The following is a 57,671-nucleotide window of genomic DNA, read 5'->3' on the forward strand; positions in this document are numbered from 1 at the left end:
GTGGGTGTCTGGTGGCTTCCTGCTGTCTTCGCTGCTGTGCTCGATGGCCTGGAACCTCGAGAGCATGATCCTGTTCCGTGCCCTGCAAGGCTTCACAGGTGGCGCGCTGATTCCGCTGGCTTTCACCCTGACGCTGATCAAGCTACCCGAGCACCACCGCGCCAAAGGCATGGCCATGTTTGCCATGACCGCCACTTTCGCCCCGTCGATCGGCCCGACGCTGGGTGGCTGGCTGACCGAGAACTGGGGCTGGGAATACATCTTCTACATCAACATCCCGCCCGGGCTGGTGATGATCGCCGGCCTGCTCTACGGGCTGGAAAAGAAGGAAGCGCACTGGGAACTGCTGAAAAGCACCGACTATGCCGGCATTTTCACCCTCGGCGTGGGCCTGGGCTGCCTGCAAGTCTTCCTCGAGGAAGGCCATCGCAAGGACTGGCTGGAGTCCAACCTGATCGTCGGCCTGGCGACCGTCGCCCTGATCAGCCTGATCACCTTCGTCATCCTGCAGCTTTCCAAGCCACACCCCTTGATCAACCTGCGCATCCTTGGCAACCGTAATTTCGGCCTGTCGAGCATTGCCAGCCTGGGCATGGGCGTGGGGCTTTATGGGTCGATCTACCTGTTGCCGCTGTACCTGGCGCAGATCCAGGGCTACAACGCCCTGCAGATCGGCGAGGTGATCATGTGGATGGGCATACCGCAGCTGTTCCTGATTCCGCTGGTGCCACAGCTGATGAAGGCGGTGTCGCCCAAGCTGCTGTGCGCCATCGGCTTCTGCCTGTTCGGTGTTGCCAGCTTTGGTTCGGGGGTGCTGAACCCGGACTTTGCCGGGCCGCAGTTCAACCATATCCAGATCATCCGCGCCCTTGGCCAACCGATGATCATGGTGACCATTTCGCTGATCGCCACGGCGTATATCCAGCCTCAGGATGCCGGGTCGGCTTCGAGCCTGTTCAACATCCTGCGTAACCTGGGTGGTGCCATCGGCATTGCCCTGCTGGCGACCTTGCTGGATGCGCGGACCAAGGTGTATTTCGATTACCTGAGGGAGTCGGTGGTGCCGAACAACCCACAGGTGGCGGAACGACTGGCGCAGTTGGCGGAGCGCCTGGGCAATGACAATGCGGCGCTGGGCAAATTGAGCGAGATTGCCCACCAGCAGGCGCTGATCATGGCCTACAACGATGCCTTCCACTTTGTCGGGATCGGGCTGGCGGTGAGCATGGTGGCAGTGCTCTTGACCCGCAAGTTGCCGGAGGGGTTGAAGGCTGGGGAAGCTCATTAGCCTGTACTGGCCTCTTCGCGGGCAAGCCCGCTCCTACAGGATATCTGCAAAGCGAAGACCTGCGCAGTACCTGTGGGAGATCACCCAGCCCTTTGGGCTGCGCTGTCGCGCAGAGAACAAAGCCTCAGCAAGCGCCGCTTTACCCTGTGGGAGCGGGCTTGCCCGCGAAGAGGCCAGTAAAGCCAGCAAGGAAATCAGCTGGTGATCAGGCGCTCGCGCAGCTGGGTAATTTCGTCACGTAACTGCGCGGCGGCCTCGAACTCCAGGTCGCGGGCAAACTGCATCATCTTCTCTTCCAGCTGCTTGATGCGCTTGGTGATCTCGCCCGGCGTACGTAGCTCGGCCTCGTAACGGGCGCTCTCCTCCGCTGCCTTGGCCATGCCCTTGCGCTTCTTGCTGCGCGCGCCGGGCACGGTGGCGCCTTCCATGATGTCGGTGATGTCCTTGACCACACCCTTAGGCACGATGCCGTTGGCCTGGTTGAAGGCGATCTGTTTCTCGCGGCGCCTTTCAGTCTCGTCGATGGCGCGCTGCATGGAGCCAGTGATGTTGTCGGCATACAGGATCGCCCGGCCATTGAGGTTACGGGCAGCGCGGCCGATGGTCTGGATCAGCGAGCGCTCGGAGCGCAGGAAGCCTTCCTTGTCAGCATCGAGAATCGCCACCAGCGACACCTCGGGCATGTCCAGACCCTCGCGCAGCAGGTTGATGCCCACCAGCACATCGAAGGTGCCCAGGCGCAGGTCGCGAATGATCTCGACGCGCTCCACCGTGTCGATGTCAGAGTGCAGGTAGCGCACCCGCACGTCGTGATCGGCCAGGTAATCGGTGAGGTCTTCGGCCATGCGCTTGGTCAGCGTGGTGGCCAGCACCCGGTCGCCCTGATCGACGCGCTTGCGGATCTCCGACAGCAAGTCGTCGACCTGGGTCAGCGCCGGGCGCACCTCCACCTGCGGATCGACCAGACCAGTCGGGCGCACCACCTGCTCTACCACGCGGCCTGCATGCTCGGCTTCGTAGGGGCCTGGCGTTGCCGACACGAAAATGGTCTGCGGGCTGACATCCTCCCACTCGTCAAAGCGCATCGGCCGGTTGTCCAGTGCCGACGGCAGGCGGAAGCCGTATTCGACCAGGGTTTCCTTGCGCGAGCGGTCGCCCTTGTACATGGCGCCAACCTGCGGAACGCTGACATGGGACTCGTCGATCACCAGCAGTGCATCGGGCGGCAGGTAGTCGTAGAGGGTAGGCGGCGGCGCGCCAGCCGGGCGCCCGGACAGGTAGCGCGAGTAGTTCTCGATGCCGTTGCAGTAGCCGAGTTCGAGGATCATCTCCAGATCGAAGCGGGTACGTTGTTCCAGGCGCTGGGCTTCGACCAGCTTGTTGGCCTTGTGCAGGTACTCGAGGCGGTCCTTCAGTTCTTCCTTGATGCCCTCCACCGCCTCCAGCAGGGTTTCCCGCGGGGTCACGTAGTGGCTCTTGGGGTAGAAGGTGAAACGCGGCAGCTTGCGGAAGACTTCGCCGGTCAGCGGATCGAAGGCGGCAATGTTCTCCACCTCGTCGTCGAACAGCTCGATGCGGATGGCCTCGAGGTCGGATTCGGCCGGGAAGATGTCGATCACGTCGCCGCGTACACGGAAGGTGGCACGGGCAAAGTCCATTTCGTTGCGGGTGTACTGCAGGTCGGCCAGGCGGCGCAGGAGCGCACGCTGGTCGAGCTTGTCGCCGCGGTCGACGTGCAGGACCATCTTCAGGTAGGTCTCGGGGCTGCCCAGGCCATAGATGCACGACACGGTGGTGACGATGATCGCGTCGCGCCGTTCCAGCAGCGCCTTGGTCGCCGACAGGCGCATCTGTTCGATGTGGTCGTTGATCGAGGCATCCTTTTCGATGAAGGTGTCCGACGACGGCACGTAGGCCTCGGGCTGGTAGTAGTCGTAGTAGGAAACGAAATACTCCACCGCGTTGTTCGGGAAGAACGCCTTGAACTCGCCATACAACTGCGCCGCCAGGGTCTTGTTCGGCGCCAGCACCAGGGTTGGCCGCTGCACCTGCTGGATGACATTGGCGATGCTGAAGGTCTTGCCCGAACCGGTCACCCCGAGCAGGGTCTGGTGCGACAGGCCCGCGTCGATACCTTCGACCATCTGGCGGATGGCCTCGGGCTGGTCGCCGGCCGGCTGGAAACGGGTGACGAGCTGGAACTCGGACATGACGGACCTCGCGGTAACGCAGCAACTGTAAATTTAGCCAGTAGTCTATACCCAAATGCGCCCGCCCGGGGCCCGAATCAAGGGCAAGCTGTGAGCGCGCATTACGGTGGACCTGGCAATTCGACCAATGGTCGAAAAATATTTGCGCAAATTGCCGGAAAACCTGCGCCAGGCTGTCGCAGTGACCGGGCGGTATCACTATACTGACTCCCCGTTTGTGCACCGCTTCAGTGCATTCGGCTGGAGCGTGTACGCCCTATCACTCTCCAATCAGAGCCGAAGTAACAATGAGCCTGTTTTCCGCTGTCGAGCTGGCACCCCGCGACCCTATCCTGGGCCTCAACGAAGCCTTCAACGCCGACCCACGTACCGACAAGGTCAACCTGGGTGTAGGCGTTTACTGCAATGAGGAAGGCCGCATTCCGCTGCTGCGCGCCGTGATCGAAGCCGAGACCCAGCGTGCCGCCCAGCACGCCTCGCGCGGCTACCTGCCGATCGATGGTATCGCCACCTACGACCTGGCCGTGCAGAAGCTGCTGTTCGGTGCCGAATCGCCACTGCTGGCCGCTGGCCGCGTGGTCACCGTGCAGGCCGTTGGCGGCACTGGCGCACTGAAGATCGGTGCCGACTTCCTCAAGCGCATTTCGCCGAACGCCGTGGTGGCCATCAGCGACCCCAGCTGGGAAAACCACCGCGCACTGTTCGAAAGCGCTGGTTTCCCGGTGCAGAACTACCGTTACTACGACGCTCCGAGCAATGACGTCAACCGTGCCGGCATGCTCGAAGACCTCAACGCCCTGCCGTCCGGCTCGATCGTGGTACTGCACGCCTGCTGCCATAACCCGACCGGCGTCGACCTGACCCTGGACGACTGGAAAAAGGTTCTGGAAGTGGTCAAGGCCAAGGGCCACGTGCCGTTCCTCGACATGGCCTACCAGGGCTTCGGTGATGGCATTGGCGAAGACGCCTTCGCTGTGCGCCTGTTCGCCGAGTCGGGCATGGAGTTCTTCGTTTCCAGCTCGTTCTCCAAGTCGTTCTCGCTGTACGGCGAGCGCGTCGGCGCACTGTCGATCGTCACCGCCTCGAAGGACGAAAGCACCCGCGTGCTGTCGCAGGTCAAGCGCGTGATCCGCACCACCTACTCCAACCCGCCGACCCACGGCGCGACCATCGTCGCCACCGTGCTGAACAGCGCCGAACTGCGCCAGATGTGGGAAGCCGAGCTGGGCGAGATGCGTGAGCGCATCCATGGCATGCGCAAGCAGATGGTTGCGCTGCTGGCCGAATACGGCGCCAAGCGCGACTTCAGCTTCGTCGGCCGCCAGGTGGGCATGTTCTCGTACTCGGGCCTGACCGTTGAGCAGGTTGCCCGCCTGAAGAACGACTTTGGCATCTACGCCCTGGACACCGGCCGCATCGCCGTCGCCGCACTGAACCAGAGCAACATTCACGTGGTTACCAAGGCCATCGTTGAAGTGCTGTAACTGCTTGATTTGTCAGGAGGTCGCTTGACTTCCTCCTGACAATCGGTAAGATACGCGCAGATTCCGCGATAGCTCAGTCGGTAGAGCAAATGACTGTTAATCATTGGGTCCCTGGTTCGAGTCCAGGTCGCGGAGCCAAACACTGAGAAAGCCCCCGAATGCGCAAGCATCGGGGGCTTTTTCGTTGCCCGTACTGAAGGTTTGGGGCGCCTTTCGGCTCAACCTTACTTCCCTGTCGGCTCAGTCACCGGCTTGCCTTCGTCCACCAAACTCCACACCAGCAATTTTGCCGGCCGGGTCTTGCTGGCGTTGCGCGAAATGCTGTGCACGGTGCCGGGCGCTTCGTACCAGTACTCACCCGCCTTGTAGGTCTTTTCCTGTTCGTCGTTGAGCTTCGAGACCACCGCCCCTTCCAGCACATAGGCCATGACAGCACCCGGATGCTGATGGGCGGGCGATGCCTGCCCGGGGGCATAGCTGACCGTAAGCATGACGGCTTTCTTGCCAGGCGCATTGGCGGGCTGTTTTTCCTGCAGGACCTTTACCTGATCAGGCACGTCGCCGTGCGCCCAAGCGGCGCTCTGGCCACCGAGCAGGCCAGCACTGACGAACAAGGCAAGGCAAAGACGGGTAGGTTTCATAGGGCTTCTCCTGATTGGCAAGTGCCTGCAGGTTAGGCCCGGTAGCCCATCGCGCAAACGGCCAATCAGGAGAAAAAACAGGGGGCCAGCGGCAATCGGCCTCAGCAATTGCGCCCGATCGGGTAGAACTCGCCGTGGCTCCAGACCCCGAGCCACTCCTCGCCCTCGATCATGCGTGGTACTGCCAGGTCGACCAACTGGTAGAACACATTGCGGTGGATCAGCGCCTCCAGATTCGTGCGCATCAAGACGTAGGGTGACGGCTCCTGGGTGAGCGGATCGATCTCGACCCGCAACGGGTTCTGCGGCCCCGCCTCGGCCTGATCTTCGACATTGCTGGTAAAGCGCAGCACCTGCGCCTCGCCACTGCCCAGCACCTCCAGCGTCACGGCCACGAACGGCGCATCATCGACGTGGATGCCAACCTTCTCCACCGGCGTGATCAGGAAGTAATTATCGCCATCGCGGCGAATGATGGTGGAAAACAGCCGGACCATCGGCTTGCGCCCAATGGGCGTGCCCAGGTAATACCAGGTGCCGTCACGGGCGATACGCATGTCGATATCGCCGCAGAAATCCGGGTTCCACAGATGCACCGGCGGCAGCCCCTTGTGCTTGGGAATCTGCGCCAATATATCGTTGGCCTTGCCGGAATCCGTCATCACCCTGCCCTCACTCGCTCATGCCCAGAAGGCTACGAGCGTACTCGCGCATCGGTGCGCCAAGCAAATCCTGCGGCGACTGGTCGTGGAACGTCAACAAACCGCCACGGCTCTTGATCCGCGCGGTGTCGATCAGGTAACGCGTGTTGGTTTCGATCAGCATCATCTGCACGACACCGGTATCCCAACCCAGACGGTCGACAGCCTGCTCGTCATACCACTCATCGCCATTGCCGATGCGGTCGTCGGTGCGGGCGAAGCGGGTGTAAAGCACATAATCGGCGCCGACCGAACGGGCCTGGGCAATCGCTTCTTCAAGGCCAAGCGGCCCCTGGGCACGACGCACCAACGGGAAATACTCGACGAAGCTCTTGAACGCCTCATCGGCCACCGCATTCTGCTTCGGCACCGGCCCCTTGCCCGGCGGCATGAACGCGCCCTGGCCGATGAAGATGAACGAGTCGGGCTGCAGGCGAATCGACAAGGTACGGCGGGTATCGCTGTGGTCCAGCAAGCCGGCATCGCTCATGTGGTAACGGACGCCCTCGCCCATATCGCTGACATTCATGCAACCGCCCAACGCCATCAGCGTCAGCAGCAAGACCAGGCTACGCATCTTTCCTCCAGTGGCCGGTGACGAAAAACCGGCGAATAGCCGGCGGATGCAGCTTTTGCGCCAGCTTCAGCCGCCAATCACCTTCATCACCGTCACCCCCCCGGAAAACGCCAGTTCCTGCTTGTCTGCCAGGGCTTTCACCAGCAACCGTTGCAAACCTGGCAGCGCCTGATGCCGTGGTTTTTCCAGCAGGTCGCCGACAAAGTGACGATTGCCCGAAGACAGGCAGCCATGCAGCCAGCCGGTAGAGGACAGGCGCAGCCGCGAGCAGGTACGGCAGAACGGCACGCTTTCGTTGGCGATGATGCCGAAATGGCCATGCCCCGGGATCTGGTAGCGCAGCGCCGTGGCGTCCAGCGCGGCGTCGACCTGTTGATAGCCATACCGGGCACCGATCACATTGAGCAACGCATCGAGCCCGACAAACTGTTGCAAGAATGCATTGCTGTCCCGGGCCAGATGCCCCATGCGCATCAGTTCGATGAAGCGCAACTCGAAACCACGCGCCATGCAATAGTCGAGCATCGGCAGTACCTGATCGAGGTTCTGCCCACGCATTGGCACCATGTTGACCTTGATGCGCATGCCCATGGCGCTGGCCTTGTCCATGCCTGCCAGCACACTGGCCAGATCACCGCCACGGGCGATGCGGCGGAATGCCTGGGGATCGAGGGTATCGAGGGACACGTTCAGGCGGCGAATACCGGCCGCCTGTAGTTGGGGCAGTTTGCGTGCGAGCAGCTGGCCGTTGGTGGTCAGCGCGATGTCGTCGAGGTCGAGCTTCGCCACCGCCACCAGAAAGGCATCCAGCCGAGGGCTGACCAGCGGCTCGCCACCGGTGATGCGCAAACGCTCGATACCGGCGGCCTCAATGAGGTAGGCCACGCCACGCGCCAAGGCCTCGGCCGACAGTTCATCCTGGGCTGCGACCAGGCGCTTGCCATCCGGCACGCAGTAACTGCAGGCATAGTTGCAGGCAGCAGTCAGGCTGACGCGCAGGTTGCGAAAACGCCTGCCTTGACGATCGACGATCATGGATGACTCCGGCATGGATGAATCGGGGCTGGCAAAACTTGACTCATGGTTCAAGTTTTTGCAAGTCCCCTTTTCATGCCAGGCTCACCCGCTGACGAAGAGTGCCTTCAGTTGGCGGCTTCCGGATCACGCTTGCGCTTGTTGCCCATGCGCACGCCGATGTCCATGAGGAACTGGAAGAAGCCTTCCTGATCTTCAAGCACATTGCTCCAGAACGGCGAGTGGTACAGCGCCACGGCACCGTGCACCAACGCCCAGGCGGCGCAGTAGTGGAAGTACGGCGGCACGTCTTCGAGCTTGCCTTCGCTGATGCGGCCCTTGATCAGCTGGGTCAGGCGGTCGAAGTTGGACGCGCGAATGCTGTGCAGCTCTTCGACCATTTCCGGCACCTGGTTGCCCTTGACCACCTTTTCTTCCAGGCGGTCGAACAGCCGGTAGCGCTGCGGGTCGCGCATGCGGAACTCGAAGTAGGCGCGCGACAGCGCCTCCTTGTCGCGATCGACATCGGCCGAGTGCAACAGCGCGTTCAAGTCACGCTCATAGTCGAGCATCAGGCGCAGGTAGATCTCCGCCTTGGACTTGAAGTGCTTGTAGATCGTGCCTTTGCCGATACCCACGGCGTCGGCGATCATCTCGACGGTGACGCTGTCTTCACCCTGTTCGAGGAACAGCTTCAGCGCTGTATCGAGGATTTCCTGTTCGCGACGGCGAAACTCACGGACCTTACGAGGTTCTTTCTGCATAGGAAGGACTGGATGACATTGAAGCGGTTTATTATGCCTAACTTGCAGCAAATTGCACGGATCATCCAACCATGTCTATGTTTCACGATGAGTTCGAACAGGCACCGGGGCTGCGTTACCTGAACCATGCGGCCATTGCTCCCTGGCCGCGCCGGGCCAGCGAGGCCGTGGCGCGCTTTGCCCATGACAACGTGCGCCTGGGTGCAAGCGACTACCCGACATGGCTGGCCACCGAACGCAGGCTGCGTGAGAGGCTGGCGCGACTGATCAACGCGCCCTCCTGGGCAGACATCGCGTTGGTGAAGAACACCTCCGAGGCACTTTCGCTGGTCGCTTTCGGTCTCGACTGGCAAGAAGGTGACCAGGTCGTGATCAGCGACGAGGAGTTTCCCTCCAACCGCGTGGTCTGGGAAGCGTTGGCCGAGCGCGGCGTCGAGGTGACTGAGGTGAGCCTTGCCGGGCCTGATCCGGAAGCCGCGCTGCTCGCCGCCTGCGGCCCGCGCACGCGCCTGCTGGCGGTGAGCGCGGTGCAGTTTGCCAGCGGCCTGCGCCTTGACCTGCCACGCCTGGGCGAGGGTTGCCAGGCACGCCAGGTGCTGTTTTGCGTCGATGCCATCCAGCAGATTGGCGCCCTGCCCTTCGACGTGCAGCGCTACCGCTGCGATTTCGCCATGGCCGACGGCCACAAGTGGATGCTGGGCCCCGAGGGCCTGGGTGTGTTCTATTGCCGCGCCGCCCTGCGCCCGCAGCTGAAGCTGCATGCCTTTGGCTGGCATATGCTGGAGCGACTGGGCGACTTCGAACGCCGCGAGTGGCAGCCGGCGCGCAGCGCAAGGCGCTTTGAAAGCGGCAGCCCGAACATGCTGGGCGCGTGCGCACTGGAGGCCAGCCTGTCATTGCTGGAGGAGATCGGCATGGACGAGGTCAGCAGGCAATTGCAGCTACGGGTCGATCAACTGCTTCAAGGCTTGGCCAGTGTTCCCGGGATACACCTGCATAGCCCGGCAGCCCGGGAAAAACGGGCGGGCATCGTGACCTTCAGCATTCAGGGGCGGGACAACGCGGCCATCTACCGAAGCCTGTTGGCAGAGCAGACGATCTGTGCACTGAGAGGGCCGGGAATACGATTTTCGCCACATTTCTACACCAGTGAGCAGCTGATCGACGAAGCTGTGCGGCAAGTAAGGCGTCTTGCCATGCATTGAGGGAGGAAGGGACGGCGGGCGTATTCCAAATCTGTTTAAAAAACGAACAGAGAAGCACTGGCACTGCGCCAAACCTGACCAATACTTGAAGTGTTGGCGCGGCGCATCCCCCCCAAGTGGCGCGCCGATAAAGGTGCTCAGGGACCGCGTACCTTTGTTTTACTCCTAATGGTCTTAACCCGGATTCCCCCCCCAGAACCCGGGTTTTTTTTGCCCGAGACCAGATGCCAAGCACCGGTTCCGGCTCCGGCCCCGGCTCTGGCTCTGCTTTTGCTGTTGCTTCTAAGCGCGCAATAGCCAGCCTCTTGGCGTCCGTTGTCACGGGACAGGCCCATGGTTACTTTTTGCCCAGTCAAAAAGTGACCCGCCGTAAGGGCGGAAAGGTGACTGTGCGTCGCTATCGCAAATGGATGCACTCGGAATATTCAAAACCACAGCAGTCGAGCTTTTGGCTGTTGGCTTTTGGCTTTTGGCTTTTGGCTTTTGGCTTTTGGCTTTTAAAAGTGGGCTTTCAAATCAGGTTTACATTCATTCGCCATGGAGGTGCTGAATCACCTTTTCGCCTTTACGGCGACCTACTTTTTGACTGGGCAAAAAGTAGGCAAAAACCCCCGCTCCCATCATCCGGCCCCTACGCTGCGCTCCGGGGTCCCCTCACTCCGGCGCCCTCCGGGCCCGCGCGGCCTACGACTTGCTGCGCAAGTCTACATCTCGCGCCTTCGGCTGCGCCGAAGGGGTGCTGCGCACCCTGGCCCTCCAGACGCCTGCGTTCGGCCTCCTGAAGTCGCACTCTGCGTCGCCTGAACTACCGCGCACTTAGAAGCAAAAGCAGAGCAAAAGCAGAGCAAAAGCAGAGCAAAAGCAGAGCAAAAGCAGAGCAAAAGCAGAGCAAAAGCAGAGCAAAAGCGATTGGGCTGGGTTCAGGCCACTCGTGCAAGTGGGAACAAGCGCTTGAAGTTGCCCGTGGTCTGCTCGGCCAGCTGGTCGTAGCTGACCCCACGCAAAGACGCCACGTACTCCGCCACTTCCCGCACATACTGCGGCAGATTCGGCTTGCCGCGATGCGGGATTGGCGCCAGGTACGGCGAGTCGGTTTCCACCAGCAGGCGGTCGGCCGGCACCTGCCGCGCCACCTCGCGCAACGCATCGGCATTGCGGAAAGTGACAATGCCAGACAGCGAAATGTAATAACCCAGGTCCAGCGCCGCCTTCGCCATGTCCCAGTCTTCGGTGAAACAGTGCAGAACGCCCGCCTGCGGCAGGTTCGCTTCGCGCAGCAACGCCAGCGTATCGGCGCGGGCGGCGCGGGTATGCACGATCACCGGCTTTCCAGTCTGGCGCGAGGCTTCCAGGTGCAGGCGGAACGACGCCTGCTGCAACTCGGCAGCTTCCGGCTCGTAGTGATAATCCAGGCCAGTTTCACCGATCGCCACCACATGCGGGTGCGCCAGCTCGCGCAGCAGCCATTCCAGCGCCGGCGTCTCGCCAGGCGCCAGGTCCAGCGGGTGAATACCGACCGAGCAGTCGACATCGGCATACTGCTCGCTCAGCGCCTTCACCGCCCCGGCATTTTCGGCGCTGACGCCAATGCACAGGAAATGCCCGACCCCGCGCTCACGCGCAGCCTGCAGGGCAGCATCGAGGGAGCCTTGGTGGGCACTCAGGTCAAGACGGTCGAGATGGCAATGGGAATCTACGAGCATGGCAAGCGGCACACATGAAAAGTTGGAAAATCAGCGGGAACCCGGCAGCTGTACCCAATGGGCCAGCAAGGCTTCCAGCAGCAATACGCGATTGAGGTTGGCTTTGCCGAGCACTTTCTGGCGCTGCTCGAGGATCCACGCCTGGACTTCCAGCACCTTGCCCTGGCGGGCCTTTTGCGCCAGGTACTGCACCACCTTGCGCATGTCGGCCAAGCCTAACCCCTCTTCATCCTGGGTCAACTGGTAGCGCAGTATCAGGTGCGACCAGTCGCAGAACCAGTCGAACAACAGCAACAACGGCACACTGCTCCACGCCTCGGCCAACTGGCTGGGCGATTGCTGCTGCTTGAGCAGTTTCTTCACCCCGTCGGTCACCAGGGCCCGCTGCTCGCGCACACCTTGAGCTTGCAGGGTCACAGCCATCAGCGGGGAACCGGCAGCCAGGGTCAGCAGTTCATCGCGCTCGGCCTCGTCGCTGTCGGTCAATGCCGTGGCCAACCAGGCCTGGCTCTGGGCCAGGCTCGGCTGCGGGCAGACGACCTGCTGGCAGCGACTCTTGATGGTTGGCAGCAGCCGGCTGGGCTGGTGACTGACCAGCAGCAGCACGGTGTCGCCCGAAGGCTCCTCCAGGCTCTTGAGCAAGGCGTTGGAGGCGTTGACGTTCATCGCCTCGACCGGCTCGATCAACACCACTTTACGCCCGCCCAGCTGCGCCGTCTGCACCACGAACGACACCAGTTCACGCACCTGATCGACCTTGATGGGCTTGTCGGCCTCCTCCGGCTCCAGCACGAAGTTGTCCGGGTGGCTGCCGGCCTTGAGCAGCAGGCACGCCTTGCACTGCCCGCAGGCATCCAGCCCCTGCGGCTGCTGGCACAGCAGGCGCGCCATCAGCCGCTCGGCCAGGGCGCGCTTGCCGATGCCCTGCGGGCCATGCAACAGGTAGGCATGGGCGTGCCGGGCGCGCCCGGCCAGTTGCTGCCAGAGCGCCTGCTGCCAGGGGTAGGCCTCAGCCACGGCAACGCCCCACGATGGCGGGCAACAGCGCATCGATGGCACGCTGCACGGCCTCCAGCGGCTGCGCGGCGTCGAGCAGGCTATAGCGCTGCGGTTCGCCCTCGGCGCGCTGCAGATAGGCTTGACGCACTGCCTCGAAGAAGGCCTGGCCCTCTTGCTCGAACCGGTCCAGGCGACCGCGCGCGGCAGCACGGGCCAGGCCGACTTCCACCGGCAGGTCGAAGACCAGGGTCAGGTCCGGGCGCAGATCGCCCTGGACGAATTGCTCCAATTCAGCGATACGTGCCACGCTCAGACCGCGCCCACCGCCTTGGTAGGCGTAGGTGGCATCGGTAAAGCGATCACACAGGACCACCGCGCCACGGGCCAGGGCTGGGCGAATCACTTGGGCCAGGTGCTGGGCACGGGCGGCGAACACCAACAGCAGTTCGGTGTCTGCCGCCATGGTTTCGTCGCTTGGCGCCAGCAACAGCTCGCGGACCTTTTCTGCCAGTGGCGTACCACCAGGCTCCCGCGTCAGCACCACATCCAGGCCCTGCTCACGCAGGCGCGCGGCCAGGTAGTCACGGTTGGTGCTCTTGCCCGCGCCTTCGGGGCCTTCCAGGGTAATAAACAAGCCGCTCACAGGCAGTCCTTAATGTTGTTCGTCGGGCGTCGGCGCGTCGGCCGGTGCGCTTTCGCTGGCGGGATCCTGCTCGGCAGGCTCGGCCGCATCCTCCGGTGCACTTTGCGGCGCCGGACTGGACCGGTAATCCGCACGACGCTTGAGCTGAAACTCGCGCACCGCCGAGTTGTGATCGTCCAGGTCATCGGAGAACACGTGGCTGCCGTCGCCACGGGCGACGAAGTACAGGCTGGTGCCATCGGACGGGTTGAGCGCGGCATGGATTGCCTCGCGCCCGACCATGGCGATCGGTGTCGGTGGCAGGCCGGTCATGGTGTAGGTGTTGTAAGGGGTCGGCTCGCGCAGGTCGGCGCGGGAAATCTTGCCGTTGTAGCGCTCACCCATGCCGTAGATCACCGTCGGGTCGGTCTGCAGCATCATGCCCAGGCGCAGGCGGCGGACGAAAACCCCGGCGATCTGCCCGCGCTCCTGGGGGATGCCGGTTTCCTTTTCTACCAGCGAGGCCATGATCAAGGCCTGGTAAGGGTCACGGTAAGGCAGGTCGGTGGTGCGCTCCGCCCACTCCTTGGCCAACACTTCGTCCAGGCGCATGTACGCCTGCTGCAGCAGCTCGACGTCACTCATGCCACGCACGAAGCGGTAGGTGTCGGGGAAGAAGCGGCCTTCCGGGAACACGCCGGTGTGGCCGAGCTTGTCCATCACCTCGGAGTCGGACAGGCCTTCCAGTGTGTGCTTGATCTTCTCGTGCTTGGCCACCGCCGAACGCACCTGGCGGAAGGTCCAGCCTTCGACCAGGGTCAGGTTGTACTGCACCACGTCGGCACGGCGCCAGGCGTCGAACAGTTCTTCCACGGTCATGCCAGGGGTCAGGCGATACTCGCCGGTATGCAACTGCGTGCCGGCCATGTTGAAGCGCCAGTACAGGCGCAGCCAGACGGCGTCATCGAGCAGGCCGTCGGCCTGCATGCGATAGAACATGCGGTTGGGGTTGGTGCCACTGGGCACGTCGAGCAGGCGCTCTTCGGCCACATGCAGGGGCTGCTCCAGCACCGCGTTGATCTTCCACGCCGACCAGCCCAGGGCCAGGCCGGCGAGGATCAAGCCCATTTCCAGCAGCAGCAGGAATTTGCGTCTCACGAATTCAGGTATCCAGTAACGTACGGGCAACGGCCTGCAGTTTACGGGTGAGCGGGCCCGGCGACCAGTTCAGCGCGGCAATTCCACGCACGGGCCAGACACCGTAGACACTGTTGCAGACGAACACTTCATCCGCCTGCTGCAGTTCGTCGAACGCGATATCACGCACCTGTACCGCCATGCCCAGTTGCTGCGCCTGCTCCAGCAGGGCACCACGCATCACGCCGGCAACGCCGCAACGGCTGAGGTCAGCCGTGAGCAGCACGCCATCGCGCACCAGGAACAGGTTGCTGTATACGCCTTCGACCACCCTGCCCTGCCCGTCACGCATCAGGCCTTCGGCATGCTCGCTGTCCTGCCATTCGGCACGGGCCAGCACTTGCTCCAGGCGATTGAGGTGTTTGAGCCCGGCCAGCAACGGTTGTTCCCCAAGCCGGGTCTGGCAAGGGAACAGCCGTACGCCGTGCTCGGCATGTTCGACAGGATAGCTGGGCAGCGGGCCGCCCTGGAGGATACGGCGCGGCGCAACGCCGGCAACCGGCGCGTAGCCACGCTGGCTGTCGCCACGGGTGAGGACCAGCTTGGCGACACCGTCACCGAGCTGGCTGGCGAAGCGCAGGATTTCATCACGCACCAGCGCCAGATCAGCCTCGATGGCCAGGCGCTGGCAACCCAACGCCAGACGGGCCAGATGACCATCCAGCAGGCTGGGCCGGCCACCGTGCACGGCAATGGTCTCGAACAGGCCATCGCCGTAGGCCAGGCCGCGGTTCTGCAAGTTGATCGCAGTCGCGGGCTGGCCGTCGATCCAGCTGTGCATCAACCGGCGAACCGGCGGAACACCAGCGAACCATTGGTGCCGCCAAAGCCGAACGAGTTGGACAACACCACATCGATCGGCATGCTGCGCGCCTGGTGAGGCACGAAGTCGAGGTCGCAACCTTCGTCCGGTTCGTCGAGGTTGATGGTCGGTGGTGCCATCTGGCTGTTGATCGCCAGCACGCTGAAGATCGCCTCTACCGCACCGGCAGCGCCAAGCAGGTGGCCGGTCATCGACTTGGTCGAACTGACAGCCAGCTTGTAGGCATGCTCACCGAACACGCGCTTGATCGCCGCGACTTCGGCGATGTCACCGGCCGGCGTCGAGGTACCGTGGGCGTTGATGTAGCTGACCTCTTCAGGCTGGACACCAGCATCGCGCAGGGCGTTGGCCATGCAACGGGCAGCCCCTTCACCGCTGTCGGGTGGCGAGGTCATGTGGTAGGCGTCGCCGCTCATGCCGAAACCGACCAGCTCGGCATAGATGGTCGCACCACGGGCCTTGGCATGTTCGAGCTCTTCGAGCACCAGGGCGCCGGCACCGTCGGACAGCACGAAGCCATCACGGCCCTTGTCCCAGGGACGGCTGGCACGGGTTGGTTCGTCGTTGCGGGTCGACAGCGCACGGGACGCACCGAAGCCCCCCATGCCCAGGCCACAGGCGGCCATTTCGGCGCCACCGGCGATCATCACGTCGGCTTCACCGTAGGCGATGTTGCGCGCGGCCATGCCGATGCAGTGGGTGCCGGTGGTGCACGCGGTGGCAATGGCGTAGTTCGGCCCCTGCAGCCCCAGGTGGATCGACAGGAAACCGGAGATCATGTTGATGATCGAACCCGGCACGAAGAACGGCGAAATACGGCGCGGGCCCTGCTCGTGCAAGGTGCGGCTGGTTTCTTCGATGTTGGTCAGGCCGCCGATACCCGAGCCCATGGCCACGCCAATGCGCTCACGGTTGGCATCGGTGACTTCCAGGCCGGCGTTGCGCACCGCCTGGAAACCGGCCGCCAGGCCGTACTGGATGAACAGGTCGAGCTTGCGGGCCTCTTTGGCCGACAGGTACTGCTCAACCTCGAAGCCTTTCACCGAGCCGCCAAAACGGGTGGAGTAGGCAGACAGGTCCGTGTGTTCGATCGGACCAATGCCACTGCGGCCAGCCAGAATGCCCTGCCAGGTGCTCGGTACATCGGTACCCAGTGGCGACAGCATACCCATACCGGTGACCACGACGCGTCTACGCGACACAGTACTCTCCTTTTCTAATCACAGAGTTTCTTGCCATTGCATTCAAGCAATGGAATGAAATGGCAACAAGCTCTCGGCGCAAGTGAAGCGACGCGGAAGGCTTGCAAAGAAAAAACCGCACGCCGGCAAAGGCAGTGCGGTTCTTCTCGACAAGAAGCGTCGACTACAACGTCTTAGGCCTTGTGGCTGTTGACGTAGTCGATTGCAGCTTGAACGGTAGTGATCTTCTCGGCTTCTTCGTCAGGGATTTCGGTCTCGAATTCCTCTTCCAGAGCCATCACCAGCTCAACGGTGTCAAGCGAATCGGCACCCAGGTCATCGACGAAGGACTTCTCGTTGGTCACTTCCTCTTCCTTGACGCCCAGTTGCTCGGCGACGATTTTCTTGACGCGTTCTTCGATGGTGCTCATACCTAGTTTTCACTCCTAATGGACATATGTCAGGCAGCTGGCCGGTGACCAAGTTTATAGAAAGACGTTCGCTTTTCAAGCGGAACGCACCTCCCCTTTAGCCACCTCACCCGCTGCCTGGAATCTGGTTGCAGCTTTATAACGGATTTTAGGCTCGCAGTATGACTCTTTTTTGAAGCAATCCGTCACATTGCGTTGCAGTTTTACATGTACATCCCGCCGTTGACCGGCACGGTCGCGCCGGTAACGTAGCCAGCGCCGTCCGACGCCAGGAACGAAACCACCTTGGCGATTTCGTCAGCCTGGCCCAGGCGGCCCAGCGGAATCTGGGTCTGCAGGGCTTCGCGCTGCGCTTCTGGCAGCTCGCGGGTCATGTCGGTGTCGATGAAGCCTGGGGTCACCGAGTTGACGGTAATGCCACGCGAGCCCACTTCACGCGCCAGGGCGCGACTGAAGCCTTCGAGGCCGGCCTTGGCCGCCGCATAGTTGGCCTGGCCGGCGTTGCCCATGGCACCGACGACCGAACCGATGCTGATGATACGACCCCAGCGCGCCTTGGTCATGCCACGCAGCACACCCTTGGACAGACGGTAGAGGCTGTTCAGGTTGGTGTCGATCACGTCGAACCACTCGTCGTCCTTCATGCGCAGCATGAGGTTGTCGCGGGTGATACCGGCGTTGTTGACCAGAATGGCCGGCGCGCCGAACTGCTCGCCGATGGCACCCAGCACGGCTTCCACGGACTCGGCGCTGGTGACGTTCAGCTCCATGCCGGTGCCGGCGATGCCGTGCTCTTTCAAGGTGGCGGCGATGCGCTCGGCACCGGAAGCCGAGGTGGCGGTACCGATCACGGTCGCGCCCTGGCGGCCCAGCTCGAGGGCGATGGCCTGGCCAATACCACGGCTGGCGCCGGTGACCAGTGCAACTTTACCTTGCAGGCTCATGCAAGCTTCTCCAAATCAGGCCAGCGCCGCACGGGTGGCGGCGACAGCGTCAGGGGTATTGAGGTTGTAGGTGGTCACGCCATCGGCGCAACGCTTGTTCAGGCCAGCCAGGACCTTGCCCGGGCCGCACTCGACCAGGTTGACCGCACCATTGGCAGCCAGGGTCTGCACGCACTCGACCCAGCGTACCGGCTGGTACAGCTGCGCCAGCAGGTCGTGCTTCAGCGCATCGAGGTCGGCGGCGACGGCGGCGGTGACGTTCTGCACCACCGGAATCTGCGGGGCCTTCCAGTCGATGGCGTTGACCGACTCGGCGAAACGCTCGGCGGCCGGCTTCATCAGGGCGCAGTGCGACGGTACGCTGACCGCCAGTGGCAGGGCGCGCTTGGCACCCGCCTCTTTGCACAGCTCGATGGCACGGTCCACTGCAGCCTTGTTGCCGGCGATCACGACCTGGCCAGGCGAGTTGAAGTTCACCGCGCTGACCACTTCATCTTCAGCGGCCTTGGCACAGATCTCGACCACCACCGCGTCATCCAGGCCGAGAATCGCAGCCATGGCACCGTGACCGGCCGGCACGGCTTCCTGCATCAGCTGCCCACGGCGCTCGACCAGGCGCACGGCGTCTTTCAGCGACAGGGCGCCGGCAGCGACCAAGGCGCTGTATTCACCCAGGCTGTGGCCGGAAACGAAGGCAGGCTGCGCGCCGCCCTCTTCCAGCCACAGGCGCCACAGGGCGATGGAAGCGGTGAGGATCGCCGGCTGGGTCTTGTCGGTTTGATTGAGTTGTTCTTCCGGACCTTCCTGGACCAGCTTCCACAGGTCGTAACCCAGCGCGTCGGAGGCCTCTTTGAAGGTCTCGACGATCACCGGCTTTTCGGCGCCCAGCTCCTTGAGCATGCCCAGCGACTGGGAACCTTGACCGGGGAAGACGAATGCGAGGGATGCAGACATTGAACAAGCCCTTATGATCTTGTCGTCGAATGGGGTGCGCCGAGCGCTGGGCTAGACGCAGAATTTGAAAACTTGGATGGATACACAGACCAAGCGGTCACATTTAAGCACTTCATCGGCGAAATGCCTAAGGCAACAGGTCTTCGAGGCGGCCATGCAGCCGCTGCGGGAGGTTTTCCTGGATCTCGATCAGCGCCCGCTGAATCGCGCTCTGGAAGCCCTGCACCCCCGCCGAGCCATGGCTCTTGATGACGATGCCCTGCAGGCCGAGAAAGCTCGCGCCATTGTGCCGCGCCGGTGCCAGGTCGGCCTGCAGGCGCTTGAGCAGCGGCATCGCCACCGCCCCGGCCACCCGCGACAAGGCGCCACCTTTGAAGAGCTTTTCGATACGCTCGCCGATCATGGTCGCCAGGCCTTCGCTGGACTTGAGCAGGATGTTGCCGACGAAGCCGTCGCACACCACCACATCCGCCTCGCCGCGGTACAGGCCGTCACCTTCGACGAAGCCGACGTAATTGAGGCCGCGGGCGTTCTGCAGCAAGGTGGCCGCGAGCTTGACCTGCTGGTTGCCCTTGATGTCCTCGGTACCGATGTTCAACAGCGCCACGCGCGGCCGGTGAATACCCAAGGCCTGGGCAGCCACGGAGCCCATGACGGCGAACTGGTAGAGGTTTTCGGCACTGCAGTCGACGTTGGCGCCCAGGTCGAGCAGCTGGCAATAGCCCGCCTGGGTCGGGATCGCCGCGACCATGGCCGGCCGGTCGATACCCGGCAGGGTCTTGAGCACGAAACGTGACAACGCCATCAGTGCGCCGGTATTGCCGGCACTGACGCAGGCCTGGGCCTTGCCGTCCCGCACCAGCTCAAGGGCGATGCGCATCGACGAATCCGGCTTGCCACGCAACGCCTGCGATGGCCGCTCGTCCATACCGATCACCTCACTGGCGGCGACAATCTGCAGACGCGCGCGATCCGCAGCCGCAAGGCCGCTGACAAGATCTTCAAGGAGGGAGGGTTGACCGACGAGGGTCAGGTGCAGCGAGGGGGTAGCCGAAAGGCAGGCAATGCTAGCCTGGACAATGCTGCGGGGACCGAAGTCCCCGCCCATTGCGTCGATCGCGATGATCTGAGCGGACAAGGATTACTCGTCAGCGCCCTTGTCGATCACTTTGCGACCACGGTATACGCCTTCTGGCGATACGTGGTGACGCAGGTGTACTTCACCGGTGCTCTTGTCTACCGACAGCGCGTTTTCCGACAGGGCGTCGTGCGAACGGCGCATGTCACGGGCAGAGCGGGATTTTTTGTTCTGCTGAACAGCCATAATTGATTAACTCCTAAACGTTTGGGTCACGCTTTAACTGCGCCAAAACACTGAACGGGTTGGACCGCGATACCTCGTCCTTGCTCGATTCGGGCTCGTCTGCGCCCGCCGGCTGCTGGCATTCTTCCGGATGATGAGCAGGCACGATAGGCAAGGCGAGCAGCAGCTCCTCCTCGACCAAGGCCTGCAGATCCAAAGGATCTTCGCCCAGTTCCAGCACGTCATAGCCTTTCGGCAACGACTGGGTATTCGCACCCTCCTTCACCACGGCGTACGTACATTCGCTGTGGATCGGCAGGGTGACCAGCTCAAGACAACGCTGGCAAACCATTTTGACTTCGACGTCCAGCTCGCTGTGGATAACCACCACGTGCTGTTCATCTCGTTCAAAATCGAACTTCGCCTGCACCGTACCGACATCGTCGGAAAGCGGGTCGCAGAGTCTTTCCAAATCAGCGAGTTGCAGCGTACCAGTGATGGATACGCCTCGATCGGCTAATTTGCGCGGGTCAACGTGAGGTGGAATCGGGTCATTCAACATAGGCGCAGCATTCTAGGGATGCCCCCCGCCCCTGTCAAAGGAAATTCGGCGGCATCTCGCATGTTAGAATCAGGTTCAACTGACCAGGAGTCTATCATGCTGCCTCTGTTGCTGGCTTCCAGCTCTGCCTATCGGCGCGAACTGCTCGCGCGCCTGCGCCTGCCCTTCACCTGGGCAAGCCCCGACCTAGACGAGCAGCGCCTGGCTGACGAGCCCGCCGCAGCACTGGTACGGCGCCTGGCCAGGCAAAAAGCCGAGGCGCTTGCCGGCAGCCATCCGCAGCACCTGATCATCGGCTCCGACCAGGTGGCGGTGCTGGGCGAGCAGATCCTTGGCAAGCCGCACACGTTCGAGCGTGCCTGCGAGCAACTGCTCGAAGCCAGTGGCCAGCAAGTGACCTTCCTGACCGGGCTGGCACTGCTCAACACCGCGACCGGGCACTGCCAGGTCGACTGCGTGCCGTTCACGGTGACGATGCGAGAACTGGATCGAGAGCGCGTGGAGCGTTATGTGGAGGCGGAGCAGCCACTGGATTGCGCAGGGAGCTTCAAGGCGGAGGGATTGGGCGTGAGCCTGTTTCAGAGCACCCATGGGTGCGATGCGACCAGCCTGATCGGGCTGCCACTGATTCGGTTGGTGGATATGCTGAGCCGGGAAGGCGTGGTGGTTCCTTGAGCCTGGCTTGAGGATTGTGACGCCTGGGATTCGAGCGCCGCCCGCGCGGCGCTCGATCTCCCAGGCGCGACATCACTCAAGGCGAACTCAGCGCAACTGCGGCCCCTGGAACCCCATCCACATGGCCAGGTGCTCAGCCACGCTGGCACCAATACGCTTGGAGAAGCGATCGAACGGCGATTCCTGCACGGTGTAATCGACCAGATCCTTCTCACCCACGATTTCACGCGCCACATAGCTGGCACTGCCCAGCCCGTCCACCAGCCCCAGGGCCTTGGCCTGCTCACCCGACCAGACCAGGCCGCTGAACAACTCAGGATGCTCCTTGTCCTTCAGGCGGTCTCCCCGCCCCTGCTTGACCATGGCAATGAACTGCTGGTGCGTGGTGTCCAGCACGCCCTGCCAGAACGCGCGCTCATCAGGCTTTTCTGGCGAGAACGGATCAAGGAACGCCTTGTGTTCACCGGCAGTGTAGGTGCGACGCTCGACACCCAGTTTTTCCATGGAGCCCACAAAGCCGTAACCGGCCGCCGTCACGCCAATCGAACCGACCAGGCTGGCCTTGTCGGCGTAGATCTCGTCCGCCGCACTGGCGATGTAGTAGGCACCGGAAGCCCCCAGGTCAGTGATCACCGCATACAGCTTGATATCCGGGTATTCGCCACGCAAACGACGGATCTCGTCATACACATAGCCCGCCTGCACCGGGCTGCCGCCCGGGCTGTTGATGCGCATGACCACCGCCTTGGTCTTGGGGTCCTTGAACGCATCGCGCAGGCTCTTGACCAGGTTATCGGCGCTGGCGGCCTCTTGGTCGGCAATCACCCCGCGCACCTCCACCAGGGCCGTGTGGTTACCGCTGCGCGTGGCAGCCTTGTCCATGTCCATCAAGGGCGTGAACAGCACCAGAATGCCGAACAGGTAGACGAAGGTCAGCAGCTTGAAGAAGATCCCCCAGCGCCGCGCCCGACGCTGCTCCTGAACACCCGCCAGCAGGGTCTTTTCCAGCAGCTTCCAGCTCTTCTGCTCGACACGCACCTCTTCGTTGTGCGCTTCACGCGCCTCGCGAGCGAGGCGCTCCTCTTCGGTTTCGTTAACCGGCGCTTTCCACTCGTCAGCCATGCTCACCTACCTTGGAATTGGACTTGCCTGGAACCGGCCAGCCACTCGCGCAGCTGGGAAAAATGATCAATGCACACCTGCGGGCCAAATTCGGCCAGCGCCTGCAGCGACATGGCGCCATAGCCCACCGCCACCGAATGCATGCCGGCGTTGCTGGCCATCTGCAGGTCGAATGCCGAATCTCCGACCATCAGCGCCCGAGCAGGTTCGACACCGCAATGGCCAAGGATCTCCTCAAGCATCAATGGGTGAGGCTTGCCACGGGTTTCGTCGGCAGCGCGGGTGATATCGAAGAATTGCTCCCAGCCATTGGCCTTGAGCACGCGATCCAGCCCGCGGCGCGCCTTGCCGGTTGCCACGGCCAGGCGATAGCCCTCGGCACGGAACGCATCCAGCGACTCGACCACACCCTCGAACAGCGGCGAAGGCTGCTGATCCAGGGCCATATAGATGTCGGCGTAGTGCTGGCGGAAGGTTTCGACCTGCAGCGGATCAAGGTGTGGATACAGCGTCGAGATGGCCTCCGCCAGTGCCAGCCCGATGATGCCCTTGACGGCATCTTCAGGGCTCGGCGCTTCTCCAGCACGCTCGGCAGCGACATTCATCGCCTCGACGATGCGGCCGATGGAGTCGGCCAGGGTGCCATCCCAATCGAAAATCAGTAACTCATAGTCACGGTGCACTGAGTCGCTCCACGGTTTTCGCCCACACCTCATCCACCGGCGCCTCGAGCTTGAGCTCACCGCCATCGGGCAGCGGCACGGTCAGGGCATAGGCATGCAGGAACAGCCGCTTGCCACCCAGCTCGCGAATCTCGCGGCTGAAGTCCTCGTCGCCATACTTGCTGTCACCGGCGATCATGTGCCCGGCATGCAGGGTATGCACGCGAATCTGGTGGGTGCGACCGGTGATCGGGCGCGCCTCGACAATGGTGGCAAACTCACCGAAGCGGCGCAGCACGCGGAACAGGGTCAGCGCCTCCTTGCCTTCGTCGTTGACTTCGACCATGCGCTCACCGGAGCGCAGGTTGCTCTTGAGCAGCGGCGCATTGACCTGCTTCTTGGAGGTTGGCCAGTGGCCACGCACCAGTGCCATGTAGCGCTTGTCGACACCATCGCCACGCAAGGCGGCGTGCAGGTGGCGCAGCATGCTGCGCTTCTTGGCGATCATCAGCAGGCCCGAGGTGTCGCGATCCAGGCGATGCACCAGCTCCAGCTCCTTGGCGTCCGGGCGCAGTTGGCGCAGCGCCTCGATCACGCCAAAGCTCAGGCCGCTGCCGCCATGCACGGCAATGCCGGCTGGCTTGTTCATTACGATCAGCGCCTTGTCTTCGTAGACAATGGCGGCCTCAAGGCGCTGCAGCAGCCCCTGGGCCACCGGCGCGGGCTCGTCACGTTCGGGCAACCGGACAGGCGGCACGCGCACGATATCGCCGGCCTGGATCTTGTATTCGGGTTTGACCCGGCCCTTGTTGACCCGCACCTCGCCCTTGCGCAGGATGCGGTAGACCAGGGTCTTGGGCACGCCCTTGAGCGCCGTGATGAGGAAATTGTCGATGCGTTGGCCGGCAAGTTCCGGCGCGACTTCGATCAGCTGAACGCCGGAAGTCGGAGGGGTATTGGTCGTCATGGCGGGGATCATAACAATTATTTATGGAATTGAAGCACTTAATCATTACTGCTATAGTCGCGAACGCCGCCAAAAGCGGCAGGCCAGTGAAACCAGGCCCTGGGCCGGTTCCTGACCTACGCAGTTCTCCAGGACGCGAGGCCGTCCTACGGGGTGTTCGCCAGTTTACCGAATTGCCTGGAATCGCCACCAGCGCTGTGTAGAGAAGACCGAAAAAAAACGACAAGTGTGGTTTTTCACCTGCTTCCCGATTCTTTTCGCTGCACCTCTGCCCGCCCCCGTCGCTTCCACGCAACGCCCGGCGAATGCTTCGGAAATACCTGCCTTGGATATGTAATGGCGTCAGCTCCCATTCGAAGCTGGCGAAAAATGCAACCCGTTGCGGATTCAGCGCGCGGCAGCACCCGAATTATCAGGGATACGTGCAGGGTGGAGATGCACAGCCCTCGGACCGTGTAGCAGATGCCTCGAGCGTCCACGGCCGACGGTTGATTCCTCCTCCTGACTGAGTGCACGAGGCCCGCTTGGTTGATTCGGATACCCATTCGAAACCACCGGGGCCTGGTTGGCACCGCAGCAAACAGGACGCGTCGTCGCGACAACGGCAGGCTGGGCAACCGGCTGGTGCCGAACGTTCTTCGACACGGGGGTGGCCCGGCCACCCTTTGCGCACCTTGGCACCGACCATGAGAAGTCGTGTGTGCCGCACGCCGTTTCCGGCAGCCCGGAAACCGACGGTACAACATGAAAAGAATGCTGATTAACGCAACTCAGCCCGAAGAGTTGCGTGTAGCCCTGGTGGACGGCCAACGTCTCTACGACCTGGACATCGAGTCCGGCGCGCGTGAGCAGAAAAAGGCCAACATCTACAAAGGCAAGATCACCCGCATCGAACCGAGCCTCGAAGCCGCCTTCGTCGACTTCGGCTCCGAACGTCACGGCTTCCTGCCGCTGAAAGAAATCTCCCGCGAATACTTCAAGAAAGCCCCTGAAGGCCGGGTCAACATCAAGGAAGTGCTGAGCGAAGGCCAGGAAGTCATCGTCCAGGTCGAGAAGGAAGAGCGCGGCAACAAAGGCGCCGCCCTGACCACCTTCATCAGCCTGGCTGGCCGCTACCTGGTGCTGATGCCCAACAACCCGCGTGCCGGTGGCATTTCCCGCCGCATCGAAGGCGAAGAGCGCAACGAGCTGCGTGAAGCCCTGAACGGCCTGACCGTGCCGGGCGACATGGGCCTGATCGTGCGCACTGCCGGCCTGGGCCGCAGCAGCGAAGAAATGCAGTGGGACCTCGACTACCTGCTGCAGCTGTGGACCGCCATCAAGGAAGCGTCCCTGGACCGCGCCGCGCCATTCCTGATCTACCAGGAAAGCAACGTCATCATCCGCGCCATCCGCGACTACCTGCGCCAGGACATCGGCGAAGTGCTGATCGACAGCATCGATGCCCAGGAAGAAGCCCTGACCTTCATCCGTCAGGTGATGCCGCAGTACGCCAGCAAGGTCAAGCTGTACGAAGACAGCGTGCCGCTGTTCAACCGTTTCCAGATCGAAAGCCAGATCGAGACCGCCTTCCAGCGCGTCGTCGACCTGCCGTCCGGTGGCTCGATCGTGATCGACCCGACCGAGGCCCTGGTCTCCATCGACATCAACTCGGCGCGCGCCACCAAGGGCAGCGACATCGAAGAAACCGCCCTGCAGACCAACCTGGAAGCGGCCGAGGAAATCGCCCGCCAGCTGCGCCTGCGTGACATCGGCGGCCTGATCGTCATCGACTTCATCGACATGACCCCGGCGAAGAACCAGCGCGCTGTTGAAGAGCGCGTGCGTGAATGCCTGGAAGCCGACCGCGCCCGCGTCCAGGTCGGCCGCATCTCGCGCTTCGGCCTGCTGGAAATGTCCCGTCAGCGCCTGCGCCCGTCGCTTGGCGAAAGCAGCGGCATCGTCTGCCCACGCTGCTCCGGCACCGGCATCATCCGTGACGTCGAATCGCTGTCGCTGGCCATCCTGCGCCTGATCGAAGAAGAAGCCCTGAAAGACCGTACTGCCGAAGTACGCGCCCAGGTGCCGATCCCGGTCGCCGCGTTCCTGCTCAACGAGAAACGCAACTCGATCACCAAGATCGAACTGCGCACTCGCGCACGCATCATCATCCTGCCGAACGACCACCTGGAAACCCCGCACTTCGAAGTCCAGCGCCTGCGCGACGACAACCCGGAAGTGCTGAACAACCAGTCCAGCTACGAAATCGCCGCCGCCGAAGCCGAAGAAGCGCCGCAGCCGACCGCCACCCGCACCCTGGTTCGCCAGGAAGCGGCGGTGAAGACCGCCCCGGCCCGCGCCAACGCCCCGGTACCGAGCGCCGCCGAAGAGCAGCCTCAGCCTGCCGCACCGGCAGCCCCTGCGCCGAGCGTACCGGAGCCAAGCCTGTTCAAGGGCCTGGTGAAGTCGCTGGTCAGCCTGTTCGCCGGCAAGGAAGAGCCTGCCGCAGCGCCGGTGGTCACTGCCACCGAAAAGCCGGCCGCCGAGCGCAGCCCACGCAACGAAGAACGCCGCAACGGCCGCCAGCAGAGCCGCAACCGCAACGGCCGCCGCGATGAAGAGCGCAAGCCGCGCGAAGAGCGTGCCGAGCGCGCCCCGCGTGAAGAACGTCAACCGCGCGAAGAACGTGCACCTCGTGAGGAGCGTGCTCCACGCGAAGAACGCGCACCTCGTGAAGAGCGCGCACCACGCCAGCCACGCGAAGACCGCCGCGGCAACCGCGGTGAAGAACGCGTACGTGAATTGCGTGAACCGCTGGACGCCACTCCACCTGCCGAACGCGAAGAACGCCAGCCACGTGAAGAACGTGTAGCCCGTGAAGAGCGTGCACCTCGTGAAGAGCGCGCACCTCGCGAAGAACGCGCCCCGCGTGAAGAGCGCGCACCTCGCGAAGAACGTGCCCCGCGTGAAGAGCGCGCACCTCGCGAAGAACGTGCCCCGCGTGAAGAGCGTGCACCTCGCGAAGAGCGCCAGCCTCGCCCGCCACGTGAAGAGCGCCAGCCACGCCCGGCCGAGCAGGCTGCCGAACTCGCCGAAGAGCAACTGCCGAACGAAGAGCTGCTGCAGGACGAGCAGGAAGGCACCGATGACGAGCGTCCGCGTCGTCGTTCCCGTGGCCAGCGTCGCCGCAGCAACCGCCGTGAGCGTCAGCGCAATGCCAATGGCGAGCTGATCGAAGGTGGCGACGAAGAAGGCAGCGAAGAGCAGCCGCAACAGCACCAGGCCACCGAGCTTGGCGCCGAGCTGGCTGCCGGCCTGGCCGTCACTGCCGCTGTCGCCAGCAGCCACATCAGCGCCGATGCCGAGGCTCAAGCCAACCAGCAGGCCGAACGCGCCAGCGCCGAAGCCGCAACCACCGAAACCCGCGAAGTCGCCCAGCCGACCGAGCAGGTTGAAGTAGCCGCCCAAGCCGAGGAAGCTGTCATCGCCCCAGTGGTCGAACAGCCCGTCAGCGAGCCGGTTGTCGTGGTCGAAGCCAGCGCCGAGCCAGTGGTCGAAGTCGCACCACAGCCAGTGGTTGAAGAAGCCCCTGCCGCCGAGCCGGTCGTGGTTGCCGAAACACCGATCGAGGCCCCTGCTGTCGAAGCCGAGGCGGTCGAAGCCCCAGTGGTAGAGGGCGGTGAAGCCGAGCAGGCTCAGGTTGTGGCCGAAGCAGCACCGGTTGCCGAGCAGCCAGTGGCTGTCATCGAAGCCCAGCCGGCAGTGGTGGCAGAACCCGTCGCTGCCGAAGCTGCCCCGACGGTTGTCGAGCCAGCCCCGGTAGAAGCGCCGGCAACCGTCGAAGCCGCTACTGTCATGCTGCCAAACGGCCGCGCGCCGAACGACCCACGCGAAGTGCGTCGCCGCAAGCGTGAAGCCGAGGCCGCTGCCAAGGCTGCCCAGGAAGCTGCCGAGCCCGTGCTGGAAACCGCCGATGAGCACAAGCCTCATCACGGTTGACAGCCAAGGCTGAATGAAAAAGCCCCGCCAGTGCGAACTGGCGGGGCTTTTTCTTGGCTATCTGTTTTTACATGTACCGGCCTCTTCGCGGGCAAGCCCGCTCCCACAAGCACCCCACTTGGTTCAGGCCTTCTGATAGCCCTGTGGGCAACCCCACTTGGCTCAGGTCTTGTGATAGCCCTGTGGGAGCGGGCTTGCCCGCGAAGAGGCCGGTACTGGCAAAGCAATCAGTACAGATTGGGCTCCATCTCCAGCTCAACCCCAAACCGCTCCAGGATATCTGCCTGGATGCGCTGTGCGAGCGCATGCAACTGCGCCCCGCTCGCCTGGCCATAATTGACCAGCACCAGCGACTGCAACCGGTGCACACCGGCATCGCCCTCGCGATAGCCCTTCCAGCCCGCCTGCTCGATCAGCCAGCCCGCTGCCAGCTTCACCTGGCCATCCGCCTGGGGATACGCCACCACGCCTGGATACTGGCTACGAATGCGTTCGACCAATTCAGCCGACACCACCGGGTTCTTGAAGAAGCTCCCGGCATTGCCCAGCTCGGCCGGGTCCGGCAGTTTTTCGCGACGAATGCTACAAATGGCGTCACTGATCGCCTGCGCGGTCGGCTGCTCGACGCCCTGCTCTGCCAGCCGCTGGCGCACCGGGCCATAGTCCAGATGTGCCTGCAGTTCATGGCTCAGGGCAAAGCGCACCTGCAGGATCAACCAACGCCCGGGGTTGCGCTTGAACACGCTGTCGCGGTAACCGAAGGCGCATTCCTCCAGGGTGAAATCGCGCAGCTCCCCGGTCTCGCGGTCCAGTGCGGTCAGCCCGGCGAACACATCCTTGATCTCGACGCCATAGGCGCCGACATTCTGCATCGGCGCAGCACCCACGGTGCCCGGGATCAGGCTGAGGTTTTCCAGGCCACAAAAACCTTGCGCCAACGACCATTGCACGAAGTCATGCCAAGGCTCGCCGGCTTGCGCCTCGACCACCACCCGCTCACCGTCATCACTCAGCACGCGCCGCCCACGGCTGGCCATGTGCAACACCAGCGCATCGATATCGCGGGTCAGCAGCAGGTTGCTGCCACCCCCGATCACCTGTACCGGCAACCCACGCTGATGTGCCTGGGCCAGCGCCTCGCGCACCTCGTCATCGTCGTGCGCCTGGGTGAAATACCGGGCTTTCACGTCGATGCCGAAGGTGTTGTAGGGTTTTAGCGAAACCTGCTCCTGCCACACCGCTGTCATAGCCGCCCCTTGATTTCCACGACCAGCTCGCGGCACGCCGCTTCGATCAGGTCGAGCACCTGCTCGAAGCCCTCGGCACCGCCATAGTAAGGGTCGGGCACCTCGTCCAGGGCCGCGCCGTAGCGGCGCAAGAACAGGTCTAGCTCACCAGAGGCGTTGTGCGGGCGCAGGGCGCGCAGGTGACCGAGGTTGCTCTCATCCATGGCCAGAATCAGGTCGTACTCAGCGAAATGCGCAAGCTTGACCTGCTGGGCACGCTGGCGTGACAAGTCATAACCACGCGCCAGCGCGGCCTTGCAGGTGCGGCTGTCTGGGGCCTTGCCGACATGCCAGTCGCCGGTACCGGCAGACGCCACATGCACCTGCTCAGCCAGGCCGGCCACCTGCAACTGATGGCGCAGCACGCCTTCGGCGGTGGGCGAGCGGCAGATATTGCCAAGGCAGACGAACAGGACGCGCATCAGGCCTCCAGCAAGCGCCGCACGCGCTCCAGGTCTTCAGGGGTATCCACGCCCACGGCAGGCGCCTCGATGGCGTCCTCGACGTGGATGCGCACGCCATGCCACAGCGCACGCAGCTGCTCCAGGGCCTCGGTCTGCTCGAGCCAGCATGGGCCCCAGCCGACGAAGTCCTGCAGGAAGCCGACACGGTAGGCGTACATGCCGATGTGGCGGCGATACGGCACACCTTCCGGCAGCACATCGCGGCCCCTGGCAAAGGCATCGCGAGCCCACGGCAGCGGTGCACGGCTGAAGCTCAGGGCCAGGCCATTCTTGTCGCTGACCACCTTGACCGCATTGGGGTTGAACACGGTCTCCGGCGCATGGATCGGCTCGGCCAGGGTGGCGATGCCGGCTTCCGGGTGGGCAGCCAGGTTGGCCGCTACCTGGTCGATGATCACCGGCGGGATCAACGGCTCGTCGCCCTGCACGTTGACCACGATGGCATCGGCCGGCAGGCCGAGGTGCGCGGCCACTTCGGCCAGGCGGTCGGTGCCCGATTCATGGTCGGCGCGGGTCATCAGCACTTCGGCGCCAAAGGCCTGGCACGCTTCGAGGATGCTGGCGTCGTCGGTGGCGATGACCACACGGCTGGCGCCGCTCTTGCGCGCCTGCTCCCAGACGTGCTGGACCATCGGCTTGCCGGCGATCAGCAGCAACGGCTTGCCCGGCAAGCGCGTGGAGCGCAGCCGGGCGGGAATGACCACGGTGAAATTCACGCTCATTTGTCCAGGCGCTCGTCGTCGGTCAGGGTGCGCGCCTCGCTTTCCAGCATCACCGGGATGCCGTCACGAATCGGGTAGGCCAGGCCTGCGCCCTTGCTGATCAGCTCGGTCTTGTCGGCACTGAGCTTGAGCGGGCCCTTGGTGATCGGGCAGGCCAGGATATCGAGCAGTTTGGTGTCCATGAAAGCGTCCTTGAGGCCGAATGGCCGAAAAGTGAATAGGGGCTCAGGGCTTGCGCAGCAAGCGTTGCAACTGGCTGTCGAACCAGGCGCTGAAGGCCGGCGTGGGCCGGGCCTCGACCGCCAGGTACCACCAGTCGTCGGCGGCGAATGCCCGGCATTTCACCGCATCCTTCTCGGTCATGACCAACGGCAGCGCCGGGCTGAACGCCAGGCTTTCGGCGCTGAACTGCGCATGGTCGGCAAAGGGATGCGGCACCGGCTGCCAGTTTAGCCCCAGCAGGGTGTTGAAGAAACGTTGCGGGTTGCCGATGCCGGCTACCGCGTGCAGGCGCTGGCCCGCCGGGAAGAAGTCGAGTGCGCGGCGCTCGCCGCTGCGCAGGTTGACCAGGGCAGACGGTTGCAGGCTAAAGCCGAAACCGTCCGCGCGGTCGCCCTCGGCACCGTTGTACAGCACGGCATCCGCTTCTTGCAGGCGCTCGCGGGGCTCGCGCAGTGGGCCGGCGGGCAGGCAGCGGCCATTGCCCAGGCCGCGGGCGGCATCGATCAGCACCAGTTCGAGGTCACGGGCCAGGCGGTAGTGCTGCATACCGTCGTCGCACAGGATCAGGTCCAGCGGTTCACTGGCCAGCAGCGCCTGCACCGCACCGGAGCGGTCAGGGTCGATCATCAGCGGCACGCCGGTGCGCTGGACGATCAGCAAGGGTTCGTCACCGGCCTGCTCGGCCGGCTGGCTCGCTTCCACCCGCCACGGGTAGTGTGGCGGCTTGGCACCATAGCCACGGCTGACCACCCCGACCTTGACGCCCTGGCGGCGGCAATGCTCGATCAGCCAGAGGATCATCGGCGTCTTGCCGGTGCCACCCACGGTGATGTTGCCCACCACGATGACCGGCACCGGCGCCCGATAGCTGGCACTTTCACCACTGAGGAAACGCGCGCGCTTGCGCAGTACCACACGCCGGTACAGCGCCTCAAGCGGGCGCAGCAGCGCCAGGGCCGGGTGCCCGGCGTACCAGGCGGCGAGCAGGCGGTCGGCAAGCGCCATCAAGGTGTCCCCTGGGCGGCCTCGACGGTGGTCATGCGCAGGTGGCTGAAACCGAGCTTGCCGGCAGCATCCATTGCAGTGATCACGGCCTGGTGCGGGGTCTTGCCGTCGGCGCTGATGGCCAGCGGCAGCTTGTTGTCACCGCCAGACTCACGCTCGATGGCCTCGGTCAAGGTCGCCAGGTCACTCTTGGGCAGCAGGTGGTTGTTCACCGAATACACGCCATCGGCGCTGATGGTCACTTCCACCAGCTTGCCCTGATCGGCCGGTGCCTGCTCGGCGCTGGCCGCTTCGGGCAGCTCGACACGCAACTGGGTCTCGCGGGTGAAGGTGGTGGTGACCACGAAGAACAGCAGCAGGACGAACACCACATCGATCAGCGATGCGAGGTTGATGTCGACGTTCTCCCGCTGGCGATTGCGCCGGAACTTCACGCCTTGCCTCCGGCCACTTCCACTTCGCGGTCGCCCTGGATCACTTCGACCAGCTTGATCGCCTCCTGCTCCATGCCCACCACCAGCTCATCGATGCGGCGCAGCAGGAAGCGGTGGAAGAACACCGCCGGGATACCGACCATCAGGCCGGCCGCCGTGGTGACCAGGGCCTTGGAGATACCGCCGGCCAGCACGGCGGCGTTGGCGGTCATCTGCGAGCCCATGAAGGCGCTGAAGATGTCGATCATGCCCAGCACGGTGCCCAGCAGGCCCAGCAGCGGCGCCATGGCGGCGATGGTGCCGAGGGTGCTGATGTAGCGTTCGAGCTCGTGGATGACGCGCGAGGCGGCTTCTTCGATGCACTCTTTCATGATCTCGCGGCCGTGGCGCGAGTTGGCCAGGCCCGCCGCGAGGATTTCGCCCAGCGGCGAATCGGCGCGCAGGGCCTTGAGCTTGTCACTGGTGAGTTGCTTGTCCTTGATCCACATCCACACCTGGCCCAGCAGGTGCGGCGGGGTGACGCGGCTGGCGCGCAGGGTCCACAGGCGCTCGACGACGATAGCCATGGCGGCGATGGAACTCAGAATGATCGGCAGCATCATCCAACCACCGGACTTGACCAATTCCCACACAGTAAACGCCCCTCTGGAAAAAGGCCGCCACTCTAACACAGGAGCGCAAGGGGCTCATCTGCCGGAGGTCAGGCAAATGGCAGGAGCGGCCTCTTCGCGGGCAAGGCCGCGCCGCACCTGTGGGGGCAACTGCCTTGCTCAATTTCTGGCATCTGGCGCGATCCCTGTGGGAGCGGGCTTGTCCGCGAAAGGGCCAGATCAGCCACCGCCAGTATCACGCCAGAATCGCCGCTGCCGACGCACACCCTCGACATCACCATGGCTCCCCAACCGCAACCGCAAGGCCCCTTCTGCGGCCGTGTCGTGAATGGCCACCCCATGCCGCCGATAACGCTCGAGCACCTGCGCATGCGGGTGCCCGAAGCTGTTGTTGCGCCCCCGCGAAATCAGCACCCCGCGCGGTGCCGTGGCGCGGATGAAGGCTTCGCTGGAAGACGTCCGGCTGCCATGGTGCGGCGCCTGCAGCCAATCGATACGGGGCGCTGCATTAGCCGCCAGCCAGGCCCGCTCCGCACCCGCCTCCATATCGCCCGCCAGCAGCAAACGCTCACCCTGCGCCTCGACCAGCAACACACAGGAGCGGTCATTGCTGCTTTGCCCGTCCTCCCAGTGCCAGAGCGAAAAATGCACACTATCCCACGTCCATCGCTCGCCACTGATGCAAGGCTGCAACTCAACGTCACCCAACGCTTCACCGCCAATCGCCCGGCCGCCCGGCAAACCACGCAGGATGGCCGCAGCACCGCCGGCATGGTCGGCATGGGCATGGCTGATCAGCATCAGGTCCAGGCGGCCCACGCCAAGCTTGCGCAGGGTCGGCAGCACCACCCGCTCGCCCAGGTCGGTTTCGCCCTTGGCCGGCCCGGCGTCGTACAGCAAGGTGTGATGCCGTGTGCGCAACAGCACCGCCAAGCCTTGGCCAACGTCCAGCTGCCAGACCTCGAGCTGCCCATGCGGCACCGCTTCCCGTGGCCCCCAGAGGGCCAGCAGCATGACCCCGCCAAGGCCGCGCAGCGGCACACCACGGGGCAGCAACAGCAGCAGCGCGCCGGCCCACACCAGCAACCACGCCACTACCGGCAGTGCCGGCGGTATCCATACCGGCCGCCATCCCGCCATCAAGCCAAGCAGCCGGAACAGCATGTCCAGCGAGCCACCGGCAAGCCATAACAAGCCCTCACCAACGCCCGCCAACGGCAACAACAGGGTACCGAGCAATGCCAGTGGCAACACCGCCAGGCTGACCCACGGCACCGCCAGCAAGTTCGCCACAGGCGCACTCAGGCTGACCGGCAACCCTGTGGCCAACAGCACCGGCAGCAGGCCGACGGCGATCACCCATTGGGCACGCGTCCACGCCTGCCAGGGTCGCCAACCGCCAAGCCGTGCAGCAAAGCTGAAGATGAGGACCGCCACTGCCGCGAACGACAGCCAGAAACCGGGAAGCAACGCGGCCAGGGGTTCGGCCAGCAACACCAGATTCAACGCCAGCAGCAGCGGGAACATTGCCCCCAGCTGGCGATAGCGCAGGCGCCACAGCAGCACCACCGCCAGCATCAGGCAGGCACGCTGCACCGGCACGCCCGCACCGGCCAGCCAGCCGTAGGCCAGCGCCGCCGCCAGCGCCAGGCCGCACGCCCAAGGCAACCATGGCCACCGTCGCGGCCAGAGCCCCCAGCGCGCCAGGCCTGCGACCAGGCCATACAACAAGCCCGCGACAAGCCCGATGTGTTGCCCGGAAATCACCAGCAAATGCACCGTGCCGGTCGCCTGCAACGCCTGCCACTGTTCACGGGCCAAGCCCGCGCCGTCGCCGAGCACCAGCGCCACCAGTGCAGCTTCCTGGCCAAAGGCATCGACCTGCAGCAGGCGCTCGCGCAGCGCATCCCGCCAACCTGGCGCCTGCACCTGCAGTACCTGGCCCGCCTTTACCGTGCCAGTGGCGCCGATGCGGCGGGCCAGCAGCTGAGCCTCGCGGTCCGGGCCATGGGGGTTCAGCAACCCGGCCGGGCGTTGCAAGGTGACCGCCACGCGCCACTGCTCGCCCGCACGGATGGCCGGGCCATCGAACCAGCTCAGTTGCAGGCGCCGAGGCAGTTCGGCGCGGCGTGAATGCGGCTGCTCCAGCTCGAAGCGCACACCCTGCGCGGTACGCGTCGGCAACCCGACGACCCGGCCTTCCAGCCATAGCGTTCGGCCGTCCAGGTGCGGTGCCAGTCGGTCATCCAGCGCCTGCTGGGCCGACCAGCAGGCCCAGCACAGACCCAGCAGAAAAACGCCCAGCGGCCACAGCCGTGTGCAGGCGCAGACAACGCCACCGAGCACCAGCAGTAGCAGCCAGCCGACCGACGGCAAAACGGGGAGAACGCCCAGGCACAACAGCCCGAGCGCGAGCGCAAACATCCCTGTGCGCATGAGGTAGAGCTCCAGAAGCGGAATCGCTTACTGAGGCATAGACGAAAAGCCGGCATTGCCTGCTCAACAATTGTCACAAACTCTAAACGAGGCTGAACGCGAATCGAGTCATACTGCCCCGATCAACGCTCCGGGAGCCTACATGCCGCGCCGCCTTTTCAAACGCTACATGCCGGACCCGACCAGCATTCGGGAACACAAGTCGTTACGCTTTTTCGGCAAGCTGCTGCACGACCCGAACCTCTGGCACCTCAACCGCCACTCGGTGGCGCGGGCCATGGGCGTGGGCCTGTTCGCGGCGTTGATCCCCATTCCCATGCAGATGCTGCTGGCCGCGGCACTGGCAATTCCGGTACGCGGCAACCTGCCGATTGCCGTCAGCCTGGTCTGGCTGACCAACCCGCTGACCATGCCGCCGGTGTTCTTCGTCACCTACATGACCGGTGCCTGGCTTATGCAGGTGCCACCACGCAGCCTGCCCGACGAACTGACCTTCGAATGGATCACCGACCAGCTGGCCACGCTGTGGCAACCATTCCTGCTGGGTTCGGTGGTGTGCGGAGTGGTGCTGGGCATCGCGGCCTACTTCACCACCCTGCTGTACTGGCGCTGGTGGATTGGCCGGCAGTGGCGCCGGCGCAAGCAACGGGTATCAGGCGCGCATGCCGCGGCCGCTGACCAGCAGGCGAACGCACAGCACGTAGAGCACTGCGGTGGCCACCAGCATGAAGGTGATCGCCGTGCCAATACTGATGTCCGACACCCCTAGGATGCCGTAGCGGAACGAGTTGACCATGTGCAGCACCGGGTTGGCCAGCGATACGGTCTGCCAGAACGGCGGCAGCAGGTTGATCGAGTAGAACACCCCGCCCAGGTAGGTCAGCGGCGTCAGCACGAAGGTCGGAATGATCGAGATATCGTCGAAGTTGCGCGCGAACACCGCGTTGACGAAGCCCAGCAGCGAGAAGATGGTTGCCGTCAGCAGCACCACCACCACGGTCACGCCCAGGTGATGCACCTGCAGGTCGGTGAAGAACATCGACAGGATGGTCACGATCACGCCCACTGCCAGACCGCGCAGCACGCCACCCAGCACATAGCCGACGAGAATGGTGTGCGGCGATACCGGTGACACCATCAGCTCTTCGATAGAGCGCTGGAACTTGCTGCCGAAGAAACTCGACACCACGTTGCCATAGGAGTTGGTGATCACCGACATCATGATCAGCCCCGGCACGATGTACTGCATGTAGGTGAAGCCACCCATGTCGCCGATCTGCCGACCGATCAGGTTACCGAAGATGACGAAGTACAGGACCATGGTGATCGCCGGCGGCAGCAGGGTCTGCGGCCAGATGCGCAAAAAGCGCCGCACTTCGCGGTAGACGATGGTCTGCAGGGCAACCCAGTTGGTGCGCAGCTCCACACTCATACGGCCACCTTCGACAGGTTTTTTTCCACCAGGGACACGAACAGCTCCTCGAGTCGGTTGGTCTTGTTGCGCAGGCTCTGCACTTCGATGTTCTGCAGCGCCAGCTGGCCGAACAGCGCAGTGATGCCGATGTCCTTCTCGACCTGCACTTCCAGGGTATGCGGGGTCAGCAACCGGCACGGGTAGCCTTGCAGCACCGGCGTCGAAGCCAGGTCCTGCTTGAGGTCGAGGACGAAGGTTTCGACATGCAGCTTGCCCAGCAGCTGGCGCATGCTGGTGTTCTCGACGATGGTGCCGTGGTCGATGATGCCGATGTTACGGCACAGCTGCTCGGCCTCTTCCAGGTAGTGGGTGGTGAGGATGATGGTGATGCCTTTCTGGTTGAGCTCGGTGAGGAAGCTCCACATCGAACGGCGCAGCTCGATGTCCACACCTGCGGTGGGCTCGTCGAGGATCAGCAGGCGCGGCTCGTGGATCAGCGCACGGGCGATCATCAAACGGCGCTTCATGCCGCCGGACAGCGAGCGCGACTGCACATCGCGTTTGTCCCACAGGCCCAGCTGGGTCAGGTACTGCTCGGCGCGCTCCTTGGCCACCTTGGGCGGGATACCGTAGTACCCGGCCTGGGTGACGACGATGTCGAAGGTCTTCTCAAACTGATTGAAGTTGAATTCCTGCGGCACCACGCCCAGGCAGCGCTTGAGCGCCGAGGGTTCGCGGTCGAGGTCGTGGCCAAATACATTGACCGTGCCGCTGGTCTTGTTGACCAGGGTGGAAAGGATGCCGATGGTGGTGGACTTGCCGGCGCCATTGGGGCCGAGCAAGGCGAAGAAGTCGCCTTCGGCGACGTCCAGATCGATACCCTTGAGGGCCTGGAAGCCGTTGCCGTAGGTCTTGGTCAGCTGTCGGATGGACAGGGCGGAACTCATAGCGGGTCACTTACCGAAGAAAAAGGTGCAGGACACGCCAGGGCAGATCACTGGCGCAGTGAGTGCGGCCATGGTGCAAGGCCAGGCCGCACAAGTACAGTCACATCTATTGATAATGACTATCGAGGCGGGTTCAGGTCAGCGCGGTCATTACCGCAGCCTGGTAGGCCGGGCGCTGTTTCAGGCGCTCATACCAGGCTTGCAGGTGATACATGGCCGGGCGTTCGATAGGCATTTCGAACCAGGCATAGATGAAACTACCCAGTGGGATGTCGCCCATGCCGATCTGGTCACCCGACAAGTACGGCTGTGTCGCCAGGGTTTCGTCGGCGATCGCCAGCAACTGGGCGCACTGCTTGTGCGCGGCGTTGATCGCCACCCAGTCGCGCTGGTCTTCCGGCGTGCGCAGCAGGCCCCAGAACAGCGGGCGGAAGGGGCCGGCGAAGGACGAGGTGGTCCAGTCCATCCACTTGTCGGCCAGGGCGCGCTGGCGCGGGTCTTCCGGGTACCAGCCCTGCTCTGAGCCGTATTCGGCGCACAGGTAGCGAACGATGGTGTTGGACTCCCACAGGGTCAGGTCGCCGTCCTCCAGCATCGGTACCAGGCCATTGGGGTTACGCGCACGGTAGTGCGGCTCGTTGACCACGCCAAAGGCGCCGCCGGCATCGATGGATTCGAAATCCAGGCCCAGTTCGTGGGCGACCCACAGCGCCTTGCGCACATTGCTCGAGTTCTTGCGGCCCCAGATCTTCAGCATGGCAACGTCCTTATGAATGCACAGGTGCTGCAGTCTACTCCAGACTTTCGTCGTCTGTACCGGCCTCTTCGCGGGCGCGCCCGCGAGGAGGCCGGTACAGGCAAACATCGGACTGAAACTCCCACCGCCATACCCTGTCACTGTTCTGACCCTGCCGTTCTTGGTGTTGCGTCTAAGCTGTCTGGGACGGCTCAAGCCCCCTGGTTCCAAGGAGGACCAATTATGTTGCTGTTGTGGTTGGTAGTGCTGGTGATCGGCGCGGCGTACCTCACGCACCGGCGCCTGGCGCCCTTGCAGATTCTCGGCATCATGGCGGCCTATGTGTTGCTGATGGGCATTTTCAGCAGTGCCCCCGGCTGGTTGCTGACCCTGATCTGGATCGTGCTGGCGCTGAAAATCGCCTTGGTGGCGCTGCCGGACTGGCGGCGCAAGGTGTTCACCGGCCCGGTGTTCACGTGGTTCCAGCGCACCCTGCCGCCGATGTCGCAGACCGAGCGCGAAGCGATCGACGCAGGCACCGTGTGGTGGGACGGCGAACTGTTCAGCGGCCGCCCCGACTGGCGCACCCTGCTCAGTTACCCGGCCCCCAGACTGACCGAGGAAGAACAAGCCTTCATCGATGGCCCGACGGAAGCACTCTGCGCCATGGTCAGCGACTGGCAGATCGGCCAGGACCTCGACCTGCCTCCCGAAGCCTGGGCACACATCAAGCAGAACGGCTTCTTCGCCCTGATCATCCCCAAGGAATATGGCGGCAAAGGCTTCTCCGCCTACGCCCACTCCCAGGTGGCGATGAAGCTGGCCACCCGCAGTGGCGACCTGGCCTCCACGGTGATGGTGCCTAACTCCCTCGGCCCGGCCGAGCTGCTGCTGCATTACGGCACCGACGAACAACGCAACCACTACCTCCCCCGCCTTGCCCGCGGCGAGGAAATCCCCTGCTTCGCCCTCACTGGCCCACTGGCAGGCTCCGATGCTGGTGCCATGCCTGACACCGGCGTCGTCTGCAAAGGCCAATGGCACGGCGAAGAAGTGATCGGCCTGCGCCTGAACTGGGAAAAGCGCTATATCACCTTGGGCCCGGTGGCGACGCTGCTTGGTCTCGCCTTCAAGGCTTACGACCCTGAGCACCTGCTCGGCGAGCAGGAAGAGCTGGGCATCAGCCTTGCGCTGATTCCAACCGACACCCCCGGCGTCGAGATCGGCAAGCGTCACCTGCCACTGGGCGCAGCCTTCATGAATGGCCCGAACAGCGGCAAGGATGTATTCGTACCGCTGGATTTCCTCATCGGCGGGCAGGCCATGCTCGGCAAGGGCTGGATGATGCTGATGAACTGCCTGTCGGTAGGCCGCTCGATCTCCCTGCCTGCCGTGGGCACCGGCGCCGCCAAGTACACCAGCCTGGTCACCGGCCAGTACGCCAACATCCGCGAGCAGTTCAACGTGCCCCTGGCGGCCTTCGAAGGCATCCAGGAGTCACTGGCGCGCATCGGCGGCAACGCCTGGCTGATGGACAGCGCCCGCCTGCTGACCGCCAAGGCCGTGGACCTGGGCGAAAAACCCTCGGTGCTGTCGGCGATCCTCAAGTACCACCTCACCGAACGCGGCCGCGAATGCATCCAGCACGCCATGGACGTGCACGGCGGCAAGGGCATCATCATGGGCCCGAACAACTACCTGGGGCGCAACTGGCAGGGCGCGCCGATCTTCATCACCGTCGAGGGCGCCAACATCCTCTCGCGCAACCTGATGATCTTCGGCCAGGGTGCGATCCGCTGCCACCCATTCGTACTCAAGGAAATGGCCCTGGCCGCCCGCGAAGACCGCGACCAGGCACTGGTCGAGTTCGATGACCTGCTGATGAAGCACATCATGTTCGCCGCCGGCAATGCGGCCAGCACTCTGGTCTACGGCCTGGGCCTGGGTCGCCTGGAACAGGTGCCGGGCGATGCCCTGAGCCAAGGTTACTTCCGCGCCCTCAACCGCCAGGCGGCGGCGTTCGCGATGATGGCCGACCTGTCGATGATGCTGCTGGGCGGCGCGCTCAAGCGCCGCGAGCGCCTCAGCGCCCGGCTCGGCGATGTCCTCAGCCATCTGTACCTCGCCAGCGCCGCGCTCAAGCGTTATCACGACCAGGGCTCGCCCGAGTACCTGCAACCGCTGCTGCGCTGGGCCATGGAAGAAAGCCTGGGCCAGGCGGAGCGCGCGCTGGACCGCCTGCTCGACAACTTCCCCAACCGCTTCGTCGGCTGCGCGCTGCGGGTGCTGGTGTTCCCCTTCGGGCGTCGCCATACCGGCCCCAGCGATGAACTGGATGCCGAAGTGGCCGAGCTGATCGGTCGGCGCAAGGGCGACCCGGCGCTGGAAGAATTGCTGGCCGGCTGCTACCGCCCGCAGGCAGAGAACGACCCTGTCGCCGCGCTGCAGCGGGCCAGTGACCTGCTCGACGACACGGCGCCGCTGAGCAAGGCCCTGCACCAAGCGCTCAAGGACAGCAAAGTCCAGCCAGTCCCCGGCCAATCCCGCATCGACGCCGCCGTCGAGGCAGGCGTACTGCAACCCGGCGAAGGCGAGCGCCTGCACGCTGCTGAACAGGCACGACGCAAGGTGATCGATGTCGATGCCTTCGACAAAGCGCAACTACTTGCCGAACCCGGCAAGGTGCGCTGACCCTTCGCGAGCAACGGGGGGCGGCGTATACTCCGCCCCCCGTTTCAGCCATACCGAGGACCCATTTCATGGCCACCCCACACCTGGAATACCATCTGCAACTGCTCCAGCACCTGCGCACCATCCTGGCGGCGCTGGGCGAGGCAGAGCAGGTGCCGGAAGAAAGCCACGCCCTGTTCCTCGAACGCTTCGACGAACTGTTGACGCTGCTGCCGCAGGACCCGCTGGAAAGCCAGTACCTGGGCCAGGACCTCATCTGCCAGGTAATCCAGCGCTATCCGCAAATCGCCCACCTGGTGCCGCGTGACCTGTTGTGGTTCTTTGCCGGTGACTGCCTGCACTTCATGCCGGACGAAGAACTGGCGCTTTACCAGCAACTGGAGGAGCGTCGCTATGAGGCCGAACAGGCAGATGAACCCTTTGACTGGAACCAGGAAAAACAACTGCTGAGCTTCAGTGGCCACGACAGTTCACACTAGCACCCCTTGCCCGACGCCTCGATCCTGCAGCTGCGAGGCGTCTGCGCCTTTAGAGTTCCGCACTCAATCTGACTCGTCGCCAGCCCGCAACTGTTCTTCCAGCATTGGCCCGCCACTTTCCTCCGCTTACCTGTCTTACTTTGCACTTCCATCTTTTTTCTTGATGGCATCGTTTCCCATCCTAAATCAGAAAACCCTTATTACCCCAAACCATTAATGCGAGACCGGTATTTATTCCCAGCCACAAACAGAAAAGACAACAACAAACAACCACAACACCTATACATAAAAAAAATAGTAAATAAATCATTCAAATTTCCATTGAAACAAACCAATAGCCATTATTAGAATCGACGCCGAAGCACAGTCGCGGTGTTACACAACACACTACCGCGCTGACATGTCTTCAGTAACACTCCATCCTTCACAAACTTAGGAAACATCAAACCATGAAACAATCTGTCGTGGCACTTTCGCTCGGCCTGCTTACTCTCACTGCAGGCACTTCGGCTTTTGCCAGCTCCGGCACCCTGGATTTCGAGGGCCGCATTACAGCAGACAGTTGCCCGATTGAAGTCGTCAACCCTGGTGACGGCAGTGTCGGCAGCACCGTGCGCATGGGTGACTTGCCAGCCAGTCAGTTCAAAGGCGAGGGTGAGGAATATGTTGGCAAACGCTTCGAACTGGTAGTTCGCGATGGCGGCGCATGCGGCTTCGCTGACAATACCGCTACTGTCACCTTTACCGGTACCGCGGATCCAAGCGGTAACTACTTCGCGGTGACGGGAGGCGATGACGGCGCAAAAGGTGTGGCCATTTCGCTGCGTGATAAAAACAACAAAGGGGTCAAACCCGGTAGCCCCACTGACGAGTTCGACGTGAACAACACCGGTGAAACGCGCCTGCCATTTAGTGCCTACTATCGCTCGACTGCGGCTACTGTGATCGGTGGCGCCGCCTCTGCCACCGTGAGTTTCAAGGTCGAAATCATCTGATATGAAGCGCGCCCGGCCTGGCCTGGCGTGTAACTTCGCTTCATCGCATCACCCAGGCGTCCTTGACGTCTGGGTCCGAAAGGAACCTTCTTCATGCCCGGCTTATTTCCAGCGGCGGCACGCCTGCGCCCGATCACGGTCGCCTGCATGGCCATATTGCTGTACACCTTGCCCATTACCAGTGCCCAGGCGGCGTTGGCTCTGAACAATACCCGGCTGGTGTTCCACAGTGACAAGCGCAATACAACGGTGGTCGTGCGCAACCCTAGCAAACAGACGTATGCCGTGCAGGCGTGGATCAACACAAGTGCCGATGACAATACGACCGCCGTACCGTTTCTGCCGGCGCCACAGTTGTTCAAATTACTACCCGGCAAAGAGCAGCTTGTGCAAATCAATGGCCTACCCCGCACACTTCCCGACGATCGCGAGTCGCTGTTTTTTCTCAATGTTCAGGAAATACCCGAAGCCAGCGACGCGCCCGGCAATACCCTCAACATTGCGATGCGAACCCGCATCAAGATGTTCTACCGACCGCAGCAACTGAAAGGTACGTCCACCAGCCAATTGAAGTCGCTGAAATTCTCATTGATTGACAAGGACGGCAAGCCCCATTTGCGGGTTGATAACCCCTCACCGTTCCATGTCACCTTCATTCGTCTGAGCGTACATGGCCCGGGGCAGCAACAAAAACTGCGGAACACCGCCATGCTGGCGCCCTTCGCTGCTCAGGACTACCCCCTTGCCGGTATTACCCGAACCGTCGGCTTGCGCGCCGAATTCTCCGTTATCAATGACTACGGCGGATACACCACTCCGCTGACTTCACCTATTCATTTGCCCAACTAGGGCCAGCCTCGCAGCAACAAAGGACATCATCATGTTCCTCCCCTCACTACGCTGGTGCAATTCGCACAGCCAGCGCAGCGCACTGTTGCGCCTGCTAGGCAGTTCGGCCTTGGTCGCACTGCCATGCGCACAAGCAGACTCGGCGTTCCAAAGCGGCTTTTTGCGCCAGGTACCGGGCCAGCCCGAAGACGTTGGCGCCTGGGCCTTGAGCAAGCTCAGCAGCGACCAGGCACTGACGCCTGGCCTTTACCGCGTCAGCGTGCAGGTCAACCTCGAATCCGTTGGTCAACATGAACTCGACTTTCAGCCCAACCCGGAGGGCGAACTGCTACCTTGTCTTGCCGCAAGGCTGCTGGGTGAATGGGGCCTGCGCCTGGAGGCGCTGGCCAACCCGGATGATCAGAGCAAAGCCTGCCTGGACCTCGAGGCAACGGTGCCGGGCGCGCAAGTCGTCTTTTACCCCGGGGAGCTGCACCTGGCCATTTCCATACCCCAGATCGCCATGCGCCGAGACACCGCCGGTCAGCTCGACCCGTCTCGCTGGGAAAGCGGTATAAACGCGGCATTCATCAGCTATCAAGCGTCGACCCTGCAAGGCCACAACCGCTACTCGGGCCGTTTCAACAGTGACGATCTGTACCTGAACACCGGAGTCAACCTGGGCGAGTGGCGCCTGCGCAGCACACAGTCCTGGCGCCATGACAGCCAGGGTGAACGTGAATGGACCCGGGTGCAGACTTTCGCCCAACGGGATATACCGAATACCCGTGCCAATGTGACCCTTGGCGAAACCTTCACCGACAGCGACGTGTTTCGTTCAGTCCCGATCACCGGCGTGCGGGTGGCGTCTGACATGAGCATGCTGGCCGACAACCAGCGCGGTTACGCACCGGTCATTCGTGGGGTAGCGCAAAGCCGGGCAAAGGTCGAGGTGTGGCAGAACGGCTATCCGATCTATTCGACATACGTCAGCGCCGGGCCCTACGCCATCGACGATCTCAGTACACCAGGCAGTGGCGAACTGGAAGTCGTTTTGACCGAGGCCGATGGCCAGGTACGACGGTTCATCCAGCCATACTCGACCATCAACAGCCTGATGCGGCCGGGGGTCTGGCGCTACAGTGCCACCCTGGGGCGCTACAATCCTTCGGCTCAACTCGACACTCCCCTGCTCTGGCAAGGCACACTGGCACTCGGTACTCAGTGGAATACCACCCTTTACGGCGGGCTGATGGCAAGTGAGTTCTACCGCGCCGGCAACCTGGGCATGAGCAAGGACCTCGGCAACTTTGGTGCGCTGGCCTTCGACGTTACCCAGGCATTCAGCGCCATGGACAACGCCCATGAGCGGGATGTGCAGGGTACGAGCTACGCGTTGAAGTACGGTAAAGCTTTCACTACCCAGACCAACCTGCGCTTTGCAGGCTACCGCTATTCGACGCGAGGCTACCGTGACTTCGATGAGGCGGTGCGCCAGCGCAGCAATGACGCAAAGTTCAGCGGCGGCCGCCGTAGTCGGTTGGAGGCATCGGTGCACCAGAGCCTGGGCAGGAGCAGTTCGATGACCCTTACCTTGTCACAACAGGACTACTGGCAGCGCAGTGCTACCCAGCGGCAGTATCAGTTCAATTTCAACACCCATCACCGCGGGGTCAGTTACAGCCTGTTCACCTCGCAGTCATTGACCGACCGTTACGGCAGCGATCGCCAGATCGGCCTGACCGTGTCCATGCCGCTGCATTTCGGCCGCCCTCTCAAGACCACTTTCGGCCTGCAGCACAACGCCAGAGGCCACAGCCAGCGCGCAACGCTGAGCGGCAGCGACACCGAACACGCGCTGAGCTACAGCGCCAGCTTGAGCCGTGATGAGAACGACCGTAAAACAGCGGCCTTGTCCCTTGGCCATCAGGCGCCCTATGCAAGTTTGAGTGGTGGTTATACCGAGGGCGACACCTACCGCAGCCTCTCGCTGAATGCCAGTGGCGCTGTATTGCTGCACGCTGATGGGCTGGCATTCGGTCGCTACCTCGGTGATACCGCAGCCTTGGTCGAAGTCCCCGGCGTGGCCGATGTCGGCCTGCAGAACGCGATCGGCACCCGCACCGATGCTCACGGCTATGCGCTGCTGCCCTACCTGCAACCTTACAGGGCTAACACGATAACGCTGCAAACCGACCGCCTTGACCCTGATGTGGAAATCGACAATGGCGTCGCACAAGTGGTGCCACGCCGAGGTGCAGTGGTGAAACGACGTTTCGAAGCCAGCCGGGTCTCGCGTCTGGTACTGACCCTGCACGACGCTGGCGGCCAGCCGCTGCCCTTTGGTGCCCAGGTATTGGGCAAAGACGGGGAGCCGGTGGGCATGGTGGGGCAAGCCGGCGTGGTCATGCTCACCAGCCCAAGTGTGGAGCCCCCCCTGCTGGTGAGTTGGGGCGACCAGCCCGAGGCCAGTTGCCAACTGCACGTCGACCCGCTGGCCGCCCCGCTGGTCGACGGTTATCGCCTGCAAACCCTCACCTGTATCTAGCAAACCCATCGCACGGCAGTCTCGCAAGTGGCTGCCCCACGCGCTTCAGGAAAGCCATGAAAGACATCAAAAAAAACCTGCGCCGAGCCTTGCTGATGGCGCTGGCCTGGCCAGCAGCTCAGGCCATGGCAACGCCCGACCGGGCCGAGGGTTGCTGGTTCGACCCCCTGCGCACCACCGGGATCATGCAATATGAACGGGACCTGGGCACCCTCTACGTCCCGCGCGATGCGCGGATCGGCAGAACCATTGCCACTTTCGGGTTTACGTCTCTCCCTGACAGAAACCTTTTGGTCCTTACCTGTGATCCCAAGGGCAAGCGAATAAACTTCGACATGGCAGCTTCCTTCGGTGTGCACCCCCCCATAGCCACTGTTGACAGCCACCTTTCGGATGCGCCTATCCTGAACACCAGCATTCCCGGCGTCGGCGCAATCATAATGATGGGGTATCCGTTTCTGGGGGGGACCGACCAATTCAACCCGGAACCTTCAGCCTATGTGCCATTCACGTCCTGGTACGAGCAAGTGATGTTGGCCCCCGTTGATATGCACTTTTTCAACCACACGCTCACCTTGGTCAAGACGGGCGACTTGTCACCTGGGATCCATGTGGTGGACGGCCCCCTGATCACTGGCCACGTGGACACCGGCCTGGGCAAGGTACTCGAATTCAGCCTGCGGGCGTCGATCATCCAGACCCAATGCGATGTACTCGCTGCGACCAGCGCGTTACCGGTGGATCTCGGCGAGTGGAATACCAAAGACTTCACCGGCGTGGGCTTCACTACGACCGCGAAGCCTTTCCAGATTCGCTTGAGCAATTGCCAGGTTGACAGCGACCCGGACAATGAGACGTTGGCCACCATCGAGCTTCATGGCATCAATGGTTCAAAACCAGTAGGCCCCGCGACAGAACACGTGTTCAGCCTGACCGACGACTCCGATGCACGCGGTGTGGGCATTCAGATGCTCTACGACGGGAAACCGATGCAACTGGGCACGGAGCACGAACTGAAGCCCTTGAGGAAGGGCGAGGTGCCCTTGGACTTTGAAGCCCGCTTCTATCAGCTGGAGGTGAGCAGCGCAGTGGGCGCCGGCATTGCCAAAGGGGCCCTGAACTTTACCATTCGCTACCGCTAGCAAAACAAGGCCGGCCATGACGCCGGCCTTGCTTCAACGTGTGCCCTCAGGCAGGCGAAGTCCCGGACAGGATGTTCTCGGGGTCGTAATGGTAGAGGCAGCGTTCACCATCGGGCGTGTCGACCTTCAGCAGGCGGTTTAGTGAATCATAGGTCAGCACTCGGCCTTGATCATCCCTGGTCATATTGCCATTCAGGTCGTACAGCAGTTCGACTGGCGGTTGCGGGGCAGGTGGAATGATCCTGGTCAGTTGTGCCGGGTCTTGAGGATTGGTGAACTCGTACCGTGTCCGCTGTGGAGTCCCTCCTGGGCTCTGGGTGATGACCGAGACGATGTTGTCCACCGCATCGAAGCCGAATGTCTGTCGGGCAATGACTTGACCAGAAGGATCGACAGGCGCCTCGGGCCCCTCGCAGGTGTACAGCTGTAGCCGACCACGCCGATCATATTTGTATATTTCATGACGCAGCAGTTCGGCATCGCTGGGGTCAGCGTCCCTGGCGCGCTGTTTCAAGATTCGATAGTCCAGGCAATCGAACTCGTCATAATCCTGCTCCAGAGTCTGCAGCGTGTCGCCAAAATCGAAGGTACGCAGTACCTCCCTGTCGAACTCGTCGTATTCAAGCCGCGTAGTCAACGCCTGCCCGGTGACCTCATCCTGCGTGGAGTAAGACTCCATACGCCCCTGTTTGTCATACTCGAACGTCGATGTCAGCAGCACCTGCGGCGCAGTTGGCTCACGCCGCATTCGGTAGCGCGAGTTCGCAGCCACCGGCGCGCTCAGCACAGTCTTCACCAGACGGCCAAAATCATCATATTCACAGGACTGCATCTGGCCCAGCACATCGAGGTAGCCGAGCAGGCGACTGCGGTAGCTGTAGTCGTAGACCATGCTGAACACTTCACCCTCCACGGTCCGCTTCTCATTCCTGACCTCACCATTGCCAAGGAAGTACTCACGGTCCATCACATAGTGAGGAGTATTGCCCTCACCGCCCTCTTCGCAATGCATCAGCTTGGCGTTTTTAGGGTCGTAGTCATAATCGGCGGTGCTGCTGCCCAGTACCCGCTTTGTCGGTTCCTCACTCAGCGCGGGGTCATACTTGTATACGATCCTCGTGCCATCAGCTGCTGTCACGCTCTGTGGTTGCCGTTCCCCCGGCGCGAATTCGAACCCCTGCCGCCGTCCGCCTGTCGTCGCCATGATACGCCGCTCGAGGCCGTCAAATTTCTGCAGACCGAGCAGAAGTGCGTTGGTCTCGGAACTACCAACCCTGATGCTTTCAGGCAGATCATTGCGACTGTGCAGGGCGTACGTTCGATAAACCTTGTTGACACGATCCGGCAGGTCATGTTGCAGAATACGGTCAAAAACGTCATAGCGATATTGATCGATGCGCTGGCCAGTACCGCTCCCCCGTTTTTCGGCACTGAGGCGACCCAGGCCGTCATACTCATTGATCTGCAAACTGACCACAGAGTCATCTTTCAGGGCAAAACGTTCGATCCGCGACGGTTTTTCATACAGGTTTTGCCAGGTCTCGGTAATACCGCTACAGCGAACGCCAGCCACTTCTCGCCAGGTACGATGCACCGGCCCATCCTTGCTTTTCACCTGGTCAACTTCCTCGACCTCGGTCACACCGTGGGGCAGCGTGACGCTGTACTGCTGACCCCAATCGTCGTAGTGGTAGGTGCTGGTCAATTCGAGCAGGCGGTCACCCAGCCAATCGATTTCGGTTTCCGTGGACAACTGGCCCAGTTCGTCATACTGCGCCCGATAAATGGGCCGTGATGCACCGGAAAAGGTGGCGCTGTCCTGGTCTTCGCGCTCTTCGAATATCGCCCGCCTGAGGCCGTCGAACAGGGTATGGGTCTCTACCTGTTTGACGTCGTAGGCCCACTGCTGCGCCTGCTCATTGTCATAGGCGCAGAGGAAGTACTTGTATCGACGATACGCCTCGATTGGCTTGCCCGGAGCCACGATTTCACGGGTCACACGGCGCAAGGCATCGTATTCATAACGAATTTCGACATCGTTGTCGTCCCGGTTGAGCAACGGCTCACCCGTTTCGAGGCCATGCTGCAAGGTAATGGTCTTGGTTTCACCATCAAAGCCAACGAGCGTTTCCACGGTTTGCAGGGCACGGGTATCCTCGGGCAGGCTGTAAGCGTATTCAGTCGTGGTATCGAAGGTCGCGCCCGGCTTTTGGTCCGGGTAACTCAAGGTCCGCTGCCGGACTCGCCCATAGCTGAATGGCTCGCCAGGGGCGTCGTAATACGTACTGGCAATTTTCTCGTGGAAACTGTCAGGTTCTGCGCCAAGGTCACTCAGCGTCTCGACATCGACCAACCGCCATGCCTTCTTCAAATAGCTGCCCAGTGGCGCCAACTCCCTGTATTCGTATTGCTGGATCAAGGTAGGCGCACTGCCCGCCCCTGTAGCTGCCGGCGTTATCTCCCTGGATTTCAGATTGCGCACGAAACCGTGCGGGTCGCCTTCTTCTTCGGCTTGGTACCAGACATTGGTCTCCACAATCTTGTTCGGCAGAGTGCGAGTCAAAACGTTGCCGTGTGTATCGTACTTTGTCCGCTGTGTTTCTTCGCGTTGCCTGGAGGCATCGCTGAGCCAAGACCAACGCTGGGTTTCCTCGTGGGGCAACTGGAAGTATGGCGGTTGCTGATCGAATGAGCCGTCCACCTCACCGTAGACGACGATCGCCTGCAACCGTTTGTCTCCCTGGACGGTATCCTTGTCGGTCAACAGATGGAAACGGTTGAACGTGCGCGTGATCGTACGCACGGTTTTAGCCTTCTGTTCATGGTGCTCCAGGGTCTTGTAGGTATACCCCTTCTCTACCTGATAAAGGTTGTCCAACCCTTCGTCGGACCATGGAATAGTGGTGCCACCACCGATGAAATTGTGCGTGTCCGGGTACTCGTAGCGCACCACACTGGCAGGCTGGCCAAACCTTGGCAGAGTTTCGTGACGGGTGACTCGGGGCAGGTTGGGACGGTTGGCGGTCGCCGGAAATTCGTGCCCAGCGTCATCGTGAAAAACACGCTCGAGCGCACCAAAAGGCGTGCGCATCTCGCTCACGCACAGGTGCCCACGTACTTCCCGATAGACGAAGCGCCAACGCGCTTTATTGGCCGTGGGCAGGATAATCTCGCTGACCCGGTTGTCGCTGTGGCTCAAGGTCATGGCGTAACGCGCCAGCGGTTCGCCGCCGCTGCCGCCAAAGGGATAACACAGGATCTCGACCTGGCCACCCACACGCTGCAACATCAGCAGTGTTTCATACTCGTCCCGCACCTCGCTCAATAACATGTGACCGTTCTGGAAAGGCTTGTAATCCAGATACAATACGTGGCCAAGCGGCGAATGCAGTTCAACGGGCAAGGCAACCTGGCCGATGCCCGAGCCCATCGTTTTCAGCACCTCGACCAGGCCAGAGCTATGTTCCACGCGGAAACGCTCGGCACCGTCCGGCCCCGCAGGTTCCGGGTACAGATCGAAGCGCCGCAGCTTCTGCTCGGGCATTTCCAGGCGCCCGGTGGACGAAGACGTGCCGGTAACCTTGTAAGACTCACCACTGCTCAGCGTCACAACATTATTGCGCACTTGCGTCAGTTGCAGATTCCAGCCCTTGCCGAAACCGGAATCTTCGCCATTCAAGGAGCTGTAGAAAAACGCCAGGTCAAAGTCCGGGCCCTGAAGGTCGTTGCCCTTCAATGCGGGTAATCTGATGGATACGGTAAATTGACCGGTCCGTGAGTCGACGCCGGTGTCGATATAGTCAGCGTAATTGAACGCATTGGAGTGCACAGCAGTGGATGCGCTCATGGTCGCCCCTCCTCATCGGACTCCTGGAAGGTCCCCCCCCCTTCCGGCGCGTAGACAACAGCGCAACTCAGTTTGCCTTCAATATTCCCTTCTTTGAAGCGGTCGTAACTTTTAATTAGGCCGGCCTGAATAATTGTATCTACGTCCATGCCCTTGAGCGTTCGGATATCTACCCACTTCGAGGTGGTGGGATGTTTGTAGGCCTGTACACCAAATGCCCAGTCACCGCCGGAACACTTGAGCTCAGACGATAAAAGCACATCCGTCGTGGACGGGACATCGACAAACCTGAAAAATGTCACAACATCGTTACCACACCCGGCATCGGACATTTTATTTAGCTTGAAACCACTGCTCGGAATGCTGACTGAACATTGTTTACCACCCGGCTGCTGGTCGTCATCCATCTTTTGCGCAAACTCGATTCTGCCCTTGGTCTGCTGCGGAGAACTTTGCTGATCCCCCCATGCGCTGCTGCAACCCGCAAGAAAACAAACCATGAGCACATTAACCGTTCTTGTTTTCATACCGATTTCCCTGCATTAAAGTTGACCAGGCGAATGATCGAGTCGTCGCCGGCAGTTGGCCGTGAAGGCACACTGTGCACTAAAACGTTTCGATCACCGATCGTGGCGGAAGGCAGATAATCGAGTTGAACCACGTGGACATTGCCCTGCGCATCACGCAACTGCACGCGCAACGGTTTTGTCAGCTTGGACAACGCTGTCGAGTCCACCTCTCTCAGTTTGCGATTCATATTTCGGTAGTTGGCAATCACCAACAGCCCTGCTTCATATTGCGAGCGCACAGGGCGCTGGTAATCTTCAGAACCCAGGACATCCTTGATGAGTTTATCGAAGGAAACAACACGAGGCTCCGGGTCGCCGTGATTCTGGAAAATCCACCCTGTGTAACTGTGGAAACGCTCGTTGAGGTAGGGGCTTTCCCAACGCGCTAGCGAGGTATTCAAGTAGCCGCCATCAGCATTGGCGTTGGCCTCGACAAACTCCGCTGTGTAGAAAGTTCCATTCTTGTAGTCCAGCAACCAGTAATCTTCAGTGACCGGGTGCAAGTCGAAGTCGTCATGTTCCGGGTCCGCCCCGCCCAGGTTACCCCCACCACCATCAACGCGCTTGCGAATCAACGTATAGTCGCTGGACTTAAACGGCTCCGGTGTCCGTACCTGAACTTCGATGGTGGCGTTGCGATGAGCAGTGGCATTGGAGTAGAACCAGCGGCCACTCGCGGACTGGAAACCGGCGTAAAACACTTGCGAGCCGGATGTGCCGCGACGGTGCAGGTATAGCGTCTGGCGTATGGTCCGCTCCTCCGGACCACGCGGCGTGACAGGTTGCATGGAGCCTTCATTGGCCAGTATGAAACGGTTCGGCCTCAGGCTAGTGCGCCAGACATTGCCATACCCCGAGCCGATCCCTTCTTCGTTGTCGCACAGGCTGGCAATCTTCTGCCCCGCGCGATCGAAAAGCGTGATCGTGGCCATTTCTGCCGGGTTCAACTTGTAGTCTTTGCGATCCACTTGCATGGTTTCCACGGTGATCTCGATTTCCAGTTGCTGAAAGCCACTGGAACCGACTATTCCACGCACGCCCTCCGGGCTCTTGCCAACCGTGATGGAGAAGCTCTGGAGCTCCACCCAACTGCTCAGTGGCTGCACGGGTGTCTCTTTCAACACGCTATAGCCTGATGCGAACACCACACCATTGCGGACCACTTCGCAGGCGACCACATTGGGTTGCTGTATGCGTTGTGTAGAGGCAGTGAACTGTCCCGACTGGGTGACATCTCCGGGGCCTGACAACATTCGCCAGCGCCGCTTTTCATTGGGCATGATGCGGTTCACTTCGCGCAGCTGGGTAGTGCCACCGAAGGCGTGTTTCGGCACGAAGGGTGGCTCGAGCGCCAGCAGTGGCTGGTTGTGAACCAGGACCAGCGCAGTACGGTTCTGCTCCGCTGACTGAGCCTGCAGTTCCTGCACGCTCATGACGCGTCGGTGAGCTTGCCTGCCAGGTACAAACCTTGATCGCCCGCCACCCACGTACGCCAACTCACCCAACGGCTGGCCCAGCAAGCGGAACCTGACCGGATCATTGCCCGCGTTCCACACGTCTACCCCGCTTGCACTCTGCGTGGGCTGATAGGCGCCGACAACGGGCATCGGCAGTACCTGCGCCGATGTCACCAGCAAGCGTGCAGCGGCCTTGTAGATATCGTTACCTTTCTTGAATTCCGCAGTAACGATGACGGTCTGCACATCCTCCCCCACCTCATCCTCAGCAGGAGCCGTGTAAAGGCCATTGGCGGTGATCGTGCCATGGCCTTTATCGTCATGGCTGTGTGGGTTGAGCGCTGACCAAGCGCTGGCTTTCAGTACCTTGTCCTCACCATCGTGCAGCACGAACTGCTGAGTTTTGCCGGCCGGTACGACCACACCCATGGCCGGCTTTACCTTCAAGCTCATGAGCAACGGATTTATGTTGCCGAAAAGGGCCCGATCCAGCGGCGTGTGGTCTGCCGTCTTGACGAAGGCATTGAGCTCCGGAAACAGCAGGGTGGCGAGAAGCTCGAAGCCTTCTTCGGAGGCGTAGCCCAACAGGTCCTTGTTCAGCACCAGCGTGGCCGAATAGTCGCCATCGGGGATCAGATAGGGGTACGCTTCATCAGGTTGTTGGCCATCACTCGCGTTGCCACGCAAGCGCATTAACACCAACACCGCGCCATCGCCGTAATTATCTGCGTTTCGTATGCGCGCACCGGGGGCCGCCTGGGTGCGTAGAATGAAGTGGGTAGGGGTCAACTCGTCATAACCCTCGAAGTCCACCGTGCCTAGTTCAAACATCACGCAGCGCGCCGGCATGCCGCCTAGCCAGGCTCCCAGTGCCTTGTCCAGCTGCTGGTGAAGATAATCCTTGTCCTCGTCATCAAAGAGATCGCTGGTGAATTCTGCTCCCCTGGCCAGGTTCAGCGCGACCCGACCATAAGGGGCGACCTCACCGCGAACGGTTTCCAGGTCGACCTCCATTGACAGTGAGTGCCCCTGCGCTTCGGTGATCACGTAGCTGCGCAGCAGTTCCCCGTTGAAGGTCAGCGTGCCCGCGATGATGTTCATGGTCAGCGTGGCCTTGGAGTTGCTGACAGAGGCGTTGCTGAATGACAACAAAGGTGTACCGAATTCGAGCCCTGTCACCGAAACCGTCTGGCCTGCGGCCTTGCGTTTCAGAATGTCGCTGAATGGCGGGAGAAAGTTGTTCTGCGCAAGGCGTTGCAGATACTGCTGCTCCAGCAAGCGATTGAGCTGGGCACGGCTGTAAGCCGCGACCGCACCCCAGCCAAGCGTCACCGACTCTTTACGCATTTTTTCAAGCAGTACTTCCAATGAATTGGACATTGCATCAACCTCCAATCGATGGTGAAGGGGCAACGCGCAGGCCTGCCGGATTGGCCGCGCGCCGCATGGCTGTGAAATGCAGGGACAAAGGCAGCTGCAGCAGCAGGTGGCCTTCGAAAATGAACTCGGTATCCGGTAGCACCCATTTGCCGAGGATCAGGGCGAAACGTGCATTGGAATCATCAGAGGGCGGGGTGTAGCAGTCGTCGTTTTCGCCATCGAGCGTGCCGGTACCCGCTATCGGTAGCGTCCACTCCACGCCCTCCAGGTCTTTACCATAGGCGCGCCCCTGCAACTGCCACTTGCCGTCTTGCTGCCGGGTAAGCGTCACCGTCATTTCCGGGCCGCGCTGGCGCACCAGCACGTAGATCGAGCGCATCTCGTCTGTCAGCGTGTTGCGCACCCGCACTTCGTCGAGCACATAGGTCTGGTTGCCTTCCACCTGGGCACCTGTGCTGTAGCTGCAACGCTTGCCACTCGCGTCAGGCACTACCGAACCGCGCCCATCTTCGTCTGCATCAGCCACCGTCCACTCCAGGGTGCCGTCCAGGGTGCCGGCCGTCAGGGGAAAAGTGTCATTGACGTAGCACACCTGAACCAGCGGGTTGACCGTCATTGCAGAGGGCTGCACGGTGACCAGCGTGGTGCTGTGCGAACCGGTCTTCGAGTGAGTGGCGACGACCATGACTCGCATCGGTTCGTCCCCCATGGCATGCGCTGGAGGAGCACGATATTCACCGGTAGCGGGATCGAGCCGGCCAAGGTCGCCGACGCTTCCAGGAAGCTCCCGCAACGACCATGTCACCTCTTCCAGCGGCGGATCGACGGTAAAGGTGTGCCGCTGCGCAGGGGCCAGTTTCAGGTGCGGATCGACGAGACGAAAACCTGCAGCGCCGCGGTGGCTGGCAAACAAGGCCAAACCATCGGGCATTTCGAGCCGGAAAGGCGCGAGGCGGTGCCCCCCTGCCAGCGTAACGCCGTCCAGTACTTGCTCCGGAATCAACGCAGTCAGCTGCTTGGCCAGGCCTTCCAGCACCGCCTGCTTGATCACGTATGCGACAAACGCGCAGGTCTCATCGCGCAGCTCGGCTGGCATGTCGTTCGGCAGGCCGCTGACGGCGGTCACTTCGGCTGCCTGTTGCCATGGCCACATCACTTGCCCGAGCAGCATGCCGCCAGCGCTTTCCTCGGATGATGTCGGTTCATTCAGGTAGAACAGGGTTTGCAGGTCGAACTGGAAGGTCGCCGCGTGCGTCAGCCAGGCTCCCCCCGACTTAGGTCTGTAGCTCAGAGACAGGGTGCAATAGGACTTCCAGTGCTGACGCACTTCATCACGCTCGAACGAGATGCTCAGAGGCGATTGGAAATCGGCCTGAGATTCCTGGCCCTGAGCATTGCTCAAGGCTGACGTGCAGCAGCAACATCCCTGGCCATGCTGGCTGGCGATACGCGGGTTGGTATCGGCAGCAAGCGGCGCACCGGCCACGGCAATGTCGAACCCATCACATTTGAATTCATGACCGTTGCCTTCGTAGGTGCTGGGGTGCACACGCAGCAGGCCAGCCTTGGCATCCAGGCGCTGCAGATTGTTGTCGGTGTCGTACGTGGCGTCGAACGCCCCACCTTCAAGCATATGCTCAAGGCCGACTCCGTAGGCGGCCCGGTGCAGGAAGCGCGAACTCAACAACACACTGCTACTGACCGGTTGTTCCAGGTCGTCAGGTAGCAGAAAAGGGTACCCGGAGTCCTCGCCAGGGAAGTTGCCCGTCGGCCCGCTGTGTACGCCTGCGAATATGACTAACGCGGGATTGCCGTTGGCTTTGCTGACATGAGTGCGCACTTCAGTACGCCGCACTTGCAGGTAAGAGTTGAGGGGCAGTGGCCTGAACGTCACCAACGGATAGACTTGCCGGGCACTGCCCAGCCCGCTGAGCACATCCTTGAAGAAGCGCCCGGCGGCCAGGCGCTGGGGTAGGCTGCCGCCCAGATCGAGTTCGGTATCAGTGCCTTCGCGCAGGTCTGCCCTGACGCCATGGGCATCTGTGTCAAGCACCAATGCCTGCGACACTGGCAACGGGTCCAGCGCATCATGCACCGCCAGACCGAGCAGGCCGTCTGCCTTGTCCACGACCAAGTGCGTACCACCGTCCAGGGTGATACGTTGCTGGACCTTTGCCGAGGCATGCCCTGGCTCCGTGGCCACCAGTAGTGGTGGCCCCATGCGGTAGCCCGTGAGGATGTGAGTGACGCCGGAACCCGGCAGGACGATCTCGCCTTCGATATCGTCCCGGACGCTATCTTCCTGCGTGTAGTGGGCCTGCTCGACCAGGTGGTTCAGTTGGTCGGGACGTGTGGCAAATGTGAAGTCCCAGTTCAGATGACTCGGTTGCTGCTTCATCCAAGCCGTGATGACCGACAGATAATTGGTAGCCATGATTTAGCCCTGTTCCATTGATGTGCTGGACAGCATTCGTGCATGTGAATGCTGCACCGTTAGCGGCGCAGTACACGTTGTGCAGACTGTTCCAGAGTCTGATAAGCGTTGACGTGTGCACCGAGCGGGAGCGGCAACACGATGAAACCCTCGAAGTTGAAGGGGAAACCCGGGAGGGGCTCCCAGAAGGCGCGGACCACGCAGAAATGTGCGGAACTCTCGGCATTTGCCTGGTAGTACCATTTGCCGTCCTGGTCTTTGCCGGTGCGGCCCGGGCCATGCTCGACTGTCAGCTCACTGACGCCGGCCTGCCCCCCCGCACTGATCGATAGCCAGACTCTGCCCAACGTGTCATCGCGCTTGTCCACCAGCACGTCGGCGGGGCGTTTTTCGGTCATTTGAGTGACGATACACAGCGTTCGACGCTCATCGGTCAGGCTGTTGCTAACCTCTACCTCCTCGATCAGGAACGATTTGCCTTCCAGGTCCTTGTCCTCTTCCCCTTCCTTTTTTTTGTAAGGTACATAGGTGTTGGTCTTACCCGTCTTACCAGGCAACTCGCCAAAGTGTTTTGATCCCAGAATGCGCCAATGCAGTTCAGCACCCGCTATGTGATCGCCCTTCAGACTGATCCCCTCGTCACCCGATTGACACACCTCCAGCAAAGGGCTGCACTGGAGGCCGTTCTTGAGCACGGTGAGCAGGGCGGAATTGTAAAACCCGGTGTACGGATTAGTGGCGGTAACCCGAACGCGAGTGAATTCACCCTTGATTGCGGTGCTGCCCGGCGCCAGATACAAGCCGTGGGTGTTCTGGTCAAAATGGCCCGCATCTGCCGCGCCATCAGCCGACTCGACCGACCACTCCACACCGGATTGCGGAGGAACGCACGCAAGCTGCAACTTTTGGCCGTGGAGCAGTTCTTTTTCCAGCGGTGTCACGGTGAACGTGGTCGACCGTGGGTCGACATGGCCGAAACACACGATGTCACGGGGCATGTGCTGCTCGCGGCTCAAT

At 62.2% G+C, this 57,671-nt stretch carries 49 protein-coding genes and 1 tRNA gene (2 of these 50 cut by a window edge); 13 read left to right on the forward strand and 37 right to left on the reverse strand.

The window, feature by feature from the left end; all coding sequences use genetic code 11:
• Nucleotides 1–1,288, forward strand: partial view of an MDR family MFS transporter gene (locus CAF78_RS10400; RefSeq protein ID WP_177408525.1) — the 3' portion only. The gene continues 203 nt to the left of window position 1, outside the view; the window shows 1,288 of its 1,491 coding nt (coding positions 204–1,491); its start codon lies beyond the left edge, outside the window; its stop codon occupies nucleotides 1,286–1,288.
• Nucleotides 1,289–1,482: 194 nt separating this feature from the next.
• Here the strand turns inward: CAF78_RS10400 and uvrB are convergent, their stop codons facing one another.
• On the reverse strand, nucleotides 1,483–3,498 hold the full coding sequence (gene uvrB, locus CAF78_RS10405) for an excinuclease ABC subunit UvrB (RefSeq protein WP_085675556.1): 2,016 nt from the start codon (nucleotides 3,496–3,498) through the stop codon (nucleotides 1,483–1,485).
• A gap of 287 nt (nucleotides 3,499–3,785) precedes the next feature.
• On the opposite strand from uvrB, the gene CAF78_RS10410 reads away from it, so the two are divergent.
• Together CAF78_RS10410 and CAF78_RS10415 are read left to right on the forward strand one after the other, a co-directional pair.
• Nucleotides 3,786–4,982 (forward strand): amino acid aminotransferase, encoded by a 1,197-nt coding sequence (locus CAF78_RS10410; RefSeq protein ID WP_085675555.1) that lies wholly within the window; start codon nucleotides 3,786–3,788, stop codon nucleotides 4,980–4,982.
• A gap of 62 nt (nucleotides 4,983–5,044) precedes the next feature.
• A tRNA-Asn gene (locus CAF78_RS10415) sits at nucleotides 5,045–5,120 on the forward strand.
• A gap of 86 nt (nucleotides 5,121–5,206) precedes the next feature.
• Here the strand turns inward: CAF78_RS10415 and CAF78_RS10420 are convergent.
• The 5 genes from CAF78_RS10420 to CAF78_RS10440 all read right to left on the reverse strand — a co-directional run bounded on the left by CAF78_RS10420 (nucleotide 5,207) and on the right by CAF78_RS10440 (nucleotide 8,679).
• A complete protein-coding gene (locus CAF78_RS10420; RefSeq protein ID WP_085675554.1) occupies nucleotides 5,207–5,623 on the reverse strand; it encodes a cupin domain-containing protein in 417 nt (138 codons plus the stop codon).
• A 101-nt stretch (nucleotides 5,624–5,724) separates the two neighbouring features.
• Complete coding sequence (locus CAF78_RS10425; protein WP_085675553.1) at nucleotides 5,725–6,285, reverse strand: DUF1285 domain-containing protein; 561 nt, start codon at nucleotides 6,283–6,285, stop codon at nucleotides 5,725–5,727.
• 10 nt (nucleotides 6,286–6,295) lie between these two features.
• Complete coding sequence (locus CAF78_RS10430; RefSeq protein WP_085675552.1) at nucleotides 6,296–6,901, reverse strand: DUF4823 domain-containing protein; 606 nt, start codon at nucleotides 6,899–6,901, stop codon at nucleotides 6,296–6,298.
• 66 nt (nucleotides 6,902–6,967) lie between these two features.
• Nucleotides 6,968–7,936, reverse strand: coding sequence for a GTP 3',8-cyclase MoaA (locus CAF78_RS10435; RefSeq protein ID WP_085675551.1), 969 nt, complete (start codon nucleotides 7,934–7,936; stop codon nucleotides 6,968–6,970).
• Between the two features lie 107 nt (nucleotides 7,937–8,043).
• Nucleotides 8,044–8,679: a TetR/AcrR family transcriptional regulator gene (locus tag CAF78_RS10440; RefSeq protein WP_085675550.1), complete on the reverse strand. Its 636-nt coding sequence runs from the start codon at nucleotides 8,677–8,679 to the stop codon at nucleotides 8,044–8,046.
• Nucleotides 8,680–8,750: 71 nt separating this feature from the next.
• Between CAF78_RS10440 and CAF78_RS10445 the strand changes: the two genes are divergently transcribed.
• Nucleotides 8,751–9,884 (forward strand): aminotransferase class V-fold PLP-dependent enzyme, encoded by a 1,134-nt coding sequence (locus CAF78_RS10445; RefSeq protein ID WP_085675549.1) that lies wholly within the window; start codon nucleotides 8,751–8,753, stop codon nucleotides 9,882–9,884.
• Nucleotides 9,885–10,804: 920 nt separating this feature from the next.
• Here CAF78_RS10445 and CAF78_RS10450 read toward each other — a convergent pair.
• The 12 genes from CAF78_RS10450 to CAF78_RS10505 form a co-directional block, all read right to left on the reverse strand.
• Entirely contained in the window at nucleotides 10,805–11,587 is a 783-nt protein-coding gene (locus CAF78_RS10450; protein WP_085675548.1) for a TatD family hydrolase, read from the reverse strand.
• 30 nt (nucleotides 11,588–11,617) lie between these two features.
• Nucleotides 11,618–12,604, reverse strand: a complete 987-nt coding sequence (locus CAF78_RS10455) for a DNA polymerase III subunit delta' (protein WP_085675608.1) — start codon at nucleotides 12,602–12,604, stop codon at nucleotides 11,618–11,620.
• On the reverse strand, nucleotides 12,597–13,229 hold the full coding sequence (gene tmk / locus CAF78_RS10460) for a dTMP kinase (RefSeq protein WP_085675547.1): 633 nt from the start codon (nucleotides 13,227–13,229) through the stop codon (nucleotides 12,597–12,599). Before tmk ends, CAF78_RS10455 begins: the two co-directional genes overlap by 8 nt.
• Nucleotides 13,230–13,238: 9 nt before the next feature.
• Nucleotides 13,239–14,366, reverse strand: coding sequence for an endolytic transglycosylase MltG (mltG, locus tag CAF78_RS10465; RefSeq protein ID WP_085675546.1), 1,128 nt, complete (start codon nucleotides 14,364–14,366; stop codon nucleotides 13,239–13,241).
• A gap of 4 nt (nucleotides 14,367–14,370) precedes the next feature.
• Entirely contained in the window at nucleotides 14,371–15,186 is an 816-nt protein-coding gene (gene pabC / locus CAF78_RS10470) for an aminodeoxychorismate lyase (protein WP_085675545.1), read from the reverse strand.
• The gene (gene fabF / locus CAF78_RS10475) at nucleotides 15,186–16,430 is read right to left on the reverse strand and encodes a beta-ketoacyl-ACP synthase II (protein WP_085675544.1); all 1,245 of its coding nucleotides are present in this window, start codon (nucleotides 16,428–16,430) and stop codon (nucleotides 15,186–15,188) included. Before fabF ends, pabC begins: the two co-directional genes overlap by 1 nt.
• A 173-nt stretch (nucleotides 16,431–16,603) precedes the next feature.
• Nucleotides 16,604–16,840, reverse strand: coding sequence for an acyl carrier protein (acpP, locus tag CAF78_RS10480; protein WP_008096410.1), 237 nt, complete (start codon nucleotides 16,838–16,840; stop codon nucleotides 16,604–16,606).
• Nucleotides 16,841–17,043: 203 nt separating this feature from the next.
• Nucleotides 17,044–17,784, reverse strand: coding sequence for a 3-oxoacyl-ACP reductase FabG (fabG, locus tag CAF78_RS10485; protein WP_060513100.1), 741 nt, complete (start codon nucleotides 17,782–17,784; stop codon nucleotides 17,044–17,046).
• Nucleotides 17,785–17,799: 15 nt separating this feature from the next.
• Nucleotides 17,800–18,738 carry an ACP S-malonyltransferase gene (gene fabD, locus CAF78_RS10490; protein ID WP_085675543.1) on the reverse strand — a complete coding sequence of 313 codons (939 nt, stop codon included), beginning with the start codon at nucleotides 18,736–18,738 and terminating at the stop codon, nucleotides 17,800–17,802.
• Nucleotides 18,739–18,865: 127 nt separating this feature from the next.
• Complete coding sequence (plsX, locus tag CAF78_RS10495; RefSeq protein WP_079227052.1) at nucleotides 18,866–19,876, reverse strand: phosphate acyltransferase PlsX; 1,011 nt, start codon at nucleotides 19,874–19,876, stop codon at nucleotides 18,866–18,868.
• Nucleotides 19,877–19,879: 3 nt separating this feature from the next.
• Nucleotides 19,880–20,062: a 50S ribosomal protein L32 gene (rpmF, locus tag CAF78_RS10500; protein WP_085675542.1), complete on the reverse strand. Its 183-nt coding sequence runs from the start codon at nucleotides 20,060–20,062 to the stop codon at nucleotides 19,880–19,882.
• A gap of 13 nt (nucleotides 20,063–20,075) precedes the next feature.
• Nucleotides 20,076–20,603, reverse strand: coding sequence for a YceD family protein (locus CAF78_RS10505; RefSeq protein ID WP_027919446.1), 528 nt, complete (start codon nucleotides 20,601–20,603; stop codon nucleotides 20,076–20,078).
• Nucleotides 20,604–20,699: 96 nt separating this feature from the next.
• Here CAF78_RS10505 and CAF78_RS10510 point away from each other — a divergent pair, with 96 nt between their 5' ends.
• A complete protein-coding gene (locus CAF78_RS10510) occupies nucleotides 20,700–21,278 on the forward strand; it encodes a nucleoside triphosphate pyrophosphatase (RefSeq protein ID WP_085675541.1) in 579 nt (192 codons plus the stop codon).
• 87 nt (nucleotides 21,279–21,365) lie between these two features.
• Here CAF78_RS10510 and CAF78_RS10515 read toward each other — a convergent pair whose 3' ends face one another.
• The 3 genes from CAF78_RS10515 to rluC are packed head-to-tail and all read right to left on the reverse strand — an operon-like array spanning nucleotide 21,366 to nucleotide 24,029.
• A complete protein-coding gene (locus CAF78_RS10515) occupies nucleotides 21,366–22,400 on the reverse strand; it encodes a S49 family peptidase (protein ID WP_085675540.1) in 1,035 nt (344 codons plus the stop codon).
• Between the two features lie 2 nt (nucleotides 22,401–22,402).
• A complete protein-coding gene (locus CAF78_RS10520; RefSeq protein ID WP_085675539.1) occupies nucleotides 22,403–23,083 on the reverse strand; it encodes an HAD family hydrolase in 681 nt (226 codons plus the stop codon).
• The gene (gene rluC / locus CAF78_RS10525; protein WP_027919450.1) at nucleotides 23,073–24,029 is read right to left on the reverse strand and encodes a 23S rRNA pseudouridine(955/2504/2580) synthase RluC; all 957 of its coding nucleotides are present in this window, start codon (nucleotides 24,027–24,029) and stop codon (nucleotides 23,073–23,075) included. The genes CAF78_RS10520 and rluC overlap by 11 nt, the downstream gene beginning before the upstream one ends.
• A 744-nt stretch (nucleotides 24,030–24,773) precedes the next feature.
• On the opposite strand from rluC, the gene rne reads away from it, so the two are divergent.
• Nucleotides 24,774–28,007, forward strand: a complete 3,234-nt coding sequence (rne, locus tag CAF78_RS10535) for a ribonuclease E (protein WP_085675538.1) — start codon at nucleotides 24,774–24,776, stop codon at nucleotides 28,005–28,007.
• Nucleotides 28,008–28,234: 227 nt separating this feature from the next.
• On the opposite strand, the gene murB is transcribed toward rne, so the two are convergent.
• From murB to CAF78_RS10575, 8 genes are all read right to left on the reverse strand, one after another.
• Nucleotides 28,235–29,254 (reverse strand): UDP-N-acetylmuramate dehydrogenase, encoded by a 1,020-nt coding sequence (murB, locus tag CAF78_RS10540; protein ID WP_085675537.1) that lies wholly within the window; start codon nucleotides 29,252–29,254, stop codon nucleotides 28,235–28,237.
• Nucleotides 29,251–29,715: a low molecular weight protein-tyrosine-phosphatase gene (locus CAF78_RS10545; RefSeq protein ID WP_085675536.1), complete on the reverse strand. Its 465-nt coding sequence runs from the start codon at nucleotides 29,713–29,715 to the stop codon at nucleotides 29,251–29,253. The genes murB and CAF78_RS10545 overlap by 4 nt, the downstream gene beginning before the upstream one ends.
• Entirely contained in the window at nucleotides 29,715–30,479 is a 765-nt protein-coding gene (gene kdsB / locus CAF78_RS10550) for a 3-deoxy-manno-octulosonate cytidylyltransferase (protein WP_085675535.1), read from the reverse strand. Before kdsB ends, CAF78_RS10545 begins: the two co-directional genes overlap by 1 nt.
• On the reverse strand, nucleotides 30,476–30,661 hold the full coding sequence (locus tag CAF78_RS10555) for a Trm112 family protein (protein WP_003247142.1): 186 nt from the start codon (nucleotides 30,659–30,661) through the stop codon (nucleotides 30,476–30,478). The genes kdsB and CAF78_RS10555 overlap by 4 nt, the downstream gene beginning before the upstream one ends.
• Before the next feature lie 43 nt (nucleotides 30,662–30,704).
• Nucleotides 30,705–31,706 (reverse strand): tetraacyldisaccharide 4'-kinase, encoded by a 1,002-nt coding sequence (gene lpxK / locus CAF78_RS10560; protein ID WP_085675534.1) that lies wholly within the window; start codon nucleotides 31,704–31,706, stop codon nucleotides 30,705–30,707.
• Nucleotides 31,706–32,140, reverse strand: a complete 435-nt coding sequence (locus tag CAF78_RS10565; RefSeq protein WP_085675533.1) for a biopolymer transporter ExbD — start codon at nucleotides 32,138–32,140, stop codon at nucleotides 31,706–31,708. Before CAF78_RS10565 ends, lpxK begins: the two co-directional genes overlap by 1 nt.
• Nucleotides 32,137–32,772 carry a MotA/TolQ/ExbB proton channel family protein gene (locus CAF78_RS10570; RefSeq protein WP_016391244.1) on the reverse strand — a complete coding sequence of 212 codons (636 nt, stop codon included), beginning with the start codon at nucleotides 32,770–32,772 and terminating at the stop codon, nucleotides 32,137–32,139. Before CAF78_RS10570 ends, CAF78_RS10565 begins: the two co-directional genes overlap by 4 nt.
• A 198-nt stretch (nucleotides 32,773–32,970) precedes the next feature.
• Nucleotides 32,971–35,187: a DNA internalization-related competence protein ComEC/Rec2 gene (locus CAF78_RS10575; RefSeq protein ID WP_085675532.1), complete on the reverse strand. Its 2,217-nt coding sequence runs from the start codon at nucleotides 35,185–35,187 to the stop codon at nucleotides 32,971–32,973.
• Between the two features lie 142 nt (nucleotides 35,188–35,329).
• On the opposite strand from CAF78_RS10575, the gene CAF78_RS10580 reads away from it, so the two are divergent.
• Nucleotides 35,330–35,956, forward strand: coding sequence for a DUF2062 domain-containing protein (locus tag CAF78_RS10580; RefSeq protein WP_143515035.1), 627 nt, complete (start codon nucleotides 35,330–35,332; stop codon nucleotides 35,954–35,956).
• On the opposite strand, the gene CAF78_RS10585 is transcribed toward CAF78_RS10580, so the two are convergent.
• From CAF78_RS10585 to CAF78_RS10595, 3 genes are all read right to left on the reverse strand, one after another.
• Nucleotides 35,840–36,619, reverse strand: a complete 780-nt coding sequence (locus CAF78_RS10585; protein ID WP_085675531.1) for an ABC transporter permease — start codon at nucleotides 36,617–36,619, stop codon at nucleotides 35,840–35,842. The genes CAF78_RS10580 and CAF78_RS10585 overlap by 117 nt on opposite strands.
• Nucleotides 36,616–37,548, reverse strand: coding sequence for an ABC transporter ATP-binding protein (locus CAF78_RS10590; RefSeq protein WP_085675530.1), 933 nt, complete (start codon nucleotides 37,546–37,548; stop codon nucleotides 36,616–36,618). Before CAF78_RS10590 ends, CAF78_RS10585 begins: the two co-directional genes overlap by 4 nt.
• Nucleotides 37,549–37,681: 133 nt before the next feature.
• Complete coding sequence (locus CAF78_RS10595; RefSeq protein ID WP_085675529.1) at nucleotides 37,682–38,305, reverse strand: glutathione S-transferase; 624 nt, start codon at nucleotides 38,303–38,305, stop codon at nucleotides 37,682–37,684.
• A gap of 222 nt (nucleotides 38,306–38,527) precedes the next feature.
• On the opposite strand from CAF78_RS10595, the gene CAF78_RS10600 reads away from it, so the two are divergent.
• The 6 genes from CAF78_RS10600 to CAF78_RS10625 all read left to right on the forward strand — a co-directional run bounded on the left by CAF78_RS10600 (nucleotide 38,528) and on the right by CAF78_RS10625 (nucleotide 46,967).
• Nucleotides 38,528–40,975, forward strand: a complete 2,448-nt coding sequence (locus CAF78_RS10600) for an acyl-CoA dehydrogenase (RefSeq protein ID WP_085675528.1) — start codon at nucleotides 38,528–38,530, stop codon at nucleotides 40,973–40,975.
• 68 nt (nucleotides 40,976–41,043) lie between these two features.
• Complete coding sequence (locus CAF78_RS10605) at nucleotides 41,044–41,454, forward strand: PA2817 family protein (RefSeq protein WP_085675527.1); 411 nt, start codon at nucleotides 41,044–41,046, stop codon at nucleotides 41,452–41,454.
• Nucleotides 41,455–41,903: 449 nt separating this feature from the next.
• On the forward strand, nucleotides 41,904–42,449 hold the full coding sequence (locus tag CAF78_RS10610) for a fimbrial protein (RefSeq protein WP_085675526.1): 546 nt from the start codon (nucleotides 41,904–41,906) through the stop codon (nucleotides 42,447–42,449).
• 93 nt (nucleotides 42,450–42,542) lie between these two features.
• The gene (locus CAF78_RS10615) at nucleotides 42,543–43,298 is read left to right on the forward strand and encodes a molecular chaperone (protein ID WP_085675525.1); all 756 of its coding nucleotides are present in this window, start codon (nucleotides 42,543–42,545) and stop codon (nucleotides 43,296–43,298) included.
• 31 nt (nucleotides 43,299–43,329) lie between these two features.
• Nucleotides 43,330–45,825 carry a fimbria/pilus outer membrane usher protein gene (locus tag CAF78_RS10620; RefSeq protein WP_085675524.1) on the forward strand — a complete coding sequence of 832 codons (2,496 nt, stop codon included), beginning with the start codon at nucleotides 43,330–43,332 and terminating at the stop codon, nucleotides 45,823–45,825.
• Between the two features lie 56 nt (nucleotides 45,826–45,881).
• The gene (locus CAF78_RS10625; RefSeq protein ID WP_085675523.1) at nucleotides 45,882–46,967 is read left to right on the forward strand and encodes a fimbrial protein; all 1,086 of its coding nucleotides are present in this window, start codon (nucleotides 45,882–45,884) and stop codon (nucleotides 46,965–46,967) included.
• 46 nt (nucleotides 46,968–47,013) lie between these two features.
• Here the strand turns inward: CAF78_RS10625 and CAF78_RS10630 are convergent, their stop codons facing one another.
• The 5 genes in view from CAF78_RS10630 to CAF78_RS10650 are tightly spaced (at most 59 nt apart) and all read right to left on the reverse strand, a layout consistent with a single transcriptional unit that may run on beyond the window.
• Complete coding sequence (locus tag CAF78_RS10630) at nucleotides 47,014–50,814, reverse strand: RHS repeat domain-containing protein (RefSeq protein ID WP_085675522.1); 3,801 nt, start codon at nucleotides 50,812–50,814, stop codon at nucleotides 47,014–47,016.
• The gene (locus CAF78_RS10635) at nucleotides 50,811–51,341 is read right to left on the reverse strand and encodes a hypothetical protein (protein WP_085675521.1); all 531 of its coding nucleotides are present in this window, start codon (nucleotides 51,339–51,341) and stop codon (nucleotides 50,811–50,813) included. The genes CAF78_RS10630 and CAF78_RS10635 overlap by 4 nt, the downstream gene beginning before the upstream one ends.
• Complete coding sequence (locus CAF78_RS10640; RefSeq protein ID WP_085675520.1) at nucleotides 51,338–54,220, reverse strand: hypothetical protein; 2,883 nt, start codon at nucleotides 54,218–54,220, stop codon at nucleotides 51,338–51,340. The genes CAF78_RS10635 and CAF78_RS10640 overlap by 4 nt, the downstream gene beginning before the upstream one ends.
• 4 nt (nucleotides 54,221–54,224) lie before the next feature.
• A complete protein-coding gene (locus CAF78_RS10645; RefSeq protein ID WP_085675519.1) occupies nucleotides 54,225–56,654 on the reverse strand; it encodes a hypothetical protein in 2,430 nt (809 codons plus the stop codon).
• Between the two features lie 59 nt (nucleotides 56,655–56,713).
• Nucleotides 56,714–57,671, reverse strand: partial view of a hypothetical protein gene (locus tag CAF78_RS10650; RefSeq protein ID WP_085675518.1) — the final stretch only. 1,523 nt of this gene lie beyond the right edge of the window; the window shows 958 of its 2,481 coding nt (coding positions 1,524–2,481); its start codon lies off the right edge, out of view — the gene reads right to left on this strand; it ends in the stop codon at nucleotides 56,714–56,716.

This window comes from Pseudomonas sp. R28(2017) (genome assembly GCF_002112505.1).
Lineage (GTDB): Bacteria > Pseudomonadota > Gammaproteobacteria > Pseudomonadales > Pseudomonadaceae > Aquipseudomonas.

Bases quoted from the DNA above. Each gene is read 5' to 3' on its own strand.
- pabC (WP_085675545.1), bottom strand. From the start codon at position 15,186: ATGCACAGCTGGATCGACGGCCAGCCCGCGACTGCGATCAACTTGCAG.
- acpP (WP_008096410.1), bottom strand. From the start codon at position 16,840: ATGAGCACCATCGAAGAACGCGTCAAGAAAATCGTCGCCGAGCAACTG.
- CAF78_RS10625 (WP_085675523.1), top strand. From the start codon at position 45,882: ATGAAAGACATCAAAAAAAACCTGCGCCGAGCCTTGCTGATGGCGCTG.
- kdsB (WP_085675535.1), bottom strand. From the start codon at position 30,479: ATGAGCGTGAATTTCACCGTGGTCATTCCCGCCCGGCTGCGCTCCACG.
- CAF78_RS10630 (WP_085675522.1), bottom strand. From the start codon at position 50,814: ATGAGCGCATCCACTGCTGTGCACTCCAATGCGTTCAATTACGCTGAC.
- CAF78_RS10605 (WP_085675527.1), top strand. From the start codon at position 41,044: ATGGCCACCCCACACCTGGAATACCATCTGCAACTGCTCCAGCACCTG.
- CAF78_RS10505 (WP_027919446.1), bottom strand. From the start codon at position 20,603: ATGTTGAATGACCCGATTCCACCTCACGTTGACCCGCGCAAATTAGCC.
- CAF78_RS10610 (WP_085675526.1), top strand. From the start codon at position 41,904: ATGAAACAATCTGTCGTGGCACTTTCGCTCGGCCTGCTTACTCTCACT.
- CAF78_RS10620 (WP_085675524.1), top strand. From the start codon at position 43,330: ATGTTCCTCCCCTCACTACGCTGGTGCAATTCGCACAGCCAGCGCAGC.
- lpxK (WP_085675534.1), bottom strand. From the start codon at position 31,706: ATGGCGCTTGCCGACCGCCTGCTCGCCGCCTGGTACGCCGGGCACCCG.
- CAF78_RS10595 (WP_085675529.1), bottom strand. From the start codon at position 38,305: ATGCTGAAGATCTGGGGCCGCAAGAACTCGAGCAATGTGCGCAAGGCG.
- CAF78_RS10600 (WP_085675528.1), top strand. From the start codon at position 38,528: ATGTTGCTGTTGTGGTTGGTAGTGCTGGTGATCGGCGCGGCGTACCTC.
- CAF78_RS10445 (WP_085675549.1), top strand. From the start codon at position 8,751: ATGTCTATGTTTCACGATGAGTTCGAACAGGCACCGGGGCTGCGTTAC.
- fabG (WP_060513100.1), bottom strand. From the start codon at position 17,784: ATGAGCCTGCAAGGTAAAGTTGCACTGGTCACCGGCGCCAGCCGTGGT.
- CAF78_RS10420 (WP_085675554.1), bottom strand. From the start codon at position 5,623: ATGAAACCTACCCGTCTTTGCCTTGCCTTGTTCGTCAGTGCTGGCCTG.
- CAF78_RS10510 (WP_085675541.1), top strand. From the start codon at position 20,700: ATGCTGCCTCTGTTGCTGGCTTCCAGCTCTGCCTATCGGCGCGAACTG.
- CAF78_RS10645 (WP_085675519.1), bottom strand. From the start codon at position 56,654: ATGGCTACCAATTATCTGTCGGTCATCACGGCTTGGATGAAGCAGCAA.
- CAF78_RS10555 (WP_003247142.1), bottom strand. From the start codon at position 30,661: ATGGACACCAAACTGCTCGATATCCTGGCCTGCCCGATCACCAAGGGC.
- CAF78_RS10585 (WP_085675531.1), bottom strand. From the start codon at position 36,619: ATGAGTGTGGAGCTGCGCACCAACTGGGTTGCCCTGCAGACCATCGTC.
- rne (WP_085675538.1), top strand. From the start codon at position 24,774: ATGAAAAGAATGCTGATTAACGCAACTCAGCCCGAAGAGTTGCGTGTA.
- CAF78_RS10580 (WP_143515035.1), top strand. From the start codon at position 35,330: ATGCCGCGCCGCCTTTTCAAACGCTACATGCCGGACCCGACCAGCATT.
- CAF78_RS10575 (WP_085675532.1), bottom strand. From the start codon at position 35,187: ATGCGCACAGGGATGTTTGCGCTCGCGCTCGGGCTGTTGTGCCTGGGC.
- CAF78_RS10515 (WP_085675540.1), bottom strand. From the start codon at position 22,400: ATGGCTGACGAGTGGAAAGCGCCGGTTAACGAAACCGAAGAGGAGCGC.
- CAF78_RS10590 (WP_085675530.1), bottom strand. From the start codon at position 37,548: ATGAGTTCCGCCCTGTCCATCCGACAGCTGACCAAGACCTACGGCAAC.
- murB (WP_085675537.1), bottom strand. From the start codon at position 29,254: ATGACAGCGGTGTGGCAGGAGCAGGTTTCGCTAAAACCCTACAACACC.
- CAF78_RS10435 (WP_085675551.1), bottom strand. From the start codon at position 7,936: ATGATCGTCGATCGTCAAGGCAGGCGTTTTCGCAACCTGCGCGTCAGC.
- CAF78_RS10425 (WP_085675553.1), bottom strand. From the start codon at position 6,285: ATGACGGATTCCGGCAAGGCCAACGATATATTGGCGCAGATTCCCAAG.
- CAF78_RS10430 (WP_085675552.1), bottom strand. From the start codon at position 6,901: ATGCGTAGCCTGGTCTTGCTGCTGACGCTGATGGCGTTGGGCGGTTGC.
- rluC (WP_027919450.1), bottom strand. From the start codon at position 24,029: ATGACGACCAATACCCCTCCGACTTCCGGCGTTCAGCTGATCGAAGTC.
- CAF78_RS10440 (WP_085675550.1), bottom strand. From the start codon at position 8,679: ATGCAGAAAGAACCTCGTAAGGTCCGTGAGTTTCGCCGTCGCGAACAG.
- CAF78_RS10615 (WP_085675525.1), top strand. From the start codon at position 42,543: ATGCCCGGCTTATTTCCAGCGGCGGCACGCCTGCGCCCGATCACGGTC.
- fabD (WP_085675543.1), bottom strand. From the start codon at position 18,738: ATGTCTGCATCCCTCGCATTCGTCTTCCCCGGTCAAGGTTCCCAGTCG.
- CAF78_RS10410 (WP_085675555.1), top strand. From the start codon at position 3,786: ATGAGCCTGTTTTCCGCTGTCGAGCTGGCACCCCGCGACCCTATCCTG.
- CAF78_RS10635 (WP_085675521.1), bottom strand. From the start codon at position 51,341: ATGAAAACAAGAACGGTTAATGTGCTCATGGTTTGTTTTCTTGCGGGT.
- CAF78_RS10450 (WP_085675548.1), bottom strand. From the start codon at position 11,587: ATGCTCGTAGATTCCCATTGCCATCTCGACCGTCTTGACCTGAGTGCC.
- rpmF (WP_085675542.1), bottom strand. From the start codon at position 20,062: ATGGCTGTTCAGCAGAACAAAAAATCCCGCTCTGCCCGTGACATGCGC.
- CAF78_RS10545 (WP_085675536.1), bottom strand. From the start codon at position 29,715: ATGCGCGTCCTGTTCGTCTGCCTTGGCAATATCTGCCGCTCGCCCACC.
- uvrB (WP_085675556.1), bottom strand. From the start codon at position 3,498: ATGTCCGAGTTCCAGCTCGTCACCCGTTTCCAGCCGGCCGGCGACCAG.
- CAF78_RS10640 (WP_085675520.1), bottom strand. From the start codon at position 54,220: ATGTCCAATTCATTGGAAGTACTGCTTGAAAAAATGCGTAAAGAGTCG.